We start from the raw sequence: 49,940 nt of genomic DNA, 5'->3' as shown, positions 1-49,940 counted from the left end.
TCAACCGAGGCGCGCATTCTACAGCGCCCCGTGCATCTGTCAAGCGGTTATTTTCAGAAATTTTCAAAGTTTCGCTTCGGAAACCTCAACAACTTCAACCACTTGCGCCTCCGATCTCTCGTTAGCGGGAGGCGAATTCTACAGCGTTACTCGCTGCTGTCAACACCTCTTTTTCACCGCTTTCGACCGAGAAGATCGAATCGCCTATAGAGCCCAACAACATTGCTCTATCTGCTTCTTCCGGACTTCGATGAACTGAAGCCCTGCACCTTCGAAACCTACTTAACTCGTTGAATCTCAAGGAGTTTTCCGTTTCTACTGCGCCGGAAGTGGGGCGAATTATAGACGTCCAGAATCTGCCGTCAACCCTTAATTACGCTTTTGTTGCAGAAGGGACTTTCCTACCCAGCAAACGCGGGATCCGGCGCATAACCAGCGGGACTCTGAGCATCAACAGTACAGCCCCGATAAAGGCGTATATCGACCACTCCTTCAAATCAGCCCGCACGATCCACAGCATATGCAGCAGCCCAAGCCCCAGAATCAGATACACCAGGCGATGCAATTTCTTCCAGCGCACGCCAAGCCGCCGCTGGCTGTAGCGATTGGATGTAACCGCCAGCGCCAGCAAGCCGAGAAACCCAAGCGCCCCAACAATGATGTAAGGCCGCTTGCTCAACTCGACGCCCAACTGTGACCAGTCGAACCCCAGTATGAACGCCGCATACCCGCTTAAATGCAGCACCACATAAGCAAAGCACCACAACCCCAACTGGCGCCGGACCGCAATCCACCCCGCCCACCCCGTCAATTTTTGCAACGGCGTCATGCTCAAGGTGATCAGCAGCAAAATCAGCGTCCCCAACCCGAGCCGATCCACCAGCACTTTGCCCGGGTCAGGGCCCAACGCATTCATCAAGGCTTCGTAAAGCCAGAGCAACGGCCAGACTGCCGCGGCGATGAAGACGCTCATTCGCCAGACTGGAAAACGCATCAGTAGTCCTTCCTCAGGTCCATCCCTGCATATAAAGAAGCGACTTCATCCTGATAGCCGTTGAACATCAGCGTATCGCGCACATTGGGACTGAACAGCCCACTCGGCAAACGACGTTCACGTGCCTGGGTCCAGCGCGGGTGATCGACCGTTGGATTGACGTTGGCATAAAAGCCGTACTCATCAGACGCAATGCTCTGCCAGGTGGTCTTTGGCTGCTCGCTCACCAGACTGATGCGCACGATGGACTTCACACTTTTGAAACCGTACTTCCATGGGACTACCAAGCGCAGCGGCGCGCCGTTCTGATTCGGCAACTCCCGCCCGTACATCCCAACCGCGAGGATGGCCAACGGGTTCATCGCCTCGTCCAATCGCAAGCCTTCCACATACGGCCAGTCGATCAAGGCGAAACCGGAACGCTGCCCCGGCATGACCTTGGGGTCCTGCAAGGTTTCGAAGCGGATGTACTTGGCCTTGGAGGTCGGCTCGACCTGCTTGAGCAATGCCGAGATGGGAAAACCGATCCACGGAATGACCATCGACCAGGCCTCGACGCAGCGCAGTCGATAAATCCGCTCTTCCAGTTGATAAGGCTTCATGAAGTCTTCCAACCCATAGCGCCCCGGCTTACCCACCTCTCCGTCCACGACCACGCTCCAGGGTTCGGTCTTCAGGGAGCCAGCATTGGCTGCCGGGTCCCCTTTGTCGGTCCCGAACTCATAGAAGTTGTTGTAATGGGTCGCGTCCTTGAACGGTGTGATGGGCTCGTTCTTGACCGTGACCGCCTCCCACTGGACGGAGGGCAATTTCTCGGCAAACCAGGACGGCGCCTTGCCCGGCTCGACCTCGGCATAACGTGCCGCTTCGGCAGCGCTGGCCCAGCGCGGCAAGCTGCTCACGGCGAGACCCGCCATGGTTGCACCGAGCATCTGACGACGGGATAGGTAGAGGGATTCGGGCGTGACGTCCGATTCACGGCAGTCGGACGACTTGGGGATCTTGATCAGCATGACAACTCCGCAGTATTGGAGGGCAGATGCACCAATAGACTGCGGAGTATGGGGGAAATTACATTAAGGCAACGTTTAGCGTCGGCGAAGACGCAACAAATATTGCACCGGGCCGGAAGCGGCATAGGCGAGGAATACCAGCAGCAGGATACGCGGCGGATCACTGAACACCACCGCGAATACCAGCACCACCGCCAGAATCGCCACGAATGGCACACGGCCCTTCAGATCCAGCTCCTTGAAGCTGTTGTACTTGATGTTGCTGACCATCAGCATCCCGGCCGCGGCAACCAGCAGCGCTACCAGGAACGACATTTTCGAACCCTGGATGCCGTAGTCGCTGAATGCCCAGACCACACCGGCCACGACACCCGCCGCGGCCGGACTGGCCAGACCGATGAAGTAACGTTTGTCAGCCTTGCCAACCTGGGTATTGAAACGAGCCAGGCGCAACGCCGCCCCCGCCACATAGATAAAGGCAACCATCCAGCCGACCTTGCCCATGTCTCCCAGCGCCCAGCCGAACGCCAGCAAGGCGGGAGCCACGCCAAAGGCGACCATGTCGGACAGTGAATCGTACTCGGCGCCGAACGCGCTCTGGGTATTGGTCATGCGGGCCACGCGCCCGTCCAGACCATCGAGCACCATGGCGACAAAGATCGCAATGGCGGCGAAGGCGAAGTAACGGCTCGCCCCTGCGCTATCACCGGCGCTCAAGGCAGCCTGGGCACTCATGGAGTTGATGATGGAATAGAAACCGGCGAACAGGTTCGCGGTGGTGAACAGGTTCGGCAGCAGATAGATGCCACGATGCCGGACCTTACGGCCTTCAGCGTCATGGCCTTCTTCGATGTGCTCATCGATGGGCAACAGGCTTTCGGCGTCAGGAGCCTGGCTTGGCTCGTCGGGACGTTCGCTCATGGGCAATACCTTGCAACGGTGTGAAAAAAATTCAACAGATGTCTGGGACGACGATTCGGCCGCAAACGATGCAGCTTTATACCAGAAGCCATCGCCCAAACGAAAAAACGCGGCCAGGGCCGCGTTTTTCGACTCGAGTTCGCGACTTAGTTCTTGGCTTTGTCGACGATCTTGTTGGCGCTGATCCACGGCATCATCGAACGCAGTTGCTCACCGATGATTTCGATACCGTGGGCGGCGTTGTTGCGACGCTTGGCGGTCATCGAAGGATAGCCGGTGGCGCCTTCGCTGATGAACATCTTGGCGTATTCGCCGTCCTGGATACGTTTCAGGGCGTTGCGCATGGCCTGACGGGATTCGGCGTTGATCACTTCCGGACCGGTCACGTACTCGCCGTATTCGGCGTTGTTGGAGATCGAGTAGTTCATGTTGGCGATACCGCCTTCGTACATGAGGTCAACGATCAGCTTCAGTTCGTGCAGGCACTCGAAGTAAGCCATTTCTGGCGCGTAGCCCGCTTCGACCAGGGTTTCGAAACCGGCTTTCACCAGCTCGACCGTACCACCGCACAGAACGGCTTGTTCGCCGAACAGGTCGGTTTCGGTCTCGTCCTTGAAGGTGGTTTCGATGATGCCGGTACGACCGCCACCCACGCCAGCGGCGTAGGACAGGGCCACGTTCTTGGCGTTGCCCGAAGCATCCTGGTAGATCGCGATCAGGTCAGGGATACCGCCGCCTTTCACGAACTCGGAACGCACGGTGTGGCCCGGGGCCTTCGGCGCGATCATGATCACGTCGAGGTCAGCACGCGGCACGACCTGGTTGTAATGGATCGAGAAACCGTGGGAGAAGGCCAGGGTCGCGCCCTTCTTGATGTTCGGTTCGATTTCGTCGCGATACAGAGCACCCTGGAACTCGTCCGGAGTCAGGATCATGACCAGGTCGGCAGCGGCAACGGCGGAAGCCACGTCAGCCACTTTCAGGCCGTGGGCCTCGGCCTTGGCAACGGTGGCCGAGCCTTTACGCAGGCCGACAGTCACGTCAACGCCGGAATCTTTCAGGTTGCACGCCTGGGCGTGACCTTGGGAACCGTAGCCGATGATGGCGACTTTCTTGCCCTGGATGATCGACAGGTCGCAGTCTTTATCGTAGAAAACTTTCATGAATTTCCCCTATATCCGGCCGTTCAGGCCATTCGCTAATTTGGTTAGATGCTCAGTACTTTGTCGCCACGGGCAATCCCGGTGACGCCACTGCGTACGGTTTCCAGAATCGAGGCAGTGCCGATCGATTGAATGAAGCTGTCGAGCTTGTCGCTGGTACCGGTCAACTGAACGGTATAGACGCTGGCGCTGACATCGACGATCTGCCCACGATAAATATCGGTAGTACGTTTGATCTCGGCACGCTGGGCGCCGGTGGCCTTGACCTTGACCAGCATCAGTTCACGCTCGATGTGAGCGCTTTCCGACAGGTCCACCAGCTTGACCACCTCGATCAGCTTGTTCAGGTTCTTGGTGATCTGCTCGATGATTTCATCGTGCCCCACGGTGGTCAGCGTCAGACGCGACAGGGTCGGGTCTTCGGTTGGCGCCACGGTCAGGCTTTCAATGTTGTAGTTGCGCTGCGAGAACAGGCCTACAACACGAGACAGCGCACCCGGTTCGTTTTCCAGAAGCAAGGAAATAATGTGTCGCATGATTAGGTACGCTCCGTCTTGCTCAGCCACATATCGCGCATGGAGCCGTCTTTGATCTGCATCGGGTAGACGTGCTCGCTGGTGTCGACCGCAATATCGATCACCACCAGGCGATCCTTCATGGCGAACGCTTCCTCCATCTTCGACTTCAAATCCTTCGATTCGGTGATGCGCACGCCAACGTGACCGTAGGCCTCCGCCAGCTTGACGAAATCAGGCAGCGATTCCATGTAGGAGTGCGAGTGACGGCTGCCGTAGCTCATGTCCTGCCACTGGCGAACCATTCCCAACACACCGTTGTTCAGGATCACGATCTTCACCGGCAAACCGTACTGCAGGCAGGTGGACAGTTCCTGGATGTTCATCTGGATGCTGCCCTCGCCGGTGACGCAGGCGACGTCGGCATCCGGGAAGCTCAACTTGATCCCCATGGCCGCCGGGAAACCGAAGCCCATGGTGCCCAGGCCACCGGAGTTGATCCAGCGGTTGGGTTTGTCGAACTTGTAGTACTGCGCGGCGAACATCTGGTGCTGACCCACGTCGGAGGTCACAAAGGCATCGCCCTTGGTCACTTCGCACAGGGTTTCGATCACGGTCTGCGGCTTGATCACACTGCCGTCGCCCTTGTCATAAGGGAACAGGCCGCGATCGCCGCGCCATTCATCGACTTGCTTCCACCAGCTGGCCACGGACTCCTTGTTCGGAACCTCGCCGATTTCCTTGAGGATGGCGACCATTTCGGTCAGCACGCTCTCGACGGGACCGACAATCGGCACGTCTGCCTTGATGGTCTTGGAGATGGACGCCGGATCGATGTCGATATGGATGATCTTGGCGTTCGGGCAGAACTTCGCCGGGCCGTTGATCACACGGTCGTCGAAACGCGCGCCGACCGCCAGGATCACATCGGCGTGGTGCATCGCCAGGTTGGCGGTGTAGCTGCCGTGCATGCCGAGCATGCCGATGAACTGACGGTCGGTGCCTGGGAACGCACCCAGGCCCATCAGCGTATTGGTGACCGGCAGGTTGAGCATTTTTGCCAATTCAGTCAGCGGCGCGGAGCCACCGCCGAGGATCACGCCACCACCGGAGTACAACACAGGGCGCTTGGCCGCCAGCAGCATTTCGGCTGCCTTGCGGATCTGCCCGGAGTGACCACGGACCGCCGGACTGTAGGAACGCAGCTTGGCTTTTTTCGGGAAGATGTATTCGAACTTCTCGGCCGGGTTGGTCATGTCTTTCGGGACATCGACCACGACCGGGCCCGGACGACCGGATTCAGCCAGGTAGAAAGCCTTCTTCATGACTTCCGGGATTTCCGACGCGTGCTTGATCATGAAGCTGTGCTTCACGATCGGCCGGGAGATACCGATCATGTCGGTTTCCTGGAACGCATCGGTGCCCACCATGGTGCTGGGCACCTGGCCGGAGATGATCACCATCGGGATGGAGTCCATGTACGCGGTGGCAATACCGGTGATGGCGTTCGTGGCGCCAGGACCGGAAGTCACCAGGACCACGCCGGCCTTGCCGGTAGCACGGGCATAACCATCAGCCATATGGGTGGCCGCCTGCTCGTGACGAACCAGGATGTGGGTCACTTCCGGTTCTTTGAACAGGGCATCGTAGACATGAAGAAGAGCACCACCGGGGTACCCGTAGATATATTTGACGCCTTCGTCACGCAAAAAGCGGACGAGCATCTCACCGCCAGATAAAAGCTCCACGTTGTTCACCTCTAAAACGCCAGAATACCGACCCACAAAAAGGGGACGGGTCTTAATAGGTTTACTTCTCGGCAGAGCATGAGCGACGGTGGTCGCCGACTACGTCAGCACTGACTGAGCAAGTATTGGGATCGTCCCAAGTGTTGCGGGCCTTTCCCACCCAGCGCGAGGTAACGCGTTGCGGGTGTAACAGGTCGGCGCGGATGTGCGCCTCATGATCTGCCGAGTGGGTCTGCTTCTGGCAGTCCCTCTACAGCGGACTTTGGATTCTTCTGTTTCGCCTCCTTCAAGTCAAGTCGTCTATGTGCTTTATTCGAAGTAAGCGCATGAGAACGCAAGAAAAAACCCTTAAACGGCAACTGTGTTAGCTTCAATTGCGCAACCCAAGACAAGGAAACAGCATGCGAATGATCTTCTTGACGGCCAGCCTGCTGGTTGGCCTGAGCCCGATATGCATGGCCGCTCAGGTCTACAAATGGGTGGATGCCCAAGGTGTCACCCACTTCGGATCCCAGCCGCCCCAGGACGCCGAGGCCACGACCGTGATCAAGTCCTCGCCATCCGTCGCCAAACCGCCCGCGCCTCCTTCCGGCGGCGTCATTGGCGACCAGAAGGCGATCGATAAAGAGGTCAAGAAACAGATTGCCGAGCAGGAAGCCCAGCTCAAGGCATTTTGCGAGCAGGCCAGGACCAACCTGGCGCAGCTACAGAACAACCCGCGGGTACGTGAAGACGTGGAAGGGGAAATGCGCCGCCTCAATGACGAAGAGCGGCGCCAGCGCATCGAGGAAACCCGCAAGCAGATCGATGAGCACTGCCAGTAGCGTGGGTCAGCCGACGTTGCTGATCATCTGATCGAACTGCGCCAACAGCCGCTGCAATTCCACGCCCTGCCCGGGTCGCTGGGCATAGACCATCTCGGCCATGGCCAGGATGCCCGAGGCGTTGGGCAGCGGCAGGTCGTTTTCCAGGATGGCTTTCATCCTGGGCAGGAAAATCCATTGCAGCCACTGCTCGAAATCCAGGGTGTCGACCGCGAACGGCTCAACACTGGCCAGCGCCTCGGCCGAAGGCGATACCTCGCTCCACCAGCCCTGGACCCGCAGCTCCCGCTCGATCAGCAGCAACTGATCGGCGATTTGGGGAAAACGCCTATCCATCAGAGCGAAACCTTGGCCTTTTGACGGGCCAGCGCCGCGCCAGCGGAGTCGCCTTGTTTCTCACGGGCCTGGGCGATCAATTCCCACAGGCTGGCCTGAAGCGCCGGGCGACCACTAGAGAATGTCAGGCCACGGCGGGCCAGTTGTTCGGCTTGCGGCGCATCGCCCTGGGCCATGCGCACCTGGGCCAGGCGATAGAGCACCTGGGGTTCGCGCGGCGCTACACGCTGGGCACGCTCCAGGCTGGAGGACGCACCGTTGAGGTCACCGCCGGCCTGTTGCTGCTGCGCCGTGGTCAGCAGGGCCAGCACCGGGCCGTCCAGTTGTTCATCGGCGGACAAACCACCGGAACTTGCCGACGGGACGCTGCTCGGCGTCGAAGGCATGCTGTAGCTGCCCTGATCGATCGGCGAAGTTTCGATAGGCCCTGGCGTGATCGGGCCCGGCGTGATCGGCGTGCTACTGATCGGCGCCGAGGTTGTCGCACCGCCGCCGGGCACCATCACGACGACACCGGTGTCGCCCTGCGGAATCGCCTGGACCTGGCCCTGCACCGGACGCTTCACCGTCGTTTGACGGAAACCGCCGTTGGCCGAGACCCGCTCGCTGTTGGACACAGCCGTGCCGGCGTCAACGACCGGAATCGAACCGCGCTGTACGGTAGAGCAACCACTGAGCAAAGCCACGGCCGTTACCGCTGGAATCAACCACTTGTTCACTTGAAACCCTCTTTGCCTAATTCATCCAGTCCTTGACCCAATCCATCACCGATTCGGCGGGATTCGTGCCGCCACAGGCTGCACCGGGTGGCGGTTCGCTGCCGCGAATATACGGCATCTGTACGGCACCCGGGCAATTGGCGTCGGAGCCTTGGCCAGTACGCGAATCGACCCAGGCCTGAACGATGTTGTCCGGTTGCGGCATGTCCAGCGGCAGCGGGTCGGCCTTGCGCATGAAACTGGTCCAGACCTGCAACGCGCCAGTGGCGCCAGTGAACGGGGTCTTGCCGTTGTCATCGCGTCCGAGCCAGACCACCGCCAACAAGTCCTGGCTGAAACCGGCGAACCAGCTGTCGCGCGAATCGTTACTGGTCCCGGTCTTGCCCGCCAGGGTCAGGGTCCGGGGCAGCACGTTATAAACCGAACTGCCGGTGCCTTCACGCATGACCCGCTGCATCGCGCTCTGGATCAGATAAATGGAGGCCGGATCGAAGCGCTGCTGGATCTGGAACGGATAACGCTTGAGCGGCTCGCCATCGGCGGTCAGCACGCTGCGGATCCCGCGCATCGGCGTATTGAAACCGCCGTTGGCCAGCGTCTGGTACATCGCCGCCACTTCTATCGGCGTCAGCCCCCCCGCCCCCAGCAACATCGACGGGAAGGCCGGCAGTTCGCGGCTTACGCCCAGGCGCGCGAGGGTCTTGAGTACGTTCGGCACGCCGACTTCCAGCCCGAGGCGAGCCGTCGACAGGTTGTAGGAATGCGCCAACCCCTGATAGAGGAACACCGTGCCGTGGGAACGACGATCATAGTTCTGCGGTTTCCAGACCTGGCCATCCGCGCCCTTGACCGAGAACGCCTCGTCCGATAGCCAACTGGTCAGCGTGTACTGGCTCGGTTTCTCCAAGGCGGTGAGGTACACCGCCGGCTTGATCAGCGAGCCAATCGGACGCACCGCATCCAGGGCCCGGTTGAAGCCGGCGAAACTGGCCTGGCGGCTGCCGATCATGGCTTGGACTTCGCCGGTTTCCGGATTGGTCACCACCATGGCCGCTTCGACTTCGTCGGCGCCCTTGCGTCCGCCCAGCCGTTTGAAGGTGTCCTCGACCGAGGCTTCGGCCTTCATCTGCAGGATCGGGTCGAAACTGGTGAAGATGCGCAGGCCTTCTTCGGTCAAGTCTTCATCGCGGTAGTCTTCACGCAACTGGCGCTTAACCAGGTCCATGAAGCCGGGGAACGAACTGTCCGCCAGGCTGCCACGCTTGGTCACGCCCAACGGCATCTTTTTCGCGGCTTCGACTTGCTCGGCCGTCGCCACACCTTGTTGTTGCAGCAGGTCGAGCACCAGGTTGCGCCGCTCGAGGGCACGTTCCGGATTACGACGCGGGTTGTAGGAAGACGGCCCTTTGACCATGCCCACCAGCAACGCCACCTGATGCAGCTTGAGCTCGGACAGCGGCTGGCTGAAGAAGAACTGGCTGGCAAGGCCGAAACCGTGCACCGCCCGTTGACCATCCTGGCCGACGAAGACCTCGTTGAGGTACGCCTCCAGGATCTCCTGCTTGTCGTAATGCAACTCCAGCAACAGCGCCATCATGGCTTCGGTGAGCTTGCGAGTCAGGCTGCGCTCGTTGGTCAGGTAGAAGTTCTTGACCAGCTGTTGGGTCAGGGTACTGCCGCCCTGGCGCATATGCCCCGAGGACGTGTTGACCCAGATAGCCCGGGCGATCGACTTGGGCGAGACGCCGAAGTGATGGTAGAAGTCGCGGTCTTCGACGGCAATCAGCGTGTCGAGCAGGAACGGCGGTACCTGGTCGATCTTGATCAGGATCCGGTCTTCGAGGTTCTTGGGGTACAGGCCACCAATGAGCAGCGGCTCAAGACGCACCACCGACAGGCTCGCGTTGTTGGCGCCGGTCAGCGCAGCCACATAGTCACCGGAAAAACGCACCCGCACCGGTTGCGCCTGTTCCATGCCTTCATAGAACTGGAAACCACGGGTGTTGAGGTCGATGGTATTGCCATTGACCGAGGCCGCACCCGGACCATTGGCCACGCTTTCACGGCGATACCCCAAGGCATCGAGTTCGGTCAGGAAGTCGTCCTTGCTCAGCTTTTGTCCGACGAACAGCTCCAACGGCCGGGCATAGACCTTGGCCGGGATGGTCCAGCGCTTGCCGGAGAATTTCTCCTGGACCACGGCATCGAGATAGACCGCAAAACCGGCGAGCACGACGAGGCCCACCAGGCTGAGTTTAAGGGCCCAGCCCAGCCAGGGCCGCAGGCGGCTGGCGGGTGGTTTCTTGGGGGTACGGGGGGATCGGGTACGAGTCATGGCGGCGGATTATACGCACTTTGCCGCGGTTCAACATGAGCCGCCATGCGGTTTGCGTTAGCGCGGCTTGCCGCCATAATGACGGCCTTGAATTTTCCCAGACTCTGAAGGACCGCCCGTGAGCCAATCCCTGATCGCCGCCCTGCAAAACCCGGCCCTCTACCCGCATCCCGTCGAAGCGTTCCAGGTCATCGAAACCCACATTTCCTGGGTATTGCTCACCGGGCCATACGCCTACAAATTCAAAAAGCCGGTCAACTTCGGTTTCCTCGATTTCACCAGCCTCGAGGCGCGCCAGCATTTCTGCGGCGAAGAGTTGCGCCTGAATCAGCGCCTGACCCAAGACCTGTACCTGGACGTGCTGCCGATTACCGGTAGCGTCGAAGCACCACAACTGGGTGGCGACGGTCCGGCCATCGAATACGCCCTGAAGATGCGTCAGTTCCCGCAAAGCCAATTGCTCAGCACGTTGCAAGCCAACGGCGAACTGACCACCGCGCACATCGACGAGATGGCCGCCCAGATCGCCCAGTTCCACCTCTCCACGCCCAAGGTGCCCGCCGAAAACACCGCCGGTACCCCGCAAAGCGTGATGGCGCCGGTGCTGCAGAACTTCGAACAGATCCGTCCGTTCCTCAACGACAAGGCCGACCTGCTGCAACTCGAAGCGTTGCAAGCCTGGGCCGAAAGCAGTTTCGAACGCCTCAAGCCGCTGCTCGCCCAGCGCAAGGCCGAAGGCTTCATCCGTGAATGCCACGGCGATATCCACCTGGGCAACGCCACCGTGATCGACGGCAAGGTGGTGATTTTCGACTGCATCGAATTCAACGAACCGTTCCGTTTCACCGACGTCTACGCCGACACCGGCTTCCTGGCGATGGACCTGGAGGACCGTGGTCTCAAGTCCCTGGCGCGGCGTTTCGTCAGCCAGTACCTGGAACTGACTGGCGACTACCAGGGCCTGGAACTGCTGAACTTCTATAAAGCCTACCGCGCCCTCGTCCGGGCAAAAGTCGCGCTGTTCAGCATGCCGGCCGAAGCCGATCCGGTGCAGCGCGCCACCACCCTGCGCCAATACCGCAACTACGCCAACCTGGCCGAAAGCTACAGCACCATTCCTTCGCCTTTCCTGGCCATCACCCACGGTGTTTCGGCCGTTGGCAAAAGCCACGTCGCGATGCGCCTGGTAGAGGCACTGGGCGCCATTCGCCTGCGTTCGGACGTGGAGCGCAAACGCCTGTTCGGCCAGCAACAGGTGCCCAACGATCCACAAGCCGGCATCTATAGCAGCGACGCCAGCAGCGCCACCTACGCCCGCCTGCATGAAGTCGCCGCGGCGATCCTGCGCGCCGGATTCCCGGTAGTGATCGACGCCACCTACCTCAAACACGATCAGCGCGACGCCGCGGCAAAAGTCGCCGAGGCCACGGGCGCTCCGTTCCTGATCCTCGACTGCGACGCGCCGCAAGCGGTCATCGAAAGCCGGCTGGCACAGCGCCAGGCCGACCAACAAGACCCCTCCGATGCGAACCTGGCAGTCATCGCCGCGCAACAGTCCAGCCGTGAAGCCCTGACCCCGGCGGAAATTCTCTGCAGCAAACGGGTCCAAACCAACGAAAGCGGTACGCTCGACATCGTGGTCGCGCAGATCCGCCAGCGCCTGCCAGGCCTCTAGATCACTATTTCGGCCGTGAAGCGATGTCCGGCTTCACGGCCGCCAAATAGTGGCACTATACTGGCGTCATAAAACCATCAGGTGATATGAAATGAGCCTTCCCAAACTTCTCGGTACCCCGCTTTATGCCTTGCTGCGCAAAGATGACATCGCCGGCTTCAACAGCGAACGCCCACGAGGTCCGGTCGACATGCGCGGCGGTGATTTTCGAGGCCTTGACCTGCGGGAACTGAACGCGGACGACGTTGACTTCAGCGACGCCTACTTCCGCTCCGCCGATTTGCGCGGCATCGATTTTCGCAAGTCGTCGCTGGAGGGCGCGAGCCTGGCCCATGCGCAGATATCCGGCGCCTACTTTCCGCCCGAACTGTCTGCGGATGAAATCTTGATGTCGATGAACTTCGGCACCCGGCTGCGCTACCGCACCCGCTGACAGTGCCTGAACCGGGCCGGCCGACGCGCGGCCCCGCCACGACCGAACGGATCTCCAGCGCCCCCGCTTGCGCTGGAGAATGCAGTCTTTTCCCTCCCCATCGTGCGTAATGCATTAGAAGCTTTTGCATCGAATCCCACCAAAGAATCACGCTTTTCCTACTGACCGCTACACTGCTCAGAAGCTTGCCCACCGCACCAGTCGGCCGTCGCAAGGAGGCTCGATGAATGATGAACTGCAACACCTGAAGAATCTGGGCAAGACATCGGCCCAGTGGCTGCACGCCGTGGGTATCCACAGTGCTTCCGATCTACGCCGGCTCGGGGCGGTGGACGCCTATCGCGCCGTGCGCACGCGCGGCTTCCGGGCGTCCAAGGTGTTGCTGTACGCCATCGAGGGTGCGTTGATGGATGTGCATTGGAATGACATCCCCGCTGAACGCAAGGAAGCCCTGAATAAACAGTTGGACGCCATTTCGACGCGTCACAAAGCCTGAGCCCCTTTCATTTGCAGTGCGAACCCTGGCCACGAGGTTATTTCGACGAATCGCAAAAACAATGTTTGACATGGTAATGAGAATCGCTATGATTACCACATCCAGTCGCGAGACTGGCCGATATTTGAACAGCCCTTGGTTCGGACTCTCAGATATCTCCTCATCAGGCTAATCACGGTTATTTGACCCGGCTCTTGCCGGGTCTTTTTTTGCCTGCGATATCACTTACCGATGTGTTCGCGCATCTGCGCACAATAATCCTGGGGCGGCATGGCCGGGGTGTACCACACGTAGTCCGCCATGGCCGACGTCACGTCACTGCCCTCCTCGGCCAACATCAGGACAATCGGCGCCTCGCTGGCGCCGAGGTCCAACGCGTGCAGCGGCACGCCGAGATCTTTTCGCCCATGCCAGGCGCCCGCAAACAACAATGCCGGTGCCGGCGCTTGCAGCAGACGTTCGGCCATGCGCCGGTCACGCTGTTGCTGCACGGCCAGCATGGGTGGCATTTGCGACTCCGGCAGCAAACCGCAGTGGGATTCACGGATCTGTCCCAGCAACGCGTCCTTCACCGTGGCGGCATTGGCGCGAGCGCCCATCACGCTGGGCGCTTGTCGGTAGAAACGCTGGATCTCGGCGGCGTCCAGATTGGCGGCCAGCAATGGATAGCGTTGGGCCAGGGCAAACTCGACGATGGGTCCGTACAGGCTCCAATCCCAGCCGGGGGACCAGGCCAACGCGTCGGGCAGGTCCTTGGGCAAGGCGGGCAGCTGGCGGACCGACTCAACGCGTGGCTGTTGAGAGGGGGTGAGCATTTCCAGCAACAGGCTGCCCTGGGCCCGCTGGCCGGCCAAGGCCTGGAGCAGCCATAGCTGCAGCGCGTGATGATCGGGATTGTCGTGCCGCTCCCCCACCACCACTCGAGGTGCCTTTGCCAGGCGTTCGACCAGCGCCTGGGGCGTCACGGCCTGGCCGTTGTGCAAATCACGGATCCGTCCACCGAGCGGGGGCGGGGCGATGCTCTGGCACGCCGTCAGTACACTCAATGCCAGAATCAGGAGCAGGCGCACGTCCGTATCCTCCAGGGCGCCCTCAACGGGCGATGATCAATGGATGCCCGCGCTCCGGATGGTCTTGCACCAGCACGTCCAGGCCAAACACCGCCTTGAGCGGTTCCGGGCGCAGTACGTGCCGGGGAGTGTCCAGGGCCACCGGTCGACCGGACGCGAGCAGCAACAGCCGATCACAGTAACGCGCCGCCAGGTTCAGGTCATGCAGGATCACCAGCACGGCGGCGCCGCGACCGGCGAATTCACGCACCGCCTGGAGGATGGTGTGCTGATGCAGCGGATCGAGCATCGAGGTCGGCTCGTCCAGCAACAGGGTCTGCCCCGCTTCACCCGGCCACAACTGCGCCAACACCCGTGCCAGATGCACCCGCTGGCGTTCGCCGCCGGACAACGCCAGGTAACTGCGACCGTGCAGATGCGCGGCATCTGCCGCTTGCAGCGCCGCGGCGACGATCTGCTCGTCGCGCAGCCGACCACTCTGATGCGGCAGGCGCCCCATGCCGACGACTTCCTCGACGCGAAAGGCAAAATCCAGGGTCGAGGACTGCGGCAAGACCGCCAGGCGACGGGCGCGCTCGGCCCCCTGCCATTGGGCCAGTGGACGGTCTTCGAGCCAGACCTGCCCCTGGCTCGGCCGCAATTGGCCACACAGGCCCGCCAGCAAGGTACTTTTGCCCGCACCGTTGGGCCCGAGTACACCGAGCACTTCGCCGGGGTTGAGCAGCAGATCGATGTCCGCCAGCACAGTGTTGCGGCCACGCTGAATGTGCAGGTCCTGTGCTCGCAACATCAGGCGCGCCCTCGTACCAATAGATAGAGGAAAAACGGCGCGCCGATGAAGGCCGTGACGATGCCGATCGGCAATTCCGCGGGGGCCAGCGCCAAGCGTGCCACCAGGTCGGCGAGCAACAACAGGCTTGCCCCCGCCAGCACTGAAGCGGGCAGCAACACACGGTGGTCGGGGCCGGCCACCAGGCGCACCAGATGCGGCACCACCAGCCCGACGAAACCGATCATGCCCGCGGCCGCCACCGCCGCGCCAACCCCCAGGGCCGTACAAAACACCAGCTCACGCTTGAGGGCTTCGACGTTGACGCCCAAATGGGCTGCCTCGGACTCGCCCAGCAACAGCGCATTGAGCTCACGGGCCCGGCGTGGCAGCCAGAGCGCCACGCCGGCACTGACCAGCAACAACGGCCACAACCTCGCGTAACTGGCACCGTTGAGACTGCCCAGGTTCCAGAACGTCAGGGTGCGCAGGGTCGCGTCGTCCGCCAGGTAGGTGAACAGGCCGACGGCGGAACCGGACAGCGCGGTCAGGGCAATGCCCGCCAGGAGCATGGTCGCGACATGGGTCTGGCCATTGCGGCGGCCGAGGCGATAGACCAGCGCCGTAACGCCGAGCCCGCCAAGGAACGCACACAACGACAACACGTAAGGGCCGAAGGCTTCGGGCAACCCGCCCAGCGCCGAGCTACCGACAATGGCGAAGGCTGCGCCCAACGCCGCACCGCTGGACACGCCCACCAACCCCGGGTCTGCCAGCGGGTTACGGAACAGTCCCTGCATCGCCACACCGGACAACGCCAACACCCCGCCCACCGCCAAGCCCAGCAGGGTCCGCGGCAAACGGATCTGGCCGAGGATCAGTTCGGCCTGCTCCAGGCCATCGGCGGCCACCGGCAAGCCCAACAGGCGTAAAGCGGCGCGCAAGGTATCCAGCAGCGGCAGGCTCACCGGCCCCAGGGCCAGGGACAGCCAGGTCGCCAGCAAACACAGCAGGCCCAGGCCGATAAATAAAGTGCGTGGCTTGATCGACGAAGTCATGGCGCCGCGGCCGGCTCAGCCGGATAAAAGCCTGCCGTCAGTTTCACCAGGCTTTGCGGCAGCCGCGGGCTCAATCCGCCCACCAACAGCGTCGGGTCGAGCTCCATGACGCGCCCGTCCCTGGCGGCTCGGGTCGAGGAAAGGATCGGATTTTCCCTGAACAGCGCCGCACGGGCCTCTTCCCCACTCAAGGCACGGTCGGCGAAGACCAGCACTTCAGGATTCAGGCCGGCCAGGGTTTCCACAGAAAAAGACTTGTAACCGCTGTGGGTCGCCAGGTTGTGACCGCCGGCCTGCTGCAACAGCCAATCGGCAGCCGTGCCCTTGCCAGCGACCAGCGGCTTGCCACCGGAACTGCCCACCAACAGCAATACGCCGGGAGCCTTTTGCTTGCGCTGGGCCTCGGTCACCCGGGCATGCTGCTGGGTAATCTGTTCCTGATAACGGTCGAACAACCGTGTCGCCTCGGCCTGCGCCCCCAGCAATTGCCCCAGGTGCTGCAAGTTGCCCTGCAGGGTCGGCAGGTCTGGCGTGGCCGAGAACAATTCGACCTTTACGCCGGCGCTGCGGATTTGCGCCAGCACAGGTGGCGGCCCCATTTCCTCGGTACCCACCAGGATCTGCGGACGCAGGCTCAATATGCCCTCTGCGGACAATTGTCGCTGATAGCCAATGCTGGGCAAGGCCCGCAAGGATTCAGGATGCTGGCTGGTGGTGTCCACGCCCACCAGTTTCGACTCGCCCCCCAGTGCACTGATCCACTCCGACAAGGCACCGCCGGCGCTGACCCAACGCTGCGGCGACTCAGCCGCGCTGGCCCCCTGGTTGACCAACAGTGCGACACAGAGCGCAACAACGCGGATGTTCAGACGCATCGGGCAGCTTCCTCAAAGAAGTTTTTCGCAGGACCGGGCCGGGCCAAGTATCCTCGACCACCTGCGAAGGAGGCGCCATTTGATAATTGTTTTCATTTGACCGTCAAGGGTGGATCTTTTGCCACACGAAACCTGTGGGAGCGAGCTTGCTCGCGATAGCGGCCTGTCAGTCACTGAGAGGTTGAATGTGCCGCCGTCATCGCGAGCAAGCTCGCTCCCACAGAGGCTCACTCCGACAGATATATAGAGACACACATGAAGTTTCTTTGTACCGCCGCCGAACTGCCCGACAACGGCAGTCGCGGTTTCGACCTCGATGGGCGCAAGGTGCTGGCCGTGCGACGCGCCGGCCAGGTGTATGCCTATCTCAACCGCTGCCCGCACCGGGGCGTGCCACTGGAGTGGCAACCCGACCAGTTCCTCGACCCCAGCGCCAGCCTGATCCAGTGCGCCACTCACGGCGCGCTGTTCCTGATCGAGAGCGGTGAATGCGTGGCCGGCCCTTGCGCCGGTCAGTTCCTGCCCGCGCTAGACAGCCGGGAGGACGAGCAAGGCGTCTGGGTCGAACTCTAGTGTCGTGAGCAACACTGGCAACGCACGGTCCACCCGCATCTGCTCGGGCGTCAACGTAACTCCGTAGGCCAACACTTCCACCCCCGCCGCCACCGCATCATGCAGGGCTGCGGCGTATACCGGGTCGATCTCGTGGGCCGGGCGCACGGCCTCGATGCCACTCAGGTTCACGCAATACAGCTGCACCGCTCGGACACCTTCCCGGGCCAGGCAGGCGAGCTCCCTCAGGTGCTTGGCTCCGCGCAGCGTGACCGCATCGGGAAATGCCGCCACCTGGGTGCCATCGAAACCCAACGTGACACTTTTGACTTCGACCCAGGCCGAGCCTTGAGCGTAGTCCAGGCGAAAATCGATGCGGCTGTTTTCCACCCCATAAGCCACTTCACGCTTGAGCCCGGTGAACCCGTTCAGTTCACTGATGACCCCGGCGCGCAAGGCTTCTTCGACCAAGGCGTTGGCCCGTGCGGTATTGATGCAGGCCAGCCGCCCTTGAGGGGTTTCGCCGATTTCCCAGGTACCGGGCAACTTGCGCTTGGGGTCGCTGGAGCGACTGAACCAGACGCGCGCGCCTTCAGCCATGCAGTTGAGCATCGAGCCGGTGTTGGGGCAGTGAATAGTGAGGAGTTCGCCGTGAACGGTCTCGATATCAGCGAGAAAACGCTTGTAACGTCGAATCAGACGACCTTCTTCCAACGCAGGGGAAAAACGCATCAGCCTTGCCAGCTCCGCAGTCCACGTTCGATTCGCGCCACCGCTTCCTGTAGCCGCGGCAAGCTCTGTGTGTAGGCGAACCGCACATGGTGGCTGGCCTGATGACGGCCGAAATCCAGCCCCGGGGTGAAGGCCACGTGTTCGGTTTCCAGGAAATGCTGGCAGAACGCAAAGGCATCGCCGCCGAAGGTGCTGATATCGGCATAGAGGTAAAACGCCCCTTGGGGCTCCACCGCGATACCGAAGCCCAACTCCCGCAAGGCCGGCAGCAAAAAGTCGCGGCGCAGCGCGAACTCGGCCCGCCGCTGTTCGAAGATTTCGATGGTGGCGGGCTCGAAACAGGCCAGGGCGGCGTACTGGGCCATGCTCGGCGCACTGATGTAGAGGTTCTGCGCAAGTTTTTCCAGCTCGCCGATGGCCGCCGAAGGGGCCACCAACCAGCCCAGCCGCCAGCCGGTCATGCCGAAATATTTGGAAAAACTATTGAGGACAAAGGCGTCGTCGTCGACTTCCAGCACACTGGCGGCGTCGGTGCCATAGGTCAGGCCGTGATAGATCTCGTCCACCACCAGATGGCCATTGTGACCCTTGATGGCCTTGGACAACCCTGCCAGTTCGTCCCGGGTGAGAATCGTCCCGGTCGGGTTCGCTGGCGAGGCCACCAACGCACCGACGCTGTCCTGGTCCCAATGACGGTTCACCAGGTCCGGCGTCAATTGGTAGCGCACATCCGGCCCCACAGGCACCAATTGCGCCGCGCCTTCCACCAGGCGCAGGAAATGACGGTTGCACGGATAGCCGGGGTCGGCCAGCAGCCAATGCTTGCCCGGGTCCACCAGCAAGGCGCTGGTCAGCAGCAACGCGCCGGAGCCGCCCGGCGTGATCATGATGCGTCGAGGATCGATCTCCACCCCGTAGCGCTGGCCATAGAAACCCGAGATGGCTTCGCGCAGCTCGGGAATGCCACGGGCCGCGGTGTAGCGGGTCTTGCCCGCCGTCAGCGCGGCCTGGCCGGCCCGGATGATCGGTTCGGCGGTGGTGAAGTCCGGCTCGCCAATCTCCAGGTGGATGACGTCATGCCCGGCGGCTTGCAGTTCGTTGGCGCGCGCCAACAGCGCCATCACATGGAAAGGTTCGATGGCGCGGCTGCGCGCACTGTAGGGCTGAGCCATTGGCCTTCCTTCAGGGGAAAAAGAACCGATTCTACCCAACTCGGCAACAACTGCGGGAACGCGCGCGAGGCCAAAGCGGTCTGAGCCCTCGAATTGCAGGAAATGACTCCCGCGATTGGCCCAGGCTTGACTAGAATCAAGCATTGAGCAGGTTTAGATCCCCACCGAAGCGAACCCGGCCACGTTTTACAGACCCCGGCCGCCGCAGGCTCGACAACCGGGAGTAGCGCGGCCCGATTTGATCTGGTAAGTTCGCCCGCTTGCAGCCGCAGGGCCGGCAGGTGTCGGTGATGGAGCAATCCTGCGTAGTGGATTACAAGAGTAGAGGCGGTCCATTCATGCCCACCCAAGCAAAGCAGAATCAAAATCAGTCGCTCAGCGGGTTTGAGCCTTACGTCCCGCAAGCTGGCGAAGAGTATATGGGCGCCCCCATGCGCGCGCACTTCACCAAGATCCTGAACAAGTGGAAACAGGACTTGATGCAGGAAGTCGATCGCACCGTGGATCACATGAAAGACGAAGCGGCCAACTTCCCCGACCCGGCCGACCGTGCCAGTCAGGAAGAAGAGTTCAGCCTCGAACTGCGCGCCCGTGACCGTGAGCGCAAGCTCATCAAGAAAATCGACAAGACCCTGCAACTGATCGAGGACGAAGAATACGGTTGGTGCGAGTCCTGCGGCATCGAGATCGGCATTCGTCGCCTTGAAGCCCGTCCGACCGCCGACCTGTGCATCGACTGCAAGACCCTGGCGGAAATCAAGGAAAAACAGGTCGGCAAGTAATCGCCGGGGCTGTTATCGAAACGGAGCGTTCATACGCTCCGTTTTTTGTTTCCGATATTTTCTCCAAGCTTCGATGCCCCCTGTGGGAGCGAGCTTGCTCGCGATAGCAGTGGTTCAGCCAACGGTGATGTGGCTGACAGGTCGCTATCGCGAGCAAGCTCGCTCCCACAAAGGGATATGCTTTGTTGTCGAGATTGTATGCCCACCGCCCGGACCCAGTAACATTCGCCCTATGACTGCCTACATCGGACGCTTCGCCCCCACCCCCAGCGGCCACCTGCATTTCGGTTCGCTGGTCGCCGCACTGGCATCGTACCTGGATGCCCGGGCCGTGGACGGGCGCTGGTTGCTGCGCATGGAAGACCTCGACCCGCCCCGGGAAGAACCGGGCGCGCAAGCGGCGATTCTCAAGGCGCTGGAAAGCTACGGGTTTGAATGGGACGGCGAAATGGTTCGCCAGAGCGAGCGCCATGACGCCTATGACCCAGTCATCAACCGGCTGTTCAGCCAGGGCCTGGCCTATGCCTGCACCTGTTCGCGCAAGCAACTGGAGGCGTACCGGGGCATTTATCCGGGCCTGTGCCGCAATGCCGGGCACGGCACCGAGGACGCTGCCATCCGCCTGCGCGTCCCCGAGCTCGAATACCACTTCACCGACCGGGTCCAAGGCGAATTCCGCCAGCACCTGGGCCGTGAAGTCGGTGATTTCGTGATCCGCCGCCGCGACGGACTCTATGCCTATCAATTGGCCGTGGTCCTGGACGATGCCTGGCAAGGGGTGACCGATATCGTGCGCGGCGCCGACCTGCTGGACTCCACGCCGCGCCAGCTCTACCTGCAAGAACTGCTCGGGTTGCCACAACCGCGTTACCTGCACGTGCCGTTGATCACCCAGCCCGACGGGCACAAGCTCGGCAAATCCTACCGTTCACCGCCACTGGCGGCCGACCAGGCCACGCCGCTGCTGCTACGGGCGTTGCGCGCGCTGGGCCAGCAACCGGGCCTCGAACTGGACGACGCCAGCCCACGGGAACTGCTGGCCTGGGGCATTCGCCACTGGGACGCGGGCAAGATCCCGCGCACACTGAGCCTGCCCGAAGCGCAAATACGTTGACGGGCCTTGCAGCTTGGCCCCCATCCGTTACCATCGCCGCACGTTTTCGGGCACGCGCATAAATTAGAGAGGCCGGGATGTATATCTATCGCTTGGTCCTGCTCCTGGTAGTGGGGATTTACTTGTTCTCCCCGGCCATCATGGATTGGTGGATCGATGCCACGGGCGCCTGGTATCGGCCGTATCTGCTCTGGCTGATCCTGATTGTCGTGACCTTCATCCTGCAGAGCCAAAAAGATGCCGATGAGCTTTAGCCTGACCCAGATGATCCTGATCAGCGCCGCCTACCTGGCGGTGCTGTTCGGCGTGGCCTGGATCAGCGAACGGGGCATGATTCCCCGGGCGATCATCCGCCACCCGCTGACCTACACCCTGTCGCTGGGTGTCTATGCCAGCGCGTGGGCGTTCTATGGCACGGTCGGGCTGGCCTATCAGTACGGCTATGGTTTCCTCTCCAGTTACCTCGGCGTATCGGGCGCGTTCCTGCTGGCGCCGGTGTTGCTCTACCCGATCCTGAAAATCACCCGCACCTACCAACTGTCCTCCCTGGCCGACCTGTTCGCCTTTCGCTTTCGCAGCACCTGGGCCGGGGCCCTGACCACGATCTTCATGCTGGTCGGGGTGTTACCGTTACTGGCCCTGCAAATACAGGCCGTGGCCGACTCCATCAGCATCCTGACCCGCGAGCCGGTGCAGCACCGAGTGGCGTTGAGTTTCTGTGTGCTGATCATCCTGTTCACGATTTTCTTCGGTTCCCGGCACATCGCCACGCGGGAGAAACACGAAGGCCTGGTGTTCGCGATCGCCTTCGAGTCGGTGATCAAGTTGATTGCCATCGGCGGCGTCGGTCTCTATGCCCTGTACGGCGTGTTCGACGGCCCGCAACAGCTGGAAGTGTGGCTGCTGCAGAACCAGACCGCCCTCGCCGCCTTGCACACGCCCTTGCAGGAAGGCCCGTGGCGCACGCTGTTGCTGGTGTTCTTCGCCTCGGCCATCGTGATGCCGCACATGTACCACATGACCTTTACCGAAAACCTCAACCCGCGCTCGCTGGTGAGCGCCAGTTGGGGCCTGCCGCTGTTCCTGCTGCTGATGAGCCTGGCGGTGCCGCTGATCCTCTGGGCCGGCTTGAAGCTGGGCGCCAGCACCAACCCGGAATATTTCACCCTGGGCATCGGCATCGCCGCCAACAGCAAGGCCCTGGCCTTGCTGGCCTACGTCGGCGGCCTGTCGGCGGCCAGCGGCCTGATCATCGTCACCACGCTGGCCTTGTCGGGGATGGCCCTCAACCACCTGGTGCTGCCGCTCTACCAGCCACCGGCCGAAGGCAACATCTACCGCTGGCTGAAATGGACCCGACGGGCGCTGATCGTCGCGATCATCATGGCCGGCTACGGTTTCTACCTGATGCTGGGCGACGGGCAGGACCTGGCCAACCTGGGCATCGTCGCCTTCGTCGCCACCTTGCAATTCCTGCCCGGCGTGTTGTCGGTGCTGTATTGGCCGACCGCCAACCGCCGCGGCTTCATCGCCGGCCTGCTGGCGGGGATCCTGGTATGGCTGGTGGCAATGCTGCTGCCGCTGATGGGTAACTTGCAGGGTTTCTATATTCCGCTGCTGAACATGATCTACGTGCTCGACGACACCAGTTGGCATATGGCGGCCATCGCTTCCCTGGCAGCGAACGTGCTGATGTTCACCCTGATCTCACTGTTCACCAACGCCAGCAGCGAAGAGGCCAGCGCCGCCGAAGCCTGTGCGGTAGACAATGTTCGTCGTCCGCAGCGCCGCGAGCTGCACGCCGCCTCGCCCCAGGAGTTCGCCACGCAACTGGCCAAGCCCCTGGGCGCCAAAGCCGCGCAAAAGGAAGTCGAACAGGCCCTGCGCGACCTTTACCTGCCCTTCGATGAACGCCGCCCGTATGCCTTGCGTCGCCTGCGGGACCGGATCGAGGCCAACCTGTCCGGTCTGATGGGCCCCAGCGTGGCCCAGGACATGGTCGAGACGTTCCTGCCCTACAAGGCCGGCGGCGAGAACTATGTCACCGAAGACATCCACTTCATCGAAAGCCGCCTCGAGGATTACCACTCGCGCCTCACCGGCCTGGCCGCCGAACTGGACGCCTTGCGCCGTTACCACCGCCAGACCCTGCAGGAACTGCCGATGGGCGTGTGTTCCCTGGCCAAGGACCAGGAAATCCTGATGTGGAACAAGGCCATGGAAGAACTGACCGGGATCGCCGCCCAGCGCGTGGTCGGCTCACGCCTGAGCACCCTGGGCGAGCCATGGAAAGGCTTGCTGCAAGGCTTCATCGACCTGCCTGACGAGCACCTGCACAAACAGCACCTGGCCCTCGACGGCCAGACCCGCTGGCTGAACCTGCACAAGGCGGCGATCGACGAGCCGTTGGCACCGGGCAACAGCGGCCTGGTGCTGCTGGTGGAAGACCTGACCGACACCCAGATGCTCGAAGACAAGCTGGTCCACTCCGAACGCCTGGCAAGCATCGGCCGGCTGGCCGCCGGGGTGGCCCACGAAATCGGCAACCCGATCACCGGCATCGCCTGCCTGGCGCAGAACCTGCGCGAAGAGCGCGAGGACGACGGCGAACTGACGGAAATCAGCGGCCAGATCCTCGAACAGACCAAGCGCGTGTCGCGCATCGTCCAGTCGCTGATGAGCTTCGCCCATGCCGGCGGTCACCAGCACAATGACGAGCCCGTCTGCCTGGCCGAAGTGGCCCAGGATGCCATTGGTCTGCTGGCCCTCAACCGGCGCAATTTCGAAGTGCAATTCTTCAACCTGTGCGACCCGGACCATTGGGTCGATGGCGACCCCCAGCGGCTCGCCCAGGTGTTGATCAACCTGCTCTCCAACGCGCGGGACGCCTCACCGGCCGGCAGCGCGGTGCGGGTCAAGAGCGAAGCGTTCGAACACACGGTCGACCTGATCGTCGAAGACGAAGGCAGCGGTATTCCACAGAACATCATGGACCGATTGTTCGAACCCTTCTTCACCACCAAGGATCCTGGCGAAGGCACCGGTCTGGGCCTCGCACTGGTCTATTCCATCGTTGAAGAGCATTATGGACAAATCACCATCGACAGCCCGGCCGATGTTCAGAGCCAACGCGGCACCCGTATCCGGGTGACCTTGCCGCGTCATGTCGAAGCGACGTCCGCTGTGAACTGAGACCGTCGAGAGAATCGAATCAATGCCGCACATTTTGATCGTCGAAGACGAAACAATTATCCGCTCCGCCTTGCGCCGCCTGCTGGAACGCAACCAGTACCAGGTCAGCGAAGCCGGTTCAGTGCAGGAAGCACAAGAGCGTTTCAGCATTCCCACGTTTGACCTGATTGTCAGCGACCTGCGCCTGCCTGGCGCCCCGGGTACCGAGCTGATCAAGCTCGGCCAGGGCACGCCGGTGCTGATCATGACCAGCTACGCAAGCCTGCGCTCGGCGGTCGACTCCATGAAAATGGGCGCGGTGGACTACATCGCCAAACCGTTCGACCACGACGAAATGCTCCAGGCCGTGGCCCGCATCCTGCGTGACCGGCAGGCGGCGACCAGCAACCCGGCGGAACCCGTCGGCAAGGCCAGCGCCTCGGTGAAAGTCGGGGCCAGCAACAGTAATGGCGAAATCGGCATCATCGGCTCCTGCCCGCCCATGCAGGACCTGTACAGCAAGATCCGCAAAGTGGCGCCGACCGACTCCAATGTCCTGGTCCAGGGCGAGTCCGGCACCGGCAAGGAGCTGGTGGCCCGTGCCCTGCACAACCTGTCGCGCCGGGCCAAGGCACCGATGATCTCGGTGAACTGCGCGGCCATTCCGGAGAGCCTGATCGAGTCCGAACTGTTCGGTCACGAGAAAGGGGCGTTCACTGGCGCCAGCGCCGGGCGTGCCGGGCTGGTGGAAGCGGCGGACGGCGGCACGTTGTTCCTCGATGAAATCGGCGAGCTGCCACTGGAGGCCCAGGCGCGGTTGCTGCGGGTGCTCCAGGAGGGCGAAATCCGCCGGGTCGGCTCGGTGCAGTCGCAGAAGGTCGATGTCCGCCTGATCGCGGCCACCCACCGTGATCTCAAGAGCCTGGCGAAAATCGGCCAGTTTCGCGAAGACTTGTATTACCGCTTGCACGTGATCGCCTTGAAGCTCCCTGCCCTGCGCGAGCGTGGCGCGGACGTCAATGAAATCGCCCAGGCGTTTCTGGCCCGCCAGAGCGCGCGGGTCAACCGCACCGACCTCAAGTTCGCCCCGGACGCCGAACAGGCCATTCGTCATTACGCCTGGCCGGGTAACGTTCGGGAGCTGGAAAACGCGGTCGAGCGGGCAGTGATCCTGTGCGAGAGCCCGGAAATCTCCGCCGACCTGCTGGGCATCGACATCGAACTGAGCGACCTGGACGACGAAGAATTCATCGGCCTGGCCCCACAACAAGGCGGCGCTGCCAACAACACCAGCCACGAACCCACCGAAGACCTGTCCCTGGAGGACTACTTCCAGCATTTCGTCCTCGAGCACCAGGACCACATGACCGAGACCGAGCTGGCACGCAAGCTGGGCGTCAGCCGCAAATGCCTGTGGGAACGGCGCCAGCGCCTGGGCATTCCACGGCGCAAGACCGGGGCGACCAGCGAAAGCTGACTGTGTGGGAGCGGGCTTGCTCGCGAATGCGGTGTGTCAGTCGCGCTATAGGCAAGCTGATGCCCCATCGCGAGCAAGCTCGCTCCCACAGGGGATGTGAAAAAACTGTTACCCCAGTCTTTTTCACGTAACAGAAGCCGGGGTTTACGGTAACGAAACCCCGGCTTTTTTTCGCCTCGGAAAAATGGCTACAGCCATGAAACCCCCGGTTTCTCTGGGTTTCGCAAAAGTTGGCACGCACCCTGCTATAGCTTTGGTACAAGAACAATAACAAGCAATGCAAAAGACAATAAAAACAAGACGAATCGACTCACGCACAATAAAAACAAGACGGCGAGAGGCGCAGCTAACTGATTCTTTTGGAGAGGCGTTGTATTTGGGGCTTGCCCCACAACCAGGCCGAGAACAATAAAAACTGTCTCAAGACAGGTGCCTGAACTGGTTGGATCGATTGATCACTGCAACACAGCGACCAAAGCAATCCGTTTGCTCTTGGCTCCCGATTGGGAGGGTCACGAAGGGAAAACCTCGTGGCGCGGGCACTCAACAAAAACAAGAAGCCCGAAACCAATAATAAAAACAGAGCACGCAACTAATTCTGGGGGAGCTTCGGCTCCCCTTGTGGTTTCTGTCGTTCCGCCTCCCCCGCAGCCTACAAGCCTGTCGCCTGAAGCTTGCAGCTCAAACGCCTGCGTCCTACACCATCCCTCGACTAAATGCTAGAATCCCCGCCCATCATGCGGTCATTCTTCGTTTTTGGCCGAATATTCCTTCAAACAGTGCATCCCATGCTGAAGAAGCTGTTCCAGTCATTCCGTTCTCCCTTGCGTCGTACGCAACACATTCGCAGCACGCCTGAAGTGCTCAACAGCGGCCAGCATTCGCTGCAAAAGGCCCAGTTCAGCCGTTATGCGGTGAACATCGTCGAACGTTTGCAGAACGCCGGCTACCAGGCTTACCTGGTCGGTGGCTGCGTGCGCGACATGCTGCTCAACATCACCCCCAAGGATTTCGACGTCGCCACCAGCGCCACGCCGGAACAGATACGGGCAGAGTTTCGCAATGCGCGGATCATTGGCCGGCGCTTCAAGCTGGTTCATATCCACTTCGGCCGCGAGATCATCGAAGTGGCGACCTTCCGCGCCAATCATCCGCAAAACGATGAAGAGGAAGACAGCAACCAGTCTTCCCGCAACGAGAGCGGACGCATCCTGCGCGATAACGTCTACGGCACGCTGGAAGAAGACGCGCAACGCCGCGACTTCACCATCAACGCCCTGTATTACGATCCGGTCAGCGAACGCATCCTCGATTACGCCAACGGCGTACACGACATTCGCAATCGTCTGATCCGCCTGATCGGCGACCCGAAGCAGCGCTACCAGGAAGACCCGGTGCGGATGCTGCGAGCCGTGCGTTTCGCCGCCAAGCTGGATTTCGGCATCGAAAAACACAGCGCCGTGCCGATTCGCGAACTGGCGCCCATGCTGCGGGAAATTCCCTCGGCGCGCCTGTTCGAGGAAGTGCTCAAACTGTTCCTGTCAGGCAACGCGGCAGACACCTTCGAGATGCTGGTGGACCTGCAGCTGTTCGATCCGCTGTTCCCCGCCAGCGCCGAGGCCCTGGAGCACAACCCGACCTACACCCACACCTTGATCAGCGAAGCACTGATCAACACCGACCTGCGCATCAAGCAGAACAAGCCGGTGACGCCGGCGTTCCTGTTCGCCGCCTTGCTCTGGCCTGCCCTGCCGGCCCGGGTGCTGCGCCTGCAAGACCGTGGCATGCCGCCGATCCCGGCGATGCAGGAAGCCGCCCACGAGCTGATCGCCGAACAGTGCCAGCGCATCGCCATTCCAAAACGCTTCACGATGCCGATCCGCGAGATCTGGGACATGCAGGAGCGCCTGCCACGGCGCAGCGGCAAACGTGCCGACCTGCTGCTGGACAACCCGCGTTTCCGCGCCGGCTACGACTTCCTGCTGCTGCGTGAAAGCGCGGGCGAGCAGACCGATGGCCTGGGCGAATGGTGGACCGATTACCAGGACGCCAACGACAGCGAGCGCCGCGATATGATTCGTGAGCTCAGCGGCAAGGACGACGGCGCCAGCGGCCCACGCAAGCGTCGCCGCAGCAGCGGTGCCAAGCGCAAGCGTGCCGGTGTACCGAGCGCATCGGGCGAGTAATCGATGGAGCGCATCTACGTCGGCATGGGCAGCAACCTGGCCGAACCCGCCGAACAATTGCGCAGTGCCGTCCAGGCGCTGGCGCAATTGCCCAATACCCAACTGGTGGGAGTCTCGGCGTTTTACCAAAGCGATTCCCTGCTACCCGGCCAGCCGCGCTACACCAATGCGGTGGCGGCGCTGGACAGCCACCTAGCACCGCTGGACCTGCTCGATGCGCTGCAAGCCATCGAAACCGGACAGGGTCGCGAACGCCTCGAACGCTGGGGGCCGCGCACCCTGGACCTGGACATCCTGCTGTTCGGCGATCGCCTGATCGACGAGCCCCGCCTCAAGGTCCCCCACTACCATATGCAAGCCCGGGCCTTTGTCCTGTACCCACTGGCCGAACTGGCCCCCGCCGACCTGCGCCTGGCCGATGGACGCTTGCTCAAGGACCTGCTTGCCGCGTGCCCATTCGTCGGCCTGGAACGCCTGCCCGCCCACTGACGAAAACCATCCCTGTGGGAGCGAGCTTGCTCGCGATAGCGTCGGCACATCCAGCATCCAGGGTGACTGACACACCGCCATCGCGAGCAAGCTCGCTCCCACAGGTTCCGGGACCGGACAGTCACTTCCGGGGCGCTCCCCCAAGCTGAAACGCATCAGTCACCTCGGTAACACCCGGCGGTAACACATCCAATTGACTTCCCGATTGCTCCTCACGACTATAGGCGTCCCGCTGCCGCCAACGCGGCGCTAAAGGGCGCAATCCAGGCCTTACAAGCACCACGCATAGAAGGTGCGCCTGTATAGATAACGAATCATGCGCGTTACTCGCAGTCATTCACGAGCGCCTAATGAGGACTTTTTCATGCCAGCTATTACCCTGACCACGCTGCAAGGTCTCAAGCAAAAAGGTGAAAAAATCACCATGCTGACCTGCTATGACGCAACCTTCGCCCATGCCTGCAACGAGGCCGGTGTCGAAGTGCTGCTGGTGGGCGATTCCCTCGGCATGGTGCTGCAAGGTCACGACAGCACGCTGCCGGTCACCACCGCCGAGATGGCCTACCATGTGGCCGCCGTCAAGCGCGGTAACACCGATGCGCTGATCCTCGCCGACCTGCCGTTCATGGCCTACGCCACCCTCGAACAAACCATGGCCAACAGCGCCATGCTGATGCAGGCCGGTGCCCACATGGTCAAGGTCGAAGGCGCATTGTGGCTGGCCGATTCGATTCGGCTGCTGGCCGAGCGGGGCATTCCGGTGTGCGCGCACCTGGGCCTGACCCCCCAAGCGGTGAATATCCTCGGTGGCTACAAGGTCCAGGGCCGCAATGAGAACCAGGCGCGGCAGATGCGCGCCGATGCGATTGCGCTGGAGCAGGCGGGCGCGGCGATGCTGCTGCTCGAATGCGTACCCAGCGAGCTGGCTGAAGAAATCACCCAGGCGGTGAAGATCCCGGTGATCGGGATCGGCGCCGGCAACGCCACCGATGGCCAGGTGCTGGTGCTGCACGACATGCTCGGGCTGTCGATCACCGGTCGCGTGCCCAAGTTCGTGAAGAACTTCATGGCCGGGCAAACCTCCATCCAGGGCGCCTTGAGTACCTACGTCGCTGAAGTCAAGGCCGCGACGTTCCCGGGCGCCGAACACGGATTTTCCGCATGAACACCGTCAAAACCGTACGCGAGCTGCGCGCCGCCGTGGCCCGTGCCCGCGGCGAAGGCAAACGCATCGCCTTCGTGCCGACCATGGGCAACCTGCACAGCGGTCATGTGGCGCTGGTCACCAAGGCCACACAACGGGCCGACTTCGTGGTGGCGAGCATTTTCGTCAATCCACTGCAATTCGGCGCCGGCGAAGACCTGGACAAATACCCCCGCACCCTGGCAGCCGACCAGGAAAAACTGCTCCAGGCCGGCTGCCATCTGCTGTTCGCCCCCAGCGTCGAAGAAATGTACCCCGACGGCATGGCCGGACAGACCCGGGTCAGCGTCCCGCAATTGTCCGAAGGCTTGTGCGGCGCCAGTCGTCCAGGGCATTTCGAGGGCGTGGCGACGGTGGTCAGCAAGCTGTTCAACATGGTCCAGCCTGACATCGCGGTGTTTGGCCAGAAAGACTTCCAGCAACTGGCGGTGATCCGCGCCCTGGTCCATGACTTGAACATGCCGATCCAGATCATCGGCGAGCCGACCGTCCGCGCCGAGGATGGCTTGGCGCTGTCGTCACGCAATGGCTTCCTCAGCCCGGATCAACGCGCCGTCGCGCCCGTGGTCTATCACGGCCTGAGCCAGATCGCCGAGGCCATCAAGCAGGGCCGGCGGGATTTCCCGGCTCTGATCGGCGAACAGCTCAAGCAACTGGAAGCTGCCGGCCTGCGTCCCGATTACCTGGAAATCCGTGATGCCAAGACCTTGCGCCCGGCGTTGAGCGAGGACCGCGACTTGGTGATTCTGGTGGCCGCCTTCCTCGGTACCACGCGCCTGATCGATAACCTGCATCTGGACCTCGACACCCCCGCCTGAGCATCACAAAACCCTGTGGGAGCGAGCTTGCTCGCGATGGCGATGCATCAGTCGACATCGATATCGGCTGACCTGCCGCCATCGCGAGCAAGCTCGCTCCCATAGTGAGTCATCTGCGTCCCGTCTGTCGGACCATTCCCGCCCTCGTTGTATAAAAAAGTACCGGGGACCGGTCAGACAAAGTCAAGACAGATTGCAACGCGAGGTTTACTGTAGTCGCCCTGCGTCTGGCGATCATGTCGATGCAGTGTCCGGATGCCCACCTCGAGCCGCGCCGGAATTTTTAGTGTACAAAAGGTCGTTCAAGTAAAAAGGAAACCCGCAGCGATGGCGTATTACCGAACCCCTCATGACGTGACCGCTCTGCCAGCCTGGCAAGCGCTGAATGACCACCGCAAAGCCATGCAGGATTTCAGCATGCGCGAAGCGTTCAATGCCGATCCGCAGCGTTTCACTCAATTCACCCTGTCGAGCTGCGGCCTGTTTCTCGACTACTCGAAAAACCTGATCAACGCCCAGACCCGCGACCTGCTGGTGGGCCTGGCCAACGAAGTCGACCTCAAGGGCGCGATCAAGTCGCTGTTCGAGGGCGAAATCGTCAACGCCTCGGAAAACCGCCCGGCCCTGCACACCGCCCTGCGTCGGCCGGTAGGGGACAAGTTGCTGGTCAACGGCGTCAACGTGATGCCGGACGTGCACAAGGTGCTGAACCAGATCACTGACCTGGTCGGCCGCATTCACGACGGCCTGTGGCGCGGCTACACCGAAAAGCCCATCACCGACGTGGTGAACATCGGCATCGGTGGTTCTTTCCTCGGCCCGGAACTGGTGTCCGAAGCGCTGTTGTCCTACGCGCAAAAAGGCGTTCGCTGTCACTACCTGGCGAACATCGACGGCAGCGAGTTCCATGAACTGACCATGAAGCTGCGCGCCGAGACCACGCTGTTCATCGTCTCGTCGAAATCCTTCAACACCCTCGAAACCCTGAAGAACGCCCAGGCCGCCCGCGCCTGGTACCTGGCCCAGGGTGGTTCCGAAGCAGAGCTGTATCGCCACTTCATCGCCGTGTCGAGCAACAACGCCGCCGCCGTGGCCTTCGGCATCCGTGAAGAGAACATCTTCCCGATGTGGGACTGGGTCGGCGGGCGTTACTCGCTGTGGTCGGCCATCGGCCTGCCGATCGCCCTGGCCATCGGCATGTCGAACTTCAAGGAATTGCTCTCCGGCGCCTATTCCATGGACCAGCATTTCCAGAGCGCCCCGTTCGAGCAGAACATGCCGGTGCTGCTGGCGCTGCTGGGGGTGTGGTACGGCAATTTCTGGGGTGCGCAGAGCCATGCGATCCTGCCGTACGACCACTACCTGCGTAACATCACCAAGCATTTGCAGCAATTGGACATGGAATCCAACGGCAAGAGCGTGCGCCAGGACGGTACCCCGGTGTCGACCGACACGGGCCCGGTGATCTGGGGCGGCGTCGGCTGCAACGGTCAGCACGCCTACCACCAGTTGCTGCACCAGGGCACCCAGTTGATCCCGGCCGACTTCATCGTGCCGATCGTCAGCTTCAACCCGGTTTCCGACCATCACCAGTGGCTGTACGCCAACTGCCTGTCCCAGAGCCAGGCGCTGATGCTGGGCAAGACCCGCGCCGAGGCCGAAGCCGAGCTGCGGGACAAGGGCGCCAGCGAAGAAGAGGTGCAGAAACTGGCTCCCCACAAGGTGATCCCGGGCAACCGTCCGAGCAACACCCTGGTGGTCGAACGCATCAGCCCACGGCGCCTCGGCGCACTGGTGGCGCTGTATGAACACAAAGTGTTCGTGCAAAGCGTGGTCTGGGGTATCAACGCCTTCGACCAATGGGGCGTGGAGCTGGGCAAGGAACTGGGCAAGGGCGTCTACAACCGCCTGGTGGGCAGCGAAGAAAACCCGGCCGAAGATGCCTCGACCCAAGGCTTGATCAACTACTTCCGCGGGCGTCACCGCGGCTGATCTTGGGGTTGCACTGCCCTTGTGGGAGCGGGCTTGCTCGCGAAGACGGTGTGTCAGTTGCCATTAATGTATCTGACACACCGCTTTCGCGAGCAAGCCCGCTCCCACAATGACTCCATGTACAACTTGAACTCGATATTCCCAGGGCGCATCTTTATGACTTGTCGCAAAACAAGAATAAGGAACCGTCATGTTCGATATCAGCCAGTACCCCCAAGCCGATGCCGTCCGCCGGGCTGCGCAACTGAGTCAGGACGAGTACAAGCGGCTCTACAAAGAATCCATCGAACACCCCAGCGCCTTCTGGGCCGAGCAGGCCACACGCTTTCTCGACTGGATGACGCCTTGGCAAACCGTCCAGCGCTATGACCTCAAGAACGGCGACGCGACCTGGTTCGCCGGCGGCAAGCTGAACGTCAGCGCCAATTGCATCGACCGTCACCTGGACACACGAGGTGACCAGATCGCGATCATCTGGGAAGGCGACAACCCCGCCGAATCGGCGCAAATCACCTACAAGAAACTGCACAACCATGTGTGCCGCCTGGCCAACGTGCTGAAAAGTCGCGGCGTAAAGAAAGGCGACCGGGTCTGCATCTACATGCCGATGATTCCCGAGGCCGCCTACGCCATGCTCGCCTGCACCCGCATCGGCGCGGTGCATTCGGTGGTGTTCGGCGGTTTCTCGCCGGACTCCCTGCGCGACCGGATCCTCGATGCCGATTGCCGCACCGTGATCACGGCTGACGAAGGCGTGCGTGGCGGGCGCTTCATACCGCTAAAGCGCAACGTCGACAAGGCCCTGGAAAGCTGCCCGAACGTCAGCACCGTGCTGGTGGTCGAGCGCACCCAGGGCGAGGTGGGCTGGGTTGAAGGTCGTGACCTCTGGTATCACCAGGCAATGCACGACATGAGCGACGACTGTCCACCCGAACCGATGGACGCCGAAGACCCGCTGTTCATTCTCTACACCTCCGGCAGCACCGGCAAACCCAAGGGCGTGCTGCACACCACGGGCGGCTACCTGCTGCAAGCGGCGATGACGTTCAAGTACGTGCTGGACTACCGCGACAACGAAGTGTTCTGGTGCACCGCCGACGTCGGTTGGGTCACCGGCCATAGCTACATCGTCTACGGCCCGCTGGCCAACGGCGCCACCACGCTGATCTTCGAGGGCGTGCCGAGCCACCCCAGCAGTTCGCGCTTCTGGCAGGTGATCGACAAGCATCAGGTCAATATCTTCTACACCGCACCCACCGCCCTGCGCGCGTTGATGCGCGAAGGGGCCGGACCGTTGCAGGAAACGTACCGCAAAAGCCTGCGATTGCTCGGCAGCGTCGGTGAGCCGATCAACCCGGAGGCGTGGGAATGGTACTTCAACGTGGTAGGCGAACAGCGCTGCCCGATTGTCGATACCTGGTGGCAGACCGAAACCGGCGGCATCATGCTCAGCCCGCTGGTCAGCGCCCCACGGCTCAAACCGGGCTGCGCCACCCGGCCGATGTTCGGTGTGCAACCGGTCTTGCTGGATGAGGTGGGCAAGGAAATCAGCGGCGCCGGCAGCGGTGTACTGGCGATCAAATCCAGTTGGCCTGGGCAGATTCGCAGTGTCTATGGCGACCACCAGCGCATGGTGGACACGTACTTCAAGCCTTACCCCGGCTATTACTTCACCGGCGATGGGGCGCGCCGCGACGAAGACGGCGATTACTGGATCACCGGGCGCATTGACGACGTAATCAACGTCTCCGGGCATCGCATCGGCACCGCCGAGGTGGAAAGTGCCCTGGTGCTGCACGACAGCATCGCCGAAGCGGCCGTCGTCGGCTATCCCCACGACCTCAAGGGCCAGGGCATCTATGCCTTTGTCACGCCGATGAACGGTGTGGAGGCCAATGACGAGCTGAAGAAGGAATTGCTGGCCCACGTCAGCAAGGAAATCGGCAGCTTCGCCAAGCCAGAACTGATCCAGTGGGCGCCCGCGCTGCCCAAGACCCGTTCGGGCAAAATCATGCGGCGCATCCTGCGCAAGATCGCCTGCAACGAACTCGACAGCCTCGGCGACACCTCGACCCTGGCCGATCCAAGCGTGGTGGAAGGGCTGATCGACAAGCGCCTGAACCGCTGAGCCAGACAACTTGGCTTCCTAGAAGCACCGGGCCTCTGTGGCGAGGGAGCTTGCTCCCGCTGGAGTGCGTAGCGCTCCCAAAAATGATAGGGCCGCTGCGCAGCCCAGCGGGAGCAAGCTCCCTCGCCACAGGTCGGTGTCCGGCTTCAGATCCGTATGCAATCCCCCAACCTGGGTTTGCATAACTGCTAAACTCCCGCGCCTCATTCTCTAAGGCGCGCCCGGCATGTCTTCCTTGAATCAGGCGCTGCGCGCCGCCCTCGACCAGCGTCAGGAGCTGCTCGGCCAACTGCACTCGCAAGGCACCGACTGCTATCGCCTGTTCCACGGCAGCCAGGAGGGCGCGCCCGGCCTGACCGTCGACCGCTACGGCCCGCAACTGCTGGTACAGAGCTTCCATCAGTCGCTGGAGCGGGACGACCTGCTGCAGCTGCACGGCCTCGTCAACGAACGGCTGGGCCTGGAAACCCTGTTGGTCTACAACGACCGCGCCCGGGGCAATTCGCGCGTCGACCGCCAGGACACGGTCTATCAGGCTGACGAGGCCGCCCTGCAAGACCTGGTCGGGCATGAATGGGGCTTGAATTATCGCGTTCGCGGCCGCCATGCCGGGCAGGATCCCCTGCTGTTTCTCGACCTGCGCAACGCCCGGGGCTGGGTCAAGGCACACAGCCGCGGCAAAAGCGTGTTGAACCTGTTCGCCTACACCTGCGGCGTCGGCCTGAGCGCAGCGGCCGGTGGCGCGCGGGAGGTGTGCAACCTGGATTTCGCCGAAGGCAACCTGGCGGTGGGTCGCGAAAACGGCCTGCTCAACCCCGATTTGCCGCCGATGGGGTTCGTGCAGTCGGATTATTTCCCGGCGATTCGCCAACTGGCCGGCCTGCCCATCAGCCAGCGCCGTGGGCAAAAACTGCCCAACTACGTGCGCCTGGAACAACGCCAGTACGATCTGGTGCTGCTCGATCCACCGGCCTGGGCCAAAAGTGCGTTCGGCACCGTCGACCTGTTGCGCGACTACCAAAGCCTGCTGAAGCCGGCATTGCTCACCACCGCCGACGATGGCGTGCTGATCTGCTGCAACAACCTGGCAAAAGTGTCCATGGACGACTGGCGCGACCAGGTGTTGCGTTGCGCGGAAAAAGCCGGTCGCCCAGTGCGCGAGTGGAGCGTACTGACGCCCGGCAGCGATTTCCCCTCCCTGGACCAGCAACCGCCACTCAAGACCCTGGTCCTCCAGCTCTAGGCCAGGCTCAAAATTCTCACGCAAAAAACGGACAAATCTCTTAAATCACAGTGGCTTCGGAACCGTAAACGCATGCCATACTCCAAGGCACTCCGAATTCACACTAGATGAAGCCGCACATGCCCAAAGGATTGATTCGCGCTTTCGGCGCCCTGTTGACCGCACTGGCCCTCTACAGTCTGTTGGGTTTTCTGATTTTGCCAGGCATCGCCTTGCGTATCGCCAACCAGCAATTGGCCGCCCATGCGACAGTGCCGGCGCAGATCCAGCGTGTGGAACTCAATCCCTTCAGCCTTGAAGTCACCCTCTGGGGCCTGAATATCGGCGAGCCAGGCAAGGAGCAGGTCGGCTTCGAACGGCTGTACGCCAATTTGCAACTCGACAGCTTGTGGTCCGGGGCTCTGCACCTGGTCGACATCGAGATGGACAAGCCCAAGACCGAAGTGGTGTTCGCCAAGGACGGTCAGTTGAACCTGCTGGGCCTGTTCAAGCTGCCGGCCAGCGAACCGACGCCCGCCGATCCCGAGGCCAAGCCGTTCCCCCTGCGGGTCGATCGAATCAAGCTGGCCGGCGGTTACGTGCATTTCCAGGACCTGCGTCCTAGCGAGCCCATCGAGTTTCTCTACGACACCCTCGATTTCGAGCTGAAGAATCTCAGCACCCTGCCCGACGACAATGCCGACATGACCCTGGTGGCCGCCGGCCCCGAAGGCGGACAGATCGACTGGACCGGTAATTTCAGCCTCACACCGATTGCCTCCCAAGGCACGCTCAAAGTCACTGGCGGCCAGATGAAAGCCTGGTGGCCCTATGTGCGCGACGCCGTACCGCTGGTGCTGGAAAACGGTGTCCTGGACCTCAGCACCGACTACAAGCTCAACCTGGCCAAGGGCACCGAACTGCTGCTCAACAACGTCGCGGTCAGCGTCGCGCCCTTGGCCATCAAGGCCCCCGATGGCCGCCCACTGGTGAAACTCGAACGCCTGGACGTGAGCGAAACCACGGTGGACCTGGCCAAGCAGCAAGTGGTGGTCGGCAAGATCCGTAGCCAGAAGCTGGAAACCTGGGCCGCTCGCGAGGCGGACGGGCAACTGGACTGGCAGAAGCTCTTTGCCAGCCAGCCAGCCAAACCGCAAGTCAAGGCAGAACCGGCATCCGCTCCGGCGGCGGCCGACTCGCCAAAACCTGAACCGGCACCGCCCAGCAAACCGTGGCAGGTGCTGTTGAAGGACGTGCAACTGCGCGACTACCAGGTGCACCTGGCCGACCGCCAGGCACAGCCCGCCGTGTCCCTGGAGGTCGGCCCGCTGAACCTCGACCTGCAGAACTACGACACCCTCAACGGCTCGCCCTTTACCCTCAAGCTGGATACCGGGCTGGGCAAACAGGGCAAGATCCTGGCCGATGGCGAGGTCAACCTGAACCCGATCAGCGCCAGGCTCAAGGTCAAGACCCAGGACATCGACCTGCGCGTCGCCCAGTCCTACATCAACCCGTTCATTCGCCTGGAACTGCGCTCCGGGATGCTCGGCAGTGACCTGGCGGTCGACCTCAAGAGCACCGAGCCGCTGGCATTCGCCATCACCGGCCGCGCCCAGGTCGAGCAGTTGCACACCCTCGACACCCTCAAGACCCGCGACTTCCTCAAGTGGCAGCGTCTGGTGCTCGAAGGCCTCAATTATCAGCACGGTGACAGCCTGTCCATCGACAAGGTCAACCTGTTCCAGCCTTACGCGCGCTTCATGATCAACGACGACCGCACCACCAACGTTGATGACCTGCTGATCCCGCAACCGGCCGACAGCGGCGCGAAGAGCACCGCGACAAAACCGAAGTCCCAGGAAAAACCGCTGGGCATCCATATCGGCGGCATCGCCATCAACGACGGTTCGGCCAACTTCGCCGACTTCAGCCTGACACCCAATTTCGCCACGGCCATCCAACAGCTCAATGGCCAGATCGGCACCATCGACAGCCGCCAGGCCCAACCGGCCAGCGTAGACGTCAAGGGCAAGGTCGACCGTTACGCGCCGGTCACCATCAAGGGTGCGGTAAACCCCTTCGATCCGATGGCCAGCCTCGACATCGCCACCAGCTTCAAACGGGTCGAGCTGACGACCCTGACGCCCTATTCCGGCAAATTCGCCGGCTATCGCATCCGCAAGGGTCGGCTCAATCTCGACCTGCATTACCGAATCACCAAGGGCCAGCTCCAGGCGGAGAACAAGGTGGTGGTCGAACAATTGCAGTTGGGGGAAAAAGTCGACAGCCCGGACGCCGTGAGCCTGCCGTTGAAGCTGGCCATCGCCTTGCTCAAGGACTCCGAGGGCAAGATTTCCATCGAACTGCCGGTCAGTGGCAACCTCAACGATCCACAGTTCAGTGTCATGCCGATTGTCTGGCAGACCTTGCGCAACCTGGTGGTCCGCGCGGCCCAGGCGCCGTTCAAGCTCATCGGCGGGCTGGTGGCTGGGGGCGGCTCGGAAGACCTGGGCAGCGTGGCGTTTGCGCCGGGCTCCAGCGACCTGAGCAAGGACAACGAAAGCACGCTGCTCAAACTCTCCGAAGCCTTGGGCAAACGACCGGAGCTGCGCCTGGAGATCGAAGGCACCGCCGCCGAAAGCAGCGACGGTCCATTGCTCGCCGCCCAGCGCCTGGAACGCGAATACCAGTACAATTACTACAAGATGCTGCAACGTCGGGGCGACAAAGTACCGGCCCAGGCCTCGCTGATACAGGTGCCCGAGGATGAAAAGCCCCCCCTGCTCGAAGGCATCTACCGCACGCGCCTCAAGGCTCAGCCGCCTGCCGAATGGGCGCAACTGGATAAAAAGGCGCGCATCGAGAAACTGCGCGAAAGCGTGATCAAGTTCTGGAGCGGCAGTGACGTGCTATTACGTCAACTGGGGCAGGAACGGGCCAGCAGCATCAAGGATTTCCTGGTGGACAAAGGCCAATTGGCCGACGACCGCGTGTATTTCATCGACGCCAGCCTCGGCCAGGCCGAAAGCGACGGTCGCGTAATCACTCCTCTGCACCTGGATGCTGAATGACATGAAGTATGTGTACGGGCTCAGCCTGGGTCTATTGCTCGCCGCCGGCCAAGCGTCGGCGGCCGATACGCTGCGGTGCGGCAGCCAGTTGATCAGCGTCGGTGACCGCTCCAGCGAGGTGCTGCAAAAGTGCGGGCAGCCTGTGGCGCGGGATGACCTGGGCTATAAACGCAGCGTCAATCGCCGGGAAGAATACCCGGTGGAGGAATGGACCTACGGGCCCAACAGCGGCATGTATCAGTACCTGCGCTTCGAGGGGAATCGGCTGGTGCAGATCACCAGCAAGCGGGGGCGCTGAGCGGCCACGGCTTTTGTATTGATCGTGCCGGCGTCTTCGCGAGCAAGCCCGCTCCCACAGTAGACCGAGTTCGTTCAAGAAGAATGCGATCAAATGTGGGAGCGGGCTTGCTCGCGAAACAGGCGACTCGGTTTCAAAGGCGTGCCTCCTATACCGTCGCTGTATCTTTGCATCCCTGAATAGAACAGGCCCCCGGCACGAATGCCGGGGGCCTGTAATGGCCACGTCCCTGTGGCCTTTCGCATGAACTCCAAAAGCAACGGCAAGCGTATGACTCAGCCCGCTTGCCGCGCCCTCTCCCAGTCCAGGCGAGAAGTCTTAGCCTTACTCGGCTTTCAGGCCGTCAGCCGATACGGCCTTGACGCCTTTGATTTTCTTGGCAATTGCCACGGCGGTGTTTTTTTGAGCCTCGGTCACGGCAACAGTGGAAGACAGGGACACAACGCCTTTATTGGTTTCGACTTTGATGTCGGTACCTGGAATGCCTTTTTCGGTGACCAGGTCAGCTTTGACCTTGGTGGTGATCCAGGTATCGGAGGTGGCTTCCTTGGCCTCTGTCACTTCACCCGCGGCCAGCATCATTGGCGCCTGAGTTGCTTGAGTGGTCTCGGCGAAAGCGCTAGCCATGGTCAGGGTCAGTGCGGTAGCAGCGGCGGCAGTGATAGCGAACTTCTTCATACGAGTAACTCCTGTTTTTCTCAGAAACTGCCGGAGGTGCATCCCGGCAGGGTTATCAGGAGTAGTGCGAAGGCTGTGCCAGTTTTGAAACATTTATAAAATCCTTACAAATCAGCATGTTAAGCGGAACGGCAAATTTCACATTCATGCAAAATGCATGACCTGGCGACTTTCTACATGCAAGTTGCGGGTTTCGCTCAGCTGCTAAGCACCTGAATTGCCGAACATTTCCAACGCGCATAAAAAAGCCCCGGTGTTTAAGCGGGGCCGAGTCAACCGGGATGGGTTATGGATTCGCAGCACCGGTACAGCCAGTCGGCAAGAACTCCTGGGCAGCAGTAGAAGCACAGGTCCAGACACCTGCAGCCGAACGAGAGAGTGTAATCGTCCTCCCCTGGACGAGAGCAGGCGAATTCAGGAGAGCACAAGCAATCGTGCCCGCTCCGGCCGCCGCCGTGCCTGTAATGGTGATTGTGCAGTTACTGGTAGGTGAGGTGATGCCCATGTTGGCGATCGTAGGGTCAACCCCTCGATTCATATTGTCCTCGTACGGCACCTTGAAGGCAGTGATTTCGGCCAACCCGGCCGTGGCCTTGGCTCGCGCTTGGTACCTGGAATATTGCGGCAACGCGAAGGTCGCCAGAATGCCGATGATCGCCACGACGATCAGCAGCTCGATCAGCGTAAAGCCCTTTTGCTTATTCATAGACATCTCCCATGCATGAGTCGAAGTCTCATGTCCTGAAACAGCCATTGCAGGGCACATGCCAACCCTGAAGCGCCATCAATAAAGGGGTTGAACCCGCACAACGGCGACGTCCTACCTCAACAACCGCACTATCTGACGTTTTTTGTCACCCTGCCCCGCTGGTTTGGCGTGGATGCTTGACTAGGCTATAAGTCATGAACTGTCTGCCGCCGGAATCCCCATGAATGACATCGCCCTCAGCGGCCTGACCAAGCAATTGGTGCTGGCTGAACTGCTCACCGAGCAAAGTGCGCAACAGGCGTATCAACAGGCCCAACGCAGTCGCACCCCGCTGGTCAGCTACCTGGTGCAGAACAAACTGGTCCAGAGCCGTCAGGTCGCGGAAATCGCTTCGGAACATTTCGGCGTCGCCCTGCTGGACCTCAACAGCCTGGACAAGGACACCCAACCCACGGGCCTGGTCAGCGAAAAACTGGTGCGCCAGCATCACGTCCTGCCGCTGTGGCGGCGCGGCAACAAGTTGTTCGTGGGCATCTCCGACCCCACCAATCACCAAGCCATCAATGACATTCAATTCAGTACCGGCCTGACCACCGAAGCCATCCTGGTGGAGGACGACAAGCTCAGCGATGCCATCGAAAAGTTCTTCGAATCCAGTAGCACGGGCCTGGAAGGCATGGGCGATGTCGACCTGGACGGTCTGGACATCGAATCGATCGACGATTCCAAGCAGGACTCCATCGGCGGCCAGGACACCGACGACGCGCCCGTGGTGCGTTTCGTCAACAAGATGCTGCTGGACGCGATCAAGGGCGGCTCTTCCGACCTGCACTTCGAGCCTTACGAAAAAATCTACCGGGTGCGGGTGCGCACCGACGGCATGCTGCGGGAAGTGGCCCGGCCGCCGATCCAACTGGCGACCCGTATCGCCGCCCGCCTGAAGGTCATGGCCAGCCTCGATATTTCCGAACGGCGCAAACCCCAGGACGGCCGGCTGAAAATGCGCCTGTCGAAAACCAAGTCCATCGACTTCCGGGTCAACACCCTGCCGACGCTCTGGGGCGAAAAAGTGGTGATCCGGATCCTCGACCCCTCCAGCGCGCAGATGGGCATCGATGCCCTGGGCTACGAGCCGGATCAGAAAGACCTGTACATGGCCGCCCTCAAGCAACCGCAAGGGCTGATCCTGGTCACCGGCCCGACCGGCTCGGGCAAGACCGTGTCGCTGTACACCGGGCTGAATATCCTCAATACCGTGGACATCAATATTTCCACCGCCGAAGACCCGGTGGAGATCAACATGGAAGGCATCAACCAGGTCAACGTGAACCCGCGCCAAGGGCTGGACTTCGCCCAGGCCCTGCGCTCGTTCCTGCGCCAGGACCCGGACGTGATCATGGTCGGCGAGATCCGCGACCTGGAAACCGCCGAAATCGCCATCAAGGCCGCCCAGACCGGGCACCTGGTGCTCTCCACACTGCACACCAACAGCGCCGCCGAAACCCTGATCCGCTTGCAGAACATGGGCATTCCAGGGTTCAACATCGCCACCGCCGTGCACCTGATCATCGCCCAACGGCTGGCGCGCAAGCTCTGCCCCCACTGCAAGAAAGCCATCGAGATTCCCGAGGAAACCCTGCTCAAGGAAGGTTTCCCCCGGGAACGCATCGGCACATTCACGATCTATGAGCCGGTCGGTTGCCAACAGTGCAACCATGGTTACAAAGGGCGCGTGGGGGTTTACGAAGTGGTCAAGAACACGCCCGAGCTGCAACGGTTGATCATGGCCGAGGGCAACTCGCTGGAAATCGATCTGCAAATGCGCAAGGACGGCTTCAATGACCTGCGCACATCGGGGCTGCTCAAAGTGATGCAGGGCGTCACCAGCCTCGAGGAAATCAACCGGGTCACCAAGGATTGAGCATGGCGGTCAAGGCAGTAAAAACCGACGTCTATACGTGGGAAGGCAAAGACCGCAAAGGCGCGAAAATGACCGGCGAGCTGACGGGACAGAGCCCGGCCCTGGTCAAGGCCCAGCTGCGCAAACAAGGCATCAACCCGGAGAAGGTGCGCAAGAAATCCACCTCGATATTCAGCAAGGGCAAGCGCATCAAGCCGCTGGATATCGCCCTCTTCACCCGTCAGATGGCAACGATGCTCAAGGCTGGCGTGCCACTGTTGCAGGCGTTCGACATCATCGGCGAAGGCTTCGACAACGCCAACATGCGCAAGCTGGTGGACCAGGTGAAGCAGGAAGTCGCCGCCGGCAACAGCTTCGCCGCCTCGCTGCGCAAATGCCCGCAGTATTTCGACGATTTGTACTGCAACCTGGTGGATGCCGGCGAACAGGCCGGTGCCCTGGACACACTGCTGGATCGGGTCGCGACCTACAAGGAAAAGAGCGAAGCGCTCAAGGCCAAGATCAAGAAAGCCATGACCTACCCGACGGCGGTGATACTCGTCGCGGCGGTGGTCACCGGCATCCTGCTGGTCAAGGTGGTACCGCAATTCGAATCGGTCTTCTCCGGGTTCGGGGCGCAGCTGCCGGCCTTCACGGTGATGGTCATCGGCCTGTCGGAATTCTTGCAGGAATGGTGGTGGGTGGTGCTTGGCGGATTTGTGGGGACGTTTTTTGGCGTGAAATACGCGCTCCGGCGTTCCGAGCGCTTTCGTGACTGGCGCGATAAATGGCTACTCAAACTACCGCTGATAGGCGCCTTGATGTACAAGTCCGCCGTGGCCCGCTACGCCCGCACGCTCTCGACGACATTCGCTGCCGGCGTGCCGCTGGTCGAAGCCCTAGATTCAGTATCGGGCGCCACCGGCAATGTGGTATTCAAGCGCGCCGTGCAGCGCATCCGCCAGGACGTATCCACCGGCATGCAGTTGAATTTTTCCATGCGCGCGTCAGGGATCTTCCCGAACCTGGCCATCCAGATGACCGCCATCGGCGAGGAATCCGGCGCGCTGGACGACATGCTCGACAAAGTGGCGAGTTTTTATGAGGCCGAAGTGGACAATCTGGTGGACAACCTCACCAGCCTGATGGAACCCTTCATCATGGTGGTCCTGGGGGTCGTCGTGGGTGGCCTGGTGGTTGCCATGTACCTGCCCATCTTTCAACTCGGCTCTGCGATCTGACATGCCCTTGAGCGAATTTTTCGTGCTGTACCCCGTGGCTTTCGTGCTTGTTGCGGCATGGCTCGGCCTGATCGTCGGCAGTTTCCTCAACGTGCTGGTGTGGCGCCTGCCGAAGATGCTCAACCGCGAATGGCGCCTGCAGGCCCACGACCTGCTGGGCCTGCCGGCCGAGACTCCGGGCCCGGTCTACAACCTCATGCTGCCCCATTCCCAATGCCCGCACTGCGGCCATCGCATCCGCGCCTGGGAGAACATTCCGCTGTTGAGCTACCTGATGCTGCGTGGCCGCTGTTCGAGCTGCGCCGCGCCCATCGGCAAGCGTTACCCCCTGACCGAAGTGGCCTGCGGCGCGTTGACGGCGTTCGTCGCCTGGCATTTCGGCTTTGGCTGGCACGCCGCGATGGTGATGGTGTTGACCTGGGGCCTGCTGGCCATGAGCCTGATCGACGCCGAGCATCAACTGCTGCCCGATACCCTGGTGTTGCCGTTGTTGTGGCTGGGCTTGATCGTCAACAGCTTCGGGCTGTTCGTTTCCCTGGACCAGGCGATGTGGGGCGCGGTGGCCGGCTACCTGGCGCTGTGGTCGGTGTTCTGGGTGTTCAAGCTGATCACCGGCAAGGAAGGCATGGGCTACGGGGATTTCAAGCTGCTGGCGATGCTGGGCGCCTGGGGCGGCTGGCAGGTCCTGCCGCTGACGCTGCTGTTGTCGTCGCTGGTGGGCGCCGTTATCGGGGTCATCGTGCTGCGCTTGCGTGACGCGCCCGGGTCGACGCAGATCCCCTTCGGACCTTATCTGGCCATTGCCGGCTGGATTGCCTTGCTCTGGGGTGGTCAAATAACCGACTTCTATTGGCAGTCTGTCGGTTTCTAATGAATACCCCTCTGGAAAAACCCTGGATTCTCGGCCTGACCGGCGGCATCGGCAGCGGCAAGAGCGCGGCGGCCCAGCATTTCATCGATCTGGGTGTGCACGTCATCGACGCCGATCATGCGGCGCGCTGGGTGGTCGAACCCGGGCGTCCTGCGCTGGCGAAAATCGCCGAGCACTTCGGCCCTGGCGTATTGCAGGCCGACGGCGCCCTGGACCGAGCGGCGCTGCGCAAGCTGATTTTCGAAAATGCCGACGAACGCCGCTGGCTCGAAGCGCTGCTGCATCCGCTGATCGCCGAGGAAATCGCTCATCACTTGGCTCAGGCACAATCGTCCTACGCGATCCTGGTATCGCCACTGCTGATCGAGTCAGGGCAGTACGCCATGACCCAGCGGATCCTGGTGATCGATGCGCCGGAACAACTGCAGATCGAACGTACGTTGCAGCGCGACCAGACCAGCGAACAGCAGGTCCAGGCGATCCTCAAGGCCCAGTCCAGCCGCCAGGATCGCCTGAGCCATGCCGATGACGTGGTGGTCAATGATCGCGACCTCGCCTGGCTGCACAGCGAGGTCGAGCGCCTGCATCACTTTTACCTTACTTTGCGTGGAGGCCACTCATGAGCCAAACCCCAACCGTTGATTGCCCAACCTGTGGCGCCCCTGTGGAATGGAGCCCGCAGAGCACATTCCGGCCGTTCTGTTCCGATCGCTGCAAACTGATCGACCTCGGCGCCTGGGCGTCGGAAGAACACAAGATCCCGGTCAGCCCCGACGCCGAGGATGAGCTGTTCAGCGAAGATTTCGAGCCTCGCTCGCATCACTAAGGCCGCATGAAACCGTAGTCCTGTTCGTCGTCGAGGTTTTCCGCCAGGAAACTCAACTCGTCGGCCAGGTCTTCAGCGCTGCGCACTGCCTTGCTCTGCTGCACGATCGCACTGAGCAAGGCACGCAGGCTCAAGCCCGGGTCGAAACCGATCTCCATTGCGGCATCGTGGCTACGCCTGATCTCTTGCCTGGCCCACTCATAAACACTCATGGTTGTACTCCTTGAAGTTTTCCAGAGCATGCAGGGCGTGCGGTGGGGCAGCCTTGACGTGAATCAAGGCTTGTCATCGTCGTTCCACGGTGCCGACAGGTAGCGCGTGCGGTTGAAGGTTTCCAGCCATTCGGGGCTGAACACCACCAACGCACTGATCACCATGCCGTTGATGAACGCTTCGGGAAAAATGATCAACCAGAGGTAGCCGATGAAATCCTCCAGCCAGTAAGGCATGGCAAACAGGCCGTCGTACCAGAGCAAACCGAGCCCCAGCAGCAGGCAGGCCAGTGCCGAAAGCGCGGCGGCCAGGAACCCCGAACAAAAGATATACACAAACAGGTTACGCGGCTGGGCGCGCTCCACCAGGACTGCGCAACATTCGGTGATCAGCACCGGCAGCAGGATCAGCAGCGCACCGTTGACCCCGACCGCCGCCATGTCCTGACGCCCCAGCAGCACCAGCACCATCTGCGCGCACAGGCCACCCAGGATCGCCAATGGCCAGTCCAGCAGCAGCGTCACGGCGGTCATGCCGATGAAATGATACGAGACCCCCGTATCGAAATCCCGTCGCACCAGCCACAGCATGAACAACGCCAGCACCGTGCCGAACAGCAAATGCTGGCGACGGCTGTCGGTGAACAGCTCGACCCACGGTGCCCGAAACACCGCCCAGGCCAAGGCAGGCAGAAAAATCAGCCAGCCGCCCGCCAGCGTCTGCGAGGAGAGCAGTTCGGCACCGATCATGGGACTACTCCTTTCGCTTGCCCTTGCCTCAAACAGGCTGTTGTGGCGAGGGAGCTTGCTCCCGCTGGGCTGCGAAGCAGACCCAAAGAGTTTGCGACCGCTTCGCGCTCGAACGGGAGCAAGCTCCCTCGCCACGATTACTTCATGCCCAGCAGTCTACACCCCGCCCACGACGTCCATTAATCCACGCAACGCTTTCAGCTTGTCGCAATTGAACGCTAAGCTTGGGCTCATGGATGATTCCGATTATTTACGCCTGCTGACCATCGCGGCCGAGCAAGCCAACGCCTTTCTCTCCAATGCCCGCAAATGGGAGCGTGAGCGTTGGGTCTGCCAGCGTCTGTTGCAAGGGCTGAACGTGCCTTATCGCGCCGACGAATTCGCCCCGGCCGGCGAGCCACCGGACGTATTGTTTCGCGATGCCAATTTCGAGGTGTTTTTCGTGCTCGACGAGGGCCGCCGCCTCAATGACGAATGGCGCGATGAACTGCAACGTCGCCGCAGCGCCTTTTCCCTGAGCCAACTGGTGCGTCGCGAGGCCAAGCCCCGGCGAATCCCGGCCAATGAATTCCTGATGCGCCTGGCTCCGACCCTGCGCAAGAAAGCCCACAACTACACAGAGCGCGGCATGGACCTGGGCGACCTGGACATCATCGCCTTCGCCAGCCTCAAGCGCGAAGTATTGGACCTCAACAGTCACTTTCCACCGCCGACCGAATACCTGCGCCAGGGCTGGCGCTCGCTGTCGCTGGTGGGGCCGACGTTTGCCCGGGTGCTGTTCGCCCACCCCGACGCGCCGGACTTTTTGCGAGGCAACCTGGGGCGCAGCATCGTGTTCGACGTCGGGATCAGCCTGTGAGCCCATTGCAGGAACTGATCGCCGCCGTGCCGCAGCAGGGCCGCGTGCGCTGGATTGGCGTGCGCCCCCAAGGTCACGCGCCGATGATCGAACTGGACGCCGTGGAGGCCCGCCTGGAAGCCGGACTGACCGGCGATCATGCCCGCCCCGGGGTACGCAATGCGCGACAAGTGACGCTGATCCAATGGGAGCACCTGGCCGTGATCGGCTCGCTGATGGGCCGCCCCGAGGACCAGCCGGTGCTGCCGCAGGCGCTGCGACGCAATATTGCGGTCAGCGGCATCAATCTGTTCAGCCTCAAGGGCCGGCGCTTTCGCATCGGCCAAGCCATCTTTGAAACCACCGGCTGGTGCCAGCCCTGTGCCCGATTGGAGCGAAACCTCGGCGAAGGGACATTCCAGGCCGTACGCGGCCATGGCGGAATCACCGCCCGGGTGTTAAAAAGTGGAATCATTCGCCTGGACGACAGCCTGAGCGTCGAACCTGTGCCGGCGAGCGGCTACGCAGCTTTCAATGCCGGCTAGCCGGACGCTGTAACGTCTTCACCTTTCGCAACGTCTACCTGACGAGGCCTTTATGACCAGCCGCCTGAACCCAGATGACCAGAAGCATGTCGAAGAGTACCTGCAACTGTCCCAGCACCGAGTCGAGCGCCGGCCTTTCCGGCCGTGGATGCTCCTGGTGGTGGTACTGGCCGTGACCATCGGCCTGGGCCTGTTGAGCCGACTGATCAGTTACCTGACGCTATGAGCCGCCTGGCGCTCGCTCGGGTAACGGCACCGAATTCCTTTAGCCTTGCGAGATATCCCCATGACTCATCGTATTGTCATCGTTGGCGGCGGCGCCGGCGGCCTGGAGTTGGCGACCCGTCTGGGTAAGACCCTGGGCAAGCGTGGCACGGCCAGTGTGATGCTGGTCGACGCGAACCTGACCCACATCTGGAAACCCCTGCTGCATGAAGTGGCTGCCGGCTCCCTGAACTCCTCCGAAGACGAACTCAACTACGTCGCCCAGGCAAAATGGAACCATTTCGAGTTCCAGCTTGGGCGCATGAGCGGCCTGGACCGGGAGCGCAAGAGAATCCAGCTGGCGGCCACCTATGACGAGGCGGGCGTCGAGCTGTTGCCGGCTCGGGAATTGGGCTACGACAGCCTGGTGATTGCCGTCGGCAGCACTACCAATGACTTCGGCACCGAAGGCGCGGCGCAGCACTGCCTGTTCCTCGACACCCGCAAGCAGGCCGAGCGCTTCCATCAGCAATTGCTCCACCACTATCTGCGTGCCCACGCCGGACAGACCGATGTTGTCGAGCGCATCAGCGTCGCCATCGTCGGCGCCGGTGCGACCGGTGTCGAACTGGCGGCCGAGCTGCATAATGCCGCTCACGAACTGCACGCCTATGGCCTGGACCGGATCAAGCCGGAGAACATGCACATCACCCTGATCGAGGCCGGTCCACGGGTCTTGCCAGCGTTGCCGGAGCGTATCGGCGGACCGGTGCACAAGACTCTGGAGAAACTCGGGGTCAACGTCATGACCAACGCTTCCGTCAGCCAGGTGACCGCCGACAGCCTGATTACCGCGGACGGCCAAGTGATCGACGCGAGCCTGAAAGTCTGGGCCGCCGGCATTCGCGCCCCGGACTTCCTCAAGGGCATCGACGGACTGGAGACCAACCGGATCAACCAACTGCAAGTGCTGCCGACGCTACAGACCACCCGCGACGAGAACATCTTCGCCTTCGGCGATTGCGCCGCCTGCCCGCAACCCGACAGCGATCGCAATGTTCCGCCCCGCGCCCAGGCCGCGCATCAGCAGGCCTCGCTGCTGGCCAAATCCCTGAAGCTGCGAATCGAAGGCAAGGCCCTGCCCGAATACAAGTACACCGACTACGGCTCGTTGATTTCGCTGTCGCGATTCTCGGCGGTGGGCAACCTGATGGGCAACCTGACCGGCAGCGTCATGCTCGAAGGCTGGCTGGCGCGGATGTTCTACGTCTCGCTGTACCGCATGCACCAGATGGCGCTGTACGGCCTGTTCCGCACGGCCATGCTGATGCTGGGCAGCAAGATCGGGCGCGGGACCGAGCCCAGGCTCAAGTTGCACTGAGGATGAACCGCTGAAGACTGCGGTGTATCAACGACATTGACACTGAATGATCTACCGCAATCGCGAGCAAGCTCGCTCCCACAGGATGAGCGCGATCAACTGTGGGAGATTCTATGGTGCAGGGCTACCCCCTAAATGCCTTTCGGTAAGTATTCGCTCTGATTCTTCAGCAGGGCGAATACCACTCGGGCAAGCTTGCGGGCCAGTGCTACTAATGCTTCGGTTGTGCTGAGTCCCCGGGCCCTTAGTGCCTCATAAAAACCCTTCCATGCCGCTGTGCGCCTCGCCGACATCGCGGCGTTATGCATCAATCGACGGGCCTCTGGGTCACCTCGCTTAGACAGGCAGCGGCGTCCCTTCTTTTTCCCTGAGTCCGATATACGCAGGTCTAGCCCCAGAAAAGCGATGAAGGCATCGGCATTTCTGAAAT

The 49,940-nt window shown here is 61.6% G+C and carries 48 protein-coding genes; 28 read left to right on the top strand and 20 right to left on the bottom strand.

Going from position 1 to position 49,940, the window contains the following annotated elements:
* Positions 1–373: 373 nt before the first annotated feature.
* The 6 genes from msrQ to BLO80_RS27960 all read right to left on the bottom strand — a co-directional run bounded on the left by msrQ (position 374) and on the right by BLO80_RS27960 (position 6,354).
* Positions 374–994, bottom strand: coding sequence for a protein-methionine-sulfoxide reductase heme-binding subunit MsrQ (gene msrQ, locus BLO80_RS27985; protein ID WP_092333696.1), 621 nt, complete (start codon positions 992–994; stop codon positions 374–376).
* Positions 994–2,007, bottom strand: coding sequence for a protein-methionine-sulfoxide reductase catalytic subunit MsrP (msrP, locus tag BLO80_RS27980; RefSeq protein ID WP_092333698.1), 1,014 nt, complete (start codon positions 2,005–2,007; stop codon positions 994–996). Before msrP ends, msrQ begins: the two co-directional genes overlap by 1 nt.
* A gap of 75 nt (positions 2,008–2,082) precedes the next feature.
* Positions 2,083–2,928 carry a CDP-diacylglycerol--serine O-phosphatidyltransferase gene (gene pssA, locus BLO80_RS27975; protein WP_092172315.1) on the bottom strand — a complete coding sequence of 282 codons (846 nt, stop codon included), beginning with the start codon at positions 2,926–2,928 and terminating at the stop codon, positions 2,083–2,085.
* A 146-nt stretch (positions 2,929–3,074) separates the two neighbouring features.
* Complete coding sequence (gene ilvC, locus BLO80_RS27970; RefSeq protein ID WP_024779611.1) at positions 3,075–4,091, bottom strand: ketol-acid reductoisomerase; 1,017 nt, start codon at positions 4,089–4,091, stop codon at positions 3,075–3,077.
* A 44-nt stretch (positions 4,092–4,135) separates the two neighbouring features.
* Complete coding sequence (ilvN, locus tag BLO80_RS27965) at positions 4,136–4,627, bottom strand: acetolactate synthase small subunit (protein WP_003205610.1); 492 nt, start codon at positions 4,625–4,627, stop codon at positions 4,136–4,138.
* 2 nt (positions 4,628–4,629) lie between these two features.
* Positions 4,630–6,354 carry an acetolactate synthase 3 large subunit gene (locus BLO80_RS27960; RefSeq protein WP_060743130.1) on the bottom strand — a complete coding sequence of 575 codons (1,725 nt, stop codon included), beginning with the start codon at positions 6,352–6,354 and terminating at the stop codon, positions 4,630–4,632.
* Positions 6,355–6,755: 401 nt separating this feature from the next.
* On the opposite strand from BLO80_RS27960, the gene BLO80_RS27955 reads away from it, so the two are divergent.
* The gene (locus BLO80_RS27955; RefSeq protein WP_175459562.1) at positions 6,756–7,178 is read left to right on the top strand and encodes a DUF4124 domain-containing protein; all 423 of its coding nucleotides are present in this window, start codon (positions 6,756–6,758) and stop codon (positions 7,176–7,178) included.
* Between the two features lie 6 nt (positions 7,179–7,184).
* On the opposite strand, the gene BLO80_RS27950 is transcribed toward BLO80_RS27955, so the two are convergent.
* The 3 genes from BLO80_RS27950 to mrcB are packed head-to-tail and all read right to left on the bottom strand — an operon-like array spanning position 7,185 to position 10,568.
* A complete protein-coding gene (locus BLO80_RS27950; protein WP_092333700.1) occupies positions 7,185–7,514 on the bottom strand; it encodes a YqcC family protein in 330 nt (109 codons plus the stop codon).
* Complete coding sequence (locus tag BLO80_RS27945; protein WP_092333702.1) at positions 7,514–8,233, bottom strand: tetratricopeptide repeat protein; 720 nt, start codon at positions 8,231–8,233, stop codon at positions 7,514–7,516. Before BLO80_RS27945 ends, BLO80_RS27950 begins: the two co-directional genes overlap by 1 nt.
* 16 nt (positions 8,234–8,249) lie before the next feature.
* Positions 8,250–10,568, bottom strand: coding sequence for a penicillin-binding protein 1B (mrcB, locus tag BLO80_RS27940; protein WP_092333704.1), 2,319 nt, complete (start codon positions 10,566–10,568; stop codon positions 8,250–8,252).
* 118 nt (positions 10,569–10,686) lie between these two features.
* On the opposite strand from mrcB, the gene BLO80_RS27935 reads away from it, so the two are divergent.
* The 3 genes from BLO80_RS27935 to BLO80_RS27925 all read left to right on the top strand — a co-directional run bounded on the left by BLO80_RS27935 (position 10,687) and on the right by BLO80_RS27925 (position 13,172).
* Positions 10,687–12,243, top strand: a complete 1,557-nt coding sequence (locus tag BLO80_RS27935; protein ID WP_092333706.1) for a bifunctional aminoglycoside phosphotransferase/ATP-binding protein — start codon at positions 10,687–10,689, stop codon at positions 12,241–12,243.
* Positions 12,244–12,334: 91 nt separating this feature from the next.
* Positions 12,335–12,676, top strand: a complete 342-nt coding sequence (locus BLO80_RS27930; RefSeq protein WP_092333708.1) for a pentapeptide repeat-containing protein — start codon at positions 12,335–12,337, stop codon at positions 12,674–12,676.
* A gap of 223 nt (positions 12,677–12,899) precedes the next feature.
* Positions 12,900–13,172, top strand: a complete 273-nt coding sequence (locus tag BLO80_RS27925; RefSeq protein WP_003205623.1) for a TfoX/Sxy family protein — start codon at positions 12,900–12,902, stop codon at positions 13,170–13,172.
* A 221-nt stretch (positions 13,173–13,393) separates the two neighbouring features.
* Here BLO80_RS27925 and BLO80_RS27920 read toward each other — a convergent pair whose 3' ends face one another.
* Genes BLO80_RS27920 through BLO80_RS27905 form a run of 4 tightly spaced genes read right to left on the bottom strand, consistent with a single transcriptional unit; the run spans position 13,394 to position 16,944 of the window.
* Positions 13,394–14,242, bottom strand: coding sequence for a ChaN family lipoprotein (locus BLO80_RS27920; RefSeq protein WP_092333710.1), 849 nt, complete (start codon positions 14,240–14,242; stop codon positions 13,394–13,396).
* A gap of 22 nt (positions 14,243–14,264) precedes the next feature.
* On the bottom strand, positions 14,265–15,032 hold the full coding sequence (locus BLO80_RS27915) for a heme ABC transporter ATP-binding protein (RefSeq protein WP_092333712.1): 768 nt from the start codon (positions 15,030–15,032) through the stop codon (positions 14,265–14,267).
* Positions 15,032–16,015, bottom strand: coding sequence for a FecCD family ABC transporter permease (locus BLO80_RS27910; RefSeq protein ID WP_175459563.1), 984 nt, complete (start codon positions 16,013–16,015; stop codon positions 15,032–15,034). Before BLO80_RS27910 ends, BLO80_RS27915 begins: the two co-directional genes overlap by 1 nt.
* Before the next feature lie 50 nt (positions 16,016–16,065).
* Positions 16,066–16,944, bottom strand: coding sequence for a heme/hemin ABC transporter substrate-binding protein (locus tag BLO80_RS27905; RefSeq protein WP_092333716.1), 879 nt, complete (start codon positions 16,942–16,944; stop codon positions 16,066–16,068).
* 255 nt (positions 16,945–17,199) lie between these two features.
* Between BLO80_RS27905 and BLO80_RS27900 the strand changes: the two genes are divergently transcribed.
* The gene (locus BLO80_RS27900; RefSeq protein WP_092333718.1) at positions 17,200–17,517 is read left to right on the top strand and encodes a Rieske (2Fe-2S) protein; all 318 of its coding nucleotides are present in this window, start codon (positions 17,200–17,202) and stop codon (positions 17,515–17,517) included.
* On the opposite strand, the gene sfsA is transcribed toward BLO80_RS27900, so the two are convergent.
* Both sfsA and BLO80_RS27890 read right to left on the bottom strand, forming a co-directional pair.
* Entirely contained in the window at positions 17,473–18,228 is a 756-nt protein-coding gene (gene sfsA / locus BLO80_RS27895) for a DNA/RNA nuclease SfsA (protein ID WP_092333720.1), read from the bottom strand. The two genes, BLO80_RS27900 and sfsA, sit on opposite strands and share 45 nt — an antisense overlap.
* Positions 18,228–19,400 carry a pyridoxal phosphate-dependent aminotransferase gene (locus tag BLO80_RS27890; RefSeq protein ID WP_092333722.1) on the bottom strand — a complete coding sequence of 391 codons (1,173 nt, stop codon included), beginning with the start codon at positions 19,398–19,400 and terminating at the stop codon, positions 18,228–18,230. The genes sfsA and BLO80_RS27890 overlap by 1 nt, the downstream gene beginning before the upstream one ends.
* Before the next feature lie 338 nt (positions 19,401–19,738).
* Between BLO80_RS27890 and dksA the strand changes: the two genes are divergently transcribed.
* From dksA to BLO80_RS27820, 14 genes are all read left to right on the top strand, one after another.
* Positions 19,739–20,182 carry an RNA polymerase-binding protein DksA gene (gene dksA, locus BLO80_RS27885; RefSeq protein ID WP_003205639.1) on the top strand — a complete coding sequence of 148 codons (444 nt, stop codon included), beginning with the start codon at positions 19,739–19,741 and terminating at the stop codon, positions 20,180–20,182.
* Between the two features lie 232 nt (positions 20,183–20,414).
* Positions 20,415–21,296 (top strand): tRNA glutamyl-Q(34) synthetase GluQRS, encoded by an 882-nt coding sequence (gene gluQRS / locus BLO80_RS27880; protein WP_092333724.1) that lies wholly within the window; start codon positions 20,415–20,417, stop codon positions 21,294–21,296.
* Positions 21,297–21,373: 77 nt separating this feature from the next.
* Positions 21,374–21,550, top strand: coding sequence for a hypothetical protein (locus BLO80_RS27875; protein WP_003176118.1), 177 nt, complete (start codon positions 21,374–21,376; stop codon positions 21,548–21,550).
* Entirely contained in the window at positions 21,534–24,488 is a 2,955-nt protein-coding gene (locus BLO80_RS27870; protein WP_162491245.1) for a sensor histidine kinase, read from the top strand. Before BLO80_RS27875 ends, BLO80_RS27870 begins: the two co-directional genes overlap by 17 nt.
* Before the next feature lie 22 nt (positions 24,489–24,510).
* The gene (locus tag BLO80_RS27865) at positions 24,511–25,944 is read left to right on the top strand and encodes a sigma-54-dependent transcriptional regulator (protein ID WP_092333726.1); all 1,434 of its coding nucleotides are present in this window, start codon (positions 24,511–24,513) and stop codon (positions 25,942–25,944) included.
* Between the two features lie 788 nt (positions 25,945–26,732).
* The gene (locus BLO80_RS27860; protein ID WP_170842351.1) at positions 26,733–28,130 is read left to right on the top strand and encodes a polynucleotide adenylyltransferase PcnB; all 1,398 of its coding nucleotides are present in this window, start codon (positions 26,733–26,735) and stop codon (positions 28,128–28,130) included.
* Between the two features lie 3 nt (positions 28,131–28,133).
* A complete protein-coding gene (gene folK, locus BLO80_RS27855; RefSeq protein WP_092333728.1) occupies positions 28,134–28,619 on the top strand; it encodes a 2-amino-4-hydroxy-6-hydroxymethyldihydropteridine diphosphokinase in 486 nt (161 codons plus the stop codon).
* A gap of 364 nt (positions 28,620–28,983) precedes the next feature.
* Positions 28,984–29,784, top strand: a complete 801-nt coding sequence (gene panB, locus BLO80_RS27850; protein ID WP_092333730.1) for a 3-methyl-2-oxobutanoate hydroxymethyltransferase — start codon at positions 28,984–28,986, stop codon at positions 29,782–29,784.
* Positions 29,781–30,641 (top strand): pantoate--beta-alanine ligase, encoded by an 861-nt coding sequence (gene panC, locus BLO80_RS27845; RefSeq protein ID WP_092333732.1) that lies wholly within the window; start codon positions 29,781–29,783, stop codon positions 30,639–30,641. The genes panB and panC overlap by 4 nt, the downstream gene beginning before the upstream one ends.
* Positions 30,642–30,968: 327 nt before the next feature.
* Positions 30,969–32,633, top strand: a complete 1,665-nt coding sequence (pgi, locus tag BLO80_RS27840; protein WP_092333734.1) for a glucose-6-phosphate isomerase — start codon at positions 30,969–30,971, stop codon at positions 32,631–32,633.
* Positions 32,634–32,823: 190 nt separating this feature from the next.
* Positions 32,824–34,761, top strand: a complete 1,938-nt coding sequence (gene acs, locus BLO80_RS27835; protein ID WP_092333736.1) for an acetate--CoA ligase — start codon at positions 32,824–32,826, stop codon at positions 34,759–34,761.
* A 226-nt stretch (positions 34,762–34,987) separates the two neighbouring features.
* Positions 34,988–36,004: a class I SAM-dependent rRNA methyltransferase gene (locus BLO80_RS27830; protein WP_092333738.1), complete on the top strand. Its 1,017-nt coding sequence runs from the start codon at positions 34,988–34,990 to the stop codon at positions 36,002–36,004.
* Between the two features lie 119 nt (positions 36,005–36,123).
* Complete coding sequence (locus BLO80_RS27825) at positions 36,124–39,057, top strand: DUF748 domain-containing protein (protein WP_175459561.1); 2,934 nt, start codon at positions 36,124–36,126, stop codon at positions 39,055–39,057.
* 1 nt (position 39,058) lies between these two features.
* The gene (locus tag BLO80_RS27820) at positions 39,059–39,355 is read left to right on the top strand and encodes a DUF2845 domain-containing protein (RefSeq protein WP_092333742.1); all 297 of its coding nucleotides are present in this window, start codon (positions 39,059–39,061) and stop codon (positions 39,353–39,355) included.
* A 324-nt stretch (positions 39,356–39,679) separates the two neighbouring features.
* Here BLO80_RS27820 and BLO80_RS27815 read toward each other — a convergent pair whose 3' ends face one another.
* Both BLO80_RS27815 and BLO80_RS27810 read right to left on the bottom strand, forming a co-directional pair.
* The gene (locus tag BLO80_RS27815) at positions 39,680–40,033 is read right to left on the bottom strand and encodes a BON domain-containing protein (protein WP_092333744.1); all 354 of its coding nucleotides are present in this window, start codon (positions 40,031–40,033) and stop codon (positions 39,680–39,682) included.
* 286 nt (positions 40,034–40,319) lie between these two features.
* Positions 40,320–40,739: a pilin gene (locus tag BLO80_RS27810; RefSeq protein WP_092333746.1), complete on the bottom strand. Its 420-nt coding sequence runs from the start codon at positions 40,737–40,739 to the stop codon at positions 40,320–40,322.
* A gap of 223 nt (positions 40,740–40,962) precedes the next feature.
* On the opposite strand from BLO80_RS27810, the gene pilB reads away from it, so the two are divergent.
* From pilB to yacG, 5 genes are read left to right on the top strand one after another with little or no spacing between them, the layout of a single operon-like run.
* Positions 40,963–42,663 (top strand): type IV-A pilus assembly ATPase PilB, encoded by a 1,701-nt coding sequence (gene pilB, locus BLO80_RS27805; protein WP_092333748.1) that lies wholly within the window; start codon positions 40,963–40,965, stop codon positions 42,661–42,663.
* A gap of 2 nt (positions 42,664–42,665) precedes the next feature.
* Positions 42,666–43,883, top strand: a complete 1,218-nt coding sequence (locus tag BLO80_RS27800) for a type II secretion system F family protein (RefSeq protein WP_092333750.1) — start codon at positions 42,666–42,668, stop codon at positions 43,881–43,883.
* 1 nt (position 43,884) lies between these two features.
* Positions 43,885–44,754 (top strand): prepilin peptidase, encoded by an 870-nt coding sequence (locus BLO80_RS27795; protein WP_092333752.1) that lies wholly within the window; start codon positions 43,885–43,887, stop codon positions 44,752–44,754.
* On the top strand, positions 44,754–45,377 hold the full coding sequence (gene coaE / locus BLO80_RS27790) for a dephospho-CoA kinase (RefSeq protein ID WP_092333754.1): 624 nt from the start codon (positions 44,754–44,756) through the stop codon (positions 45,375–45,377). Before BLO80_RS27795 ends, coaE begins: the two co-directional genes overlap by 1 nt.
* A complete protein-coding gene (gene yacG, locus BLO80_RS27785; protein WP_057450865.1) occupies positions 45,374–45,580 on the top strand; it encodes a DNA gyrase inhibitor YacG in 207 nt (68 codons plus the stop codon). Before coaE ends, yacG begins: the two co-directional genes overlap by 4 nt.
* Here yacG and BLO80_RS27780 read toward each other — a convergent pair.
* Positions 45,577–45,792 (bottom strand): hypothetical protein, encoded by a 216-nt coding sequence (locus BLO80_RS27780; RefSeq protein ID WP_092333756.1) that lies wholly within the window; start codon positions 45,790–45,792, stop codon positions 45,577–45,579. The genes yacG and BLO80_RS27780 overlap by 4 nt on opposite strands.
* A 63-nt stretch (positions 45,793–45,855) precedes the next feature.
* Positions 45,856–46,542, bottom strand: coding sequence for an energy-coupling factor ABC transporter permease (locus BLO80_RS27775; protein ID WP_092333758.1), 687 nt, complete (start codon positions 46,540–46,542; stop codon positions 45,856–45,858).
* A gap of 232 nt (positions 46,543–46,774) precedes the next feature.
* Between BLO80_RS27775 and BLO80_RS27770 the strand changes: the two genes are divergently transcribed.
* The 4 genes from BLO80_RS27770 to BLO80_RS27755 are packed head-to-tail and all read left to right on the top strand — an operon-like array spanning position 46,775 to position 49,510.
* The gene (locus BLO80_RS27770) at positions 46,775–47,401 is read left to right on the top strand and encodes a DUF1780 domain-containing protein (RefSeq protein ID WP_025215531.1); all 627 of its coding nucleotides are present in this window, start codon (positions 46,775–46,777) and stop codon (positions 47,399–47,401) included.
* On the top strand, positions 47,398–47,925 hold the full coding sequence (locus BLO80_RS27765) for an MOSC domain-containing protein (RefSeq protein ID WP_092333760.1): 528 nt from the start codon (positions 47,398–47,400) through the stop codon (positions 47,923–47,925). Before BLO80_RS27770 ends, BLO80_RS27765 begins: the two co-directional genes overlap by 4 nt.
* 52 nt (positions 47,926–47,977) lie before the next feature.
* Positions 47,978–48,151: a DUF3094 domain-containing protein gene (locus tag BLO80_RS27760; protein WP_003185543.1), complete on the top strand. Its 174-nt coding sequence runs from the start codon at positions 47,978–47,980 to the stop codon at positions 48,149–48,151.
* 60 nt (positions 48,152–48,211) lie between these two features.
* Entirely contained in the window at positions 48,212–49,510 is a 1,299-nt protein-coding gene (locus BLO80_RS27755; RefSeq protein ID WP_092333762.1) for an NAD(P)/FAD-dependent oxidoreductase, read from the top strand.
* Between the two features lie 131 nt (positions 49,511–49,641).
* Here the strand turns inward: BLO80_RS27755 and BLO80_RS27750 are convergent.
* On the bottom strand, positions 49,642–49,940 hold a 299-nt coding region (locus tag BLO80_RS27750), incomplete at its 5' end, for a transposase (protein ID WP_139197133.1).

It is taken from the genome of Pseudomonas sp. NFACC56-3 (assembly GCF_900100025.1).
Lineage (GTDB): Bacteria > Pseudomonadota > Gammaproteobacteria > Pseudomonadales > Pseudomonadaceae > Aquipseudomonas > Aquipseudomonas fluorescens_AA.
This window is presented reverse-complemented; position numbering and strand designations above follow the sequence as displayed.

Excerpts from the sequence above, each read along its gene's own strand:
- panB (WP_092333730.1), top strand. The coding sequence starts at position 28,984 with ATGCCAGCTATTACCCTGACCACGCTGCAAGGTCTCAAGCAAAAAGGT.
- BLO80_RS27890 (WP_092333722.1), bottom strand. The coding sequence starts at position 19,400 with ATGGCTCAGCCCTACAGTGCGCGCAGCCGCGCCATCGAACCTTTCCAT.
- BLO80_RS27780 (WP_092333756.1), bottom strand. The coding sequence starts at position 45,792 with ATGAGTGTTTATGAGTGGGCCAGGCAAGAGATCAGGCGTAGCCACGAT.
- panC (WP_092333732.1), top strand. The coding sequence starts at position 29,781 with ATGAACACCGTCAAAACCGTACGCGAGCTGCGCGCCGCCGTGGCCCGT.
- yacG (WP_057450865.1), top strand. The coding sequence starts at position 45,374 with ATGAGCCAAACCCCAACCGTTGATTGCCCAACCTGTGGCGCCCCTGTG.
- BLO80_RS27925 (WP_003205623.1), top strand. The coding sequence starts at position 12,900 with ATGAATGATGAACTGCAACACCTGAAGAATCTGGGCAAGACATCGGCC.
- BLO80_RS27775 (WP_092333758.1), bottom strand. The coding sequence starts at position 46,542 with ATGATCGGTGCCGAACTGCTCTCCTCGCAGACGCTGGCGGGCGGCTGG.
- msrP (WP_092333698.1), bottom strand. The coding sequence starts at position 2,007 with ATGCTGATCAAGATCCCCAAGTCGTCCGACTGCCGTGAATCGGACGTC.
- BLO80_RS27800 (WP_092333750.1), top strand. The coding sequence starts at position 42,666 with ATGGCGGTCAAGGCAGTAAAAACCGACGTCTATACGTGGGAAGGCAAA.
- coaE (WP_092333754.1), top strand. The coding sequence starts at position 44,754 with ATGAATACCCCTCTGGAAAAACCCTGGATTCTCGGCCTGACCGGCGGC.
- BLO80_RS27815 (WP_092333744.1), bottom strand. The coding sequence starts at position 40,033 with ATGAAGAAGTTCGCTATCACTGCCGCCGCTGCTACCGCACTGACCCTG.
- BLO80_RS27900 (WP_092333718.1), top strand. The coding sequence starts at position 17,200 with ATGAAGTTTCTTTGTACCGCCGCCGAACTGCCCGACAACGGCAGTCGC.
- ilvC (WP_024779611.1), bottom strand. The coding sequence starts at position 4,091 with ATGAAAGTTTTCTACGATAAAGACTGCGACCTGTCGATCATCCAGGGC.
- BLO80_RS27860 (WP_170842351.1), top strand. The coding sequence starts at position 26,733 with ATGCTGAAGAAGCTGTTCCAGTCATTCCGTTCTCCCTTGCGTCGTACG.
- pilB (WP_092333748.1), top strand. The coding sequence starts at position 40,963 with ATGAATGACATCGCCCTCAGCGGCCTGACCAAGCAATTGGTGCTGGCT.
- BLO80_RS27820 (WP_092333742.1), top strand. The coding sequence starts at position 39,059 with ATGAAGTATGTGTACGGGCTCAGCCTGGGTCTATTGCTCGCCGCCGGC.
- acs (WP_092333736.1), top strand. The coding sequence starts at position 32,824 with ATGTTCGATATCAGCCAGTACCCCCAAGCCGATGCCGTCCGCCGGGCT.
- BLO80_RS27825 (WP_175459561.1), top strand. The coding sequence starts at position 36,124 with ATGCCCAAAGGATTGATTCGCGCTTTCGGCGCCCTGTTGACCGCACTG.
- BLO80_RS27875 (WP_003176118.1), top strand. The coding sequence starts at position 21,374 with ATGTATATCTATCGCTTGGTCCTGCTCCTGGTAGTGGGGATTTACTTG.
- BLO80_RS27930 (WP_092333708.1), top strand. The coding sequence starts at position 12,335 with ATGAGCCTTCCCAAACTTCTCGGTACCCCGCTTTATGCCTTGCTGCGC.
- BLO80_RS27755 (WP_092333762.1), top strand. The coding sequence starts at position 48,212 with ATGACTCATCGTATTGTCATCGTTGGCGGCGGCGCCGGCGGCCTGGAG.
- BLO80_RS27950 (WP_092333700.1), bottom strand. The coding sequence starts at position 7,514 with ATGGATAGGCGTTTTCCCCAAATCGCCGATCAGTTGCTGCTGATCGAG.
- BLO80_RS27760 (WP_003185543.1), top strand. The coding sequence starts at position 47,978 with ATGACCAGCCGCCTGAACCCAGATGACCAGAAGCATGTCGAAGAGTAC.
- folK (WP_092333728.1), top strand. The coding sequence starts at position 28,134 with ATGGAGCGCATCTACGTCGGCATGGGCAGCAACCTGGCCGAACCCGCC.
- pssA (WP_092172315.1), bottom strand. The coding sequence starts at position 2,928 with ATGAGCGAACGTCCCGACGAGCCAAGCCAGGCTCCTGACGCCGAAAGC.
- sfsA (WP_092333720.1), bottom strand. The coding sequence starts at position 18,228 with ATGCGTTTTTCCCCTGCGTTGGAAGAAGGTCGTCTGATTCGACGTTAC.
- msrQ (WP_092333696.1), bottom strand. The coding sequence starts at position 994 with ATGCGTTTTCCAGTCTGGCGAATGAGCGTCTTCATCGCCGCGGCAGTC.
- BLO80_RS27905 (WP_092333716.1), bottom strand. The coding sequence starts at position 16,944 with ATGCGTCTGAACATCCGCGTTGTTGCGCTCTGTGTCGCACTGTTGGTC.
- BLO80_RS27810 (WP_092333746.1), bottom strand. The coding sequence starts at position 40,739 with ATGAATAAGCAAAAGGGCTTTACGCTGATCGAGCTGCTGATCGTCGTG.
- BLO80_RS27830 (WP_092333738.1), top strand. The coding sequence starts at position 34,988 with ATGTCTTCCTTGAATCAGGCGCTGCGCGCCGCCCTCGACCAGCGTCAG.
- mrcB (WP_092333704.1), bottom strand. The coding sequence starts at position 10,568 with ATGACTCGTACCCGATCCCCCCGTACCCCCAAGAAACCACCCGCCAGC.
- dksA (WP_003205639.1), top strand. The coding sequence starts at position 19,739 with ATGCCCACCCAAGCAAAGCAGAATCAAAATCAGTCGCTCAGCGGGTTT.
- BLO80_RS27870 (WP_162491245.1), top strand. The coding sequence starts at position 21,534 with ATGCCGATGAGCTTTAGCCTGACCCAGATGATCCTGATCAGCGCCGCC.
- ilvN (WP_003205610.1), bottom strand. The coding sequence starts at position 4,627 with ATGCGACACATTATTTCCTTGCTTCTGGAAAACGAACCGGGTGCGCTG.
- BLO80_RS27770 (WP_025215531.1), top strand. The coding sequence starts at position 46,775 with ATGGATGATTCCGATTATTTACGCCTGCTGACCATCGCGGCCGAGCAA.
- BLO80_RS27955 (WP_175459562.1), top strand. The coding sequence starts at position 6,756 with ATGCGAATGATCTTCTTGACGGCCAGCCTGCTGGTTGGCCTGAGCCCG.
- pgi (WP_092333734.1), top strand. The coding sequence starts at position 30,969 with ATGGCGTATTACCGAACCCCTCATGACGTGACCGCTCTGCCAGCCTGG.
- gluQRS (WP_092333724.1), top strand. The coding sequence starts at position 20,415 with ATGACTGCCTACATCGGACGCTTCGCCCCCACCCCCAGCGGCCACCTG.
- BLO80_RS27795 (WP_092333752.1), top strand. The coding sequence starts at position 43,885 with ATGCCCTTGAGCGAATTTTTCGTGCTGTACCCCGTGGCTTTCGTGCTT.
- BLO80_RS27915 (WP_092333712.1), bottom strand. The coding sequence starts at position 15,032 with ATGTTGCGAGCACAGGACCTGCACATTCAGCGTGGCCGCAACACTGTG.
- BLO80_RS27865 (WP_092333726.1), top strand. The coding sequence starts at position 24,511 with ATGCCGCACATTTTGATCGTCGAAGACGAAACAATTATCCGCTCCGCC.